Origin of the sequence: Pseudomonas sp. GL93, assembly GCF_003408955.1 — a bacterium.
GTDB classification, from domain to species: domain Bacteria; phylum Pseudomonadota; class Gammaproteobacteria; order Pseudomonadales; family Pseudomonadaceae; genus Aquipseudomonas; species Aquipseudomonas paracarnis.
In genome coordinates, this window is record NZ_NKRF01000014.1 from 1 (window position 1) to 42,854 (window position 42,854).

At 62.6% G+C, this 42,854-nt stretch carries 33 protein-coding genes; 12 read left to right on the top strand and 21 right to left on the bottom strand.

What is annotated here, in order from left to right; all coding sequences use genetic code 11:
• On the bottom strand, positions 1 to 12,777 hold a 12,777-nt coding region (locus tag CER19_RS03625), incomplete at its 3' end, for a non-ribosomal peptide synthase/polyketide synthase (protein WP_116665432.1).
• Positions 12,778 to 12,987: 210 nt separating this feature from the next.
• Here CER19_RS03625 and CER19_RS03630 point away from each other — a divergent pair.
• The 3 genes from CER19_RS03630 to CER19_RS03640 all read left to right on the top strand — a co-directional run bounded on the left by CER19_RS03630 (position 12,988) and on the right by CER19_RS03640 (position 14,839).
• A complete protein-coding gene (locus CER19_RS03630; RefSeq protein ID WP_116665433.1) occupies positions 12,988 to 13,239 on the top strand; it encodes a type II toxin-antitoxin system HicA family toxin in 252 nt (83 codons plus the stop codon).
• On the top strand, positions 13,236 to 13,598 hold the full coding sequence (locus CER19_RS03635) for a type II toxin-antitoxin system HicB family antitoxin (RefSeq protein ID WP_116665434.1): 363 nt from the start codon (positions 13,236 to 13,238) through the stop codon (positions 13,596 to 13,598). The genes CER19_RS03630 and CER19_RS03635 overlap by 4 nt, the downstream gene beginning before the upstream one ends.
• A 236-nt stretch (positions 13,599 to 13,834) precedes the next feature.
• A complete protein-coding gene (locus CER19_RS03640; protein WP_116665435.1) occupies positions 13,835 to 14,839 on the top strand; it encodes a Camphene synthase in 1,005 nt (334 codons plus the stop codon).
• Positions 14,840 to 14,852: 13 nt separating this feature from the next.
• On the opposite strand, the gene CER19_RS03645 is transcribed toward CER19_RS03640, so the two are convergent.
• On the bottom strand, positions 14,853 to 16,025 hold the full coding sequence (locus tag CER19_RS03645) for an MFS transporter (RefSeq protein WP_116665436.1): 1,173 nt from the start codon (positions 16,023 to 16,025) through the stop codon (positions 14,853 to 14,855).
• A gap of 132 nt (positions 16,026 to 16,157) precedes the next feature.
• Between CER19_RS03645 and CER19_RS03650 the strand changes: the two genes are divergently transcribed.
• Positions 16,158 to 16,745 (top strand): TetR/AcrR family transcriptional regulator, encoded by a 588-nt coding sequence (locus CER19_RS03650; RefSeq protein ID WP_116665437.1) that lies wholly within the window; start codon positions 16,158 to 16,160, stop codon positions 16,743 to 16,745.
• Here CER19_RS03650 and CER19_RS03655 read toward each other — a convergent pair.
• The 4 genes from CER19_RS03655 to CER19_RS03670 all read right to left on the bottom strand — a co-directional run bounded on the left by CER19_RS03655 (position 16,729) and on the right by CER19_RS03670 (position 20,445).
• On the bottom strand, positions 16,729 to 18,084 hold the full coding sequence (locus CER19_RS03655) for an MATE family efflux transporter (RefSeq protein ID WP_116665438.1): 1,356 nt from the start codon (positions 18,082 to 18,084) through the stop codon (positions 16,729 to 16,731). The genes CER19_RS03650 and CER19_RS03655 overlap by 17 nt on opposite strands.
• Before the next feature lie 19 nt (positions 18,085 to 18,103).
• Positions 18,104 to 18,676 (bottom strand): DUF2239 family protein, encoded by a 573-nt coding sequence (locus tag CER19_RS03660; protein WP_116665439.1) that lies wholly within the window; start codon positions 18,674 to 18,676, stop codon positions 18,104 to 18,106.
• A 125-nt stretch (positions 18,677 to 18,801) separates the two neighbouring features.
• A complete protein-coding gene (locus CER19_RS03665; RefSeq protein ID WP_116665440.1) occupies positions 18,802 to 19,449 on the bottom strand; it encodes an isochorismatase family protein in 648 nt (215 codons plus the stop codon).
• Between the two features lie 222 nt (positions 19,450 to 19,671).
• On the bottom strand, positions 19,672 to 20,445 hold the full coding sequence (locus CER19_RS03670; RefSeq protein ID WP_116665441.1) for an L-iditol 2-dehydrogenase: 774 nt from the start codon (positions 20,443 to 20,445) through the stop codon (positions 19,672 to 19,674).
• Positions 20,446 to 20,695: 250 nt separating this feature from the next.
• On the opposite strand from CER19_RS03670, the gene CER19_RS03675 reads away from it, so the two are divergent.
• Complete coding sequence (locus CER19_RS03675; RefSeq protein ID WP_116665442.1) at positions 20,696 to 21,643, top strand: AraC family transcriptional regulator; 948 nt, start codon at positions 20,696 to 20,698, stop codon at positions 21,641 to 21,643.
• On the opposite strand, the gene CER19_RS03680 is transcribed toward CER19_RS03675, so the two are convergent.
• Complete coding sequence (locus tag CER19_RS03680; RefSeq protein ID WP_116665443.1) at positions 21,625 to 22,437, bottom strand: aminoglycoside phosphotransferase family protein; 813 nt, start codon at positions 22,435 to 22,437, stop codon at positions 21,625 to 21,627. The two genes, CER19_RS03675 and CER19_RS03680, sit on opposite strands and share 19 nt — an antisense overlap.
• 212 nt (positions 22,438 to 22,649) lie before the next feature.
• On the opposite strand from CER19_RS03680, the gene CER19_RS03685 reads away from it, so the two are divergent.
• Both CER19_RS03685 and CER19_RS03690 read left to right on the top strand, forming a co-directional pair.
• Complete coding sequence (locus CER19_RS03685; RefSeq protein WP_116665444.1) at positions 22,650 to 23,600, top strand: nucleoside-specific channel-forming protein Tsx; 951 nt, start codon at positions 22,650 to 22,652, stop codon at positions 23,598 to 23,600.
• Positions 23,601 to 23,614: 14 nt separating this feature from the next.
• Positions 23,615 to 24,646 (top strand): purine nucleoside permease, encoded by a 1,032-nt coding sequence (locus CER19_RS03690; protein ID WP_116665445.1) that lies wholly within the window; start codon positions 23,615 to 23,617, stop codon positions 24,644 to 24,646.
• A gap of 151 nt (positions 24,647 to 24,797) precedes the next feature.
• On the opposite strand, the gene CER19_RS03700 is transcribed toward CER19_RS03690, so the two are convergent.
• From CER19_RS03700 to CER19_RS03725, 6 genes are all read right to left on the bottom strand, one after another.
• Positions 24,798 to 25,757, bottom strand: a complete 960-nt coding sequence (locus CER19_RS03700; protein WP_116665447.1) for a zinc-binding alcohol dehydrogenase family protein — start codon at positions 25,755 to 25,757, stop codon at positions 24,798 to 24,800.
• A 28-nt stretch (positions 25,758 to 25,785) separates the two neighbouring features.
• Complete coding sequence (locus tag CER19_RS03705; protein ID WP_014718843.1) at positions 25,786 to 25,959, bottom strand: DUF1427 family protein; 174 nt, start codon at positions 25,957 to 25,959, stop codon at positions 25,786 to 25,788.
• Between the two features lie 69 nt (positions 25,960 to 26,028).
• A complete protein-coding gene (locus tag CER19_RS03710) occupies positions 26,029 to 26,805 on the bottom strand; it encodes a helix-turn-helix transcriptional regulator (RefSeq protein ID WP_116665448.1) in 777 nt (258 codons plus the stop codon).
• 115 nt (positions 26,806 to 26,920) lie between these two features.
• Positions 26,921 to 27,091 carry a putative metallothionein gene (locus tag CER19_RS03715; protein WP_019816816.1) on the bottom strand — a complete coding sequence of 57 codons (171 nt, stop codon included), beginning with the start codon at positions 27,089 to 27,091 and terminating at the stop codon, positions 26,921 to 26,923.
• Positions 27,092 to 27,179: 88 nt separating this feature from the next.
• Entirely contained in the window at positions 27,180 to 27,635 is a 456-nt protein-coding gene (locus CER19_RS03720) for a DMT family transporter (RefSeq protein WP_116665449.1), read from the bottom strand.
• Between the two features lie 4 nt (positions 27,636 to 27,639).
• Positions 27,640 to 28,128, bottom strand: a complete 489-nt coding sequence (locus tag CER19_RS03725; RefSeq protein WP_014718846.1) for a DMT family transporter — start codon at positions 28,126 to 28,128, stop codon at positions 27,640 to 27,642.
• Positions 28,129 to 28,247: 119 nt separating this feature from the next.
• On the opposite strand from CER19_RS03725, the gene CER19_RS03730 reads away from it, so the two are divergent.
• Positions 28,248 to 29,180 carry a LysR family transcriptional regulator gene (locus CER19_RS03730; protein WP_116665450.1) on the top strand — a complete coding sequence of 311 codons (933 nt, stop codon included), beginning with the start codon at positions 28,248 to 28,250 and terminating at the stop codon, positions 29,178 to 29,180.
• A 75-nt stretch (positions 29,181 to 29,255) separates the two neighbouring features.
• Here the strand turns inward: CER19_RS03730 and CER19_RS03735 are convergent, their stop codons facing one another.
• Both CER19_RS03735 and CER19_RS03740 read right to left on the bottom strand, forming a co-directional pair.
• Positions 29,256 to 30,575, bottom strand: coding sequence for an Nramp family divalent metal transporter (locus tag CER19_RS03735; protein WP_116665451.1), 1,320 nt, complete (start codon positions 30,573 to 30,575; stop codon positions 29,256 to 29,258).
• Between the two features lie 40 nt (positions 30,576 to 30,615).
• Positions 30,616 to 32,169: a DUF726 domain-containing protein gene (locus CER19_RS03740; protein ID WP_116665452.1), complete on the bottom strand. Its 1,554-nt coding sequence runs from the start codon at positions 32,167 to 32,169 to the stop codon at positions 30,616 to 30,618.
• A 285-nt stretch (positions 32,170 to 32,454) separates the two neighbouring features.
• Between CER19_RS03740 and CER19_RS03750 the strand changes: the two genes are divergently transcribed.
• Together CER19_RS03750 and CER19_RS03755 are read left to right on the top strand one after the other, a co-directional pair.
• Entirely contained in the window at positions 32,455 to 33,450 is a 996-nt protein-coding gene (locus tag CER19_RS03750; RefSeq protein ID WP_116665454.1) for a GlxA family transcriptional regulator, read from the top strand.
• 110 nt (positions 33,451 to 33,560) lie between these two features.
• Entirely contained in the window at positions 33,561 to 34,760 is a 1,200-nt protein-coding gene (locus CER19_RS03755) for an NAD(P)/FAD-dependent oxidoreductase (protein WP_116665455.1), read from the top strand.
• Positions 34,761 to 34,924: 164 nt separating this feature from the next.
• Here CER19_RS03755 and CER19_RS03760 read toward each other — a convergent pair whose 3' ends face one another.
• The 3 genes from CER19_RS03760 to CER19_RS03770 all read right to left on the bottom strand — a co-directional run bounded on the left by CER19_RS03760 (position 34,925) and on the right by CER19_RS03770 (position 37,676).
• Positions 34,925 to 36,115 (bottom strand): sugar transporter, encoded by a 1,191-nt coding sequence (locus CER19_RS03760; protein ID WP_047711121.1) that lies wholly within the window; start codon positions 36,113 to 36,115, stop codon positions 34,925 to 34,927.
• A 112-nt stretch (positions 36,116 to 36,227) separates the two neighbouring features.
• Positions 36,228 to 36,590 carry a type 1 fimbrial protein gene (locus CER19_RS03765; RefSeq protein WP_116665456.1) on the bottom strand — a complete coding sequence of 121 codons (363 nt, stop codon included), beginning with the start codon at positions 36,588 to 36,590 and terminating at the stop codon, positions 36,228 to 36,230.
• A gap of 87 nt (positions 36,591 to 36,677) precedes the next feature.
• A complete protein-coding gene (locus CER19_RS03770; protein WP_116665457.1) occupies positions 36,678 to 37,676 on the bottom strand; it encodes a bile acid:sodium symporter family protein in 999 nt (332 codons plus the stop codon).
• Between the two features lie 85 nt (positions 37,677 to 37,761).
• On the opposite strand from CER19_RS03770, the gene CER19_RS03775 reads away from it, so the two are divergent.
• Both CER19_RS03775 and CER19_RS03780 read left to right on the top strand, forming a co-directional pair.
• A complete protein-coding gene (locus CER19_RS03775; RefSeq protein WP_116665458.1) occupies positions 37,762 to 38,550 on the top strand; it encodes a helix-turn-helix domain-containing protein in 789 nt (262 codons plus the stop codon).
• Positions 38,551 to 38,644: 94 nt separating this feature from the next.
• Positions 38,645 to 39,076: a hypothetical protein gene (locus CER19_RS03780; protein ID WP_116665459.1), complete on the top strand. Its 432-nt coding sequence runs from the start codon at positions 38,645 to 38,647 to the stop codon at positions 39,074 to 39,076.
• A gap of 195 nt (positions 39,077 to 39,271) precedes the next feature.
• Here the strand turns inward: CER19_RS03780 and CER19_RS03785 are convergent, their stop codons facing one another.
• Genes CER19_RS03785 through CER19_RS03795 form a run of 3 tightly spaced genes read right to left on the bottom strand, consistent with a single transcriptional unit; the run spans position 39,272 to position 42,727 of the window.
• Positions 39,272 to 40,384, bottom strand: coding sequence for a carboxylate-amine ligase (locus CER19_RS03785; RefSeq protein ID WP_116665460.1), 1,113 nt, complete (start codon positions 40,382 to 40,384; stop codon positions 39,272 to 39,274).
• Between the two features lie 7 nt (positions 40,385 to 40,391).
• The gene (locus tag CER19_RS03790; protein ID WP_116665461.1) at positions 40,392 to 41,336 is read right to left on the bottom strand and encodes a class I SAM-dependent methyltransferase; all 945 of its coding nucleotides are present in this window, start codon (positions 41,334 to 41,336) and stop codon (positions 40,392 to 40,394) included.
• A gap of 11 nt (positions 41,337 to 41,347) precedes the next feature.
• Positions 41,348 to 42,727: an iron-containing redox enzyme family protein gene (locus CER19_RS03795; RefSeq protein WP_116665462.1), complete on the bottom strand. Its 1,380-nt coding sequence runs from the start codon at positions 42,725 to 42,727 to the stop codon at positions 41,348 to 41,350.
• Positions 42,728 to 42,854 lie beyond the last annotated feature (127 nt).

The window sequence follows — 42,854 nt, forward strand, 5'->3', positions numbered from 1 at the left end:
CGACATGAAGTGCAATTCGCAATCGCTCGGCGAGGTTTCATAGCGCTCGCCAGTGGCGATGATATGCGCCACCAACGGCCCGTGGGACACCGCCACGCCTTTGGGCAAACCGGTGGAACCGGAGGTGTAGATCACGTAGGCGAGGTTGTCGCCGTCCAGCACCACATCCGGTGCCGTATCACTGTAACCGGCCCACGCTTCGGTGCGATCAATTGCGAGGGTATCCAGGCCCTCGGGGACTGGCAGTTGCTGCAGCGCCCGGCTGTGAGTCAGCAGCAGTTGCGCACGGCTGTCCTGCATCATGTACAGCAAGCGATCACGTGGGTATTCGATATCCAGCGGCACATACACACCACCGGCTTTCATCACCGCCAGGAACGCCACCATGATCTCGGCACTGCGCGGCATGGCGATGGCCACGCGCACTTCCGGGCCGACACCACGGGCGATCAGGGCATGGGCCAGGCGGTTGGCCTGGCGATCCAGTTCGCCGTAACTCAGGGTTTGAGCATCGAATTTCACCGCCACCGCCTCCGGGGTTTCCCGGGCGCGATCAGCGACCAATTCGTGCACCAGGCGCGCGGCTGAAAAACCGGCGTCGGTCTGGTCCCACAGCTCAAGAATCTGCTGTTGCTCATCCTCGCCCAGCAGGCTCAATTGGCTGATGGGCTGCCGTGGGTCGACCACCATTGCCCGCAACAGGTTCTGCCAATGCCCGGCCATGCGCTCGATGGTCGGCACAGCGAACAGGTCGGTGGCATAACTCAGAGAGGCACGCAGGGCCGTCGGGCTTTCTTCCACATCCAGCGCCAGGTCGAACTGGGCCACGCCTTCGTCCAAATCCAGGACTTCGACGTGCAGGTCGGCCAGGCGATGCAGATGGCTGTCGGCAGCGCTCACACGGTGGTTGAACAACACTTGGAACAATGGACTGAGGCTCAGGCTGCGCTCCGGTTGCAATGCCTGCACAAGCTGTTCGAACGGCAGGTCCTGATGAGCCTGGGCTTCCAGAGAACGCTGGCGCACCTGGTGCAGCAATTGCTCGGTGCTCATTTGCCCGTGGATATCGGCCTTGAGCACTTGGGTGTTGACGAAGAAGCCGATCAACCCCTCGGCTTCCAGGCGATTGCGGTTGGCAATCGGCACACCCACGCGCACATCCTCCTGGCCGCTGTAGCGATGCAGCAACGCCTGGTAAGACGCCAGCAGCAGCATCGGCAGCGTGACGCCAGCGCGCTGCGCCAGTGCGCGCAAACTGCCCAACAACTCAGGATGCAACTCGACACCCAAGCGTGCGCCGCGATGGCTTGGCTGTGCCGGGCGCGGGTGGTCGAACGGCAACTCCAGCACCGGTTGCTCGCCGCTCAACTGCTCGCGCCAGTAGGCCAGCTGACGCGCCTGCTCACCCGCCTCCATCCAACCGCGCTGCCACACGGCATAATCGGCGTACTGGATCGGTAGCGCCGGCAATTGCACGTCCTGGCCTTGGCTGTTAGCGGCATACGCCTGCACCAGCTCCTCGACCATCAACTGCATCGACCAGCCGTCAGAGACAATGTGATGCTGCACCAGCACCAGCACATGGTCGTCCTCGGCCAGGCGCAGCAAGGTGACCCGCAGCAGCGGCCCACGCAGCAGGTCGAAAGGCTGGGCGACCACCTGCGCGACCCGCGCCTTGAGACCGGCATAGTCGCTGTCGACCTGCTCGATATCGACCCGGCCCTGGGCGTCAATGACTTGAACCGCGCCGGTGGCGTCCTGACGGAAATACGTGCGCAGGCTTTCATGGCGAGCCAGCAAGCTATCGAAGCTCTTTTGCAGCGCGGTCAGGTCCAACGACCCCTGCAAACGCAGGGCGCTGGGGATGTGATACGCGGCGCCGGCCGGGTCCAATTGCCAGAGGAACCACTGGCGCTCCTGGGCATAAGACATCGGCAGAGGTTGCGTGCGGTCGGCCTTGATCAGCGCCGGCGCGGTGACGCCCTCCTCGCCCAAGGCCCGCACGAAATCACCCAGCAGCGGCTGTTCGAACAAGGCCTTGAGTGGGACTTCCAGCGCCAGGGCCTGACGCACCCGTGACACCACCCGCGTGGCCAGCAATGAATGCCCGCCCAACTCGAAGAAATGATCGTCGAGGCCCACCCGGGGCAATTCCAGTACCTCGGCCCAAATCGCCGCCACCTGCTGCTCGCGCGGGGTGACGGGCGCTACATGGCCTTTGAGCGACAGGCTGGCATCCGGTTTGGGCAGTGCCTTGCGGTCGAGCTTACCGTTGGGGGTCAGCGGCAGGCTGTCGAGGAACAGCCACTGCGCTGGCACCATGTAGTCCGGCAGACGCTCGCGCAGCGCGGCTTTATACTCCTGCGGCGCCTGCGGCGCGGTGCTGACCAGGTAAGCGATCAGCCGGTCGTTATCGGCCAGCACCACGGCTTCGCGTACGCCGTCGAACTCACGCAGGCAGGCTTCGATTTCACCCAGCTCGATACGGAAACCCCGCACCTTGACCTGGTGGTCGACACGGCCGATGTATTCCACCACGCCGTCGGCCCGATAGCGTGCCAGGTCGCCGGTACGGTACAGGCGTTCGCCCGGAGCCCCAAACGGGTTGGGCACGAAGCGTTCGGCGGTCAGCGCCGGCTGCCGGTGGTAACCGCGCGCCAGGCCGACACCACCGATCAGCAGCTCACCGGACACACCTTGGGGGCATGGCGTGAGACCGGCATTGAGGATGAACAAGCCGGTATTGGCGATGGGCCGTCCAACGAACGGCAATGCCTGGTGCAAACGATGAGCCGCCGACCAGATGGTGGTTTCCGTCGGACCATAGAGGTTCCACAACGGGCCTTGCAGATCGAGCATGCGCTGGGCCAAATCGACGGGCAGCGCTTCGCCACCGCACAGGCAGACGATGCCACGCAGTGAATGAGCCCGTGGGCTGTCGAGCAACATGCGCCAGGTCGAGGGCGTGGCTTGCAGCACATTCGCCGCCTGGCGCTGGGCCAGATCGAGGATCGCCTCCGGGTCGAGGGCCATTGCCTGGGCGCTCAGCAACACGGTACCGCCGACACTCAGCGGCACATACAGCTCCAGGGCGAAGATGTCGAACGAGAAGGTGGTCAGCGACAACAGCCGCGCATCTTGGCCGATACTCAACGTGCCAGCCATGCCGCTGGTGAAGCTGCACAGCGCCTTGTGGCGAACCATCACCCCTTTGGGCTTGCCGGTGGAGCCAGAGGTGTAGATCACGTAGGCCAGATGCTCCGGTGTCACAGCAACCTGGGGGTCGTGCTGCGCTGTGCCGGCATCCTCCACCATCAGCACCTGCACGCCGTGCGGCTGAGCCAGGTGCCCCAGCAGGTGCGGTTGCGTCAGCAATACCCGGGCGCGGCTGTCTTCAAGCATGTAGGCCAGGCGCTCTGCCGGGAATTGCGGGTCGAGCGGCACATAGGCGCCACCTGCCTTGAGGGTCGCGAGCAAGCCGACCACCATGTCCAGGGAACGCTCCACGTGCACCGCCACCAGCACGTCCGGGCCGACGCCCATGTCGATCAGACGATGGGCCAGCCGATTGGCGCGACGGTTGAGTTCGCCGTAGCTCAGGCGCTCGTCATTGAAGTGCAGCGCGATGGCGTCGGGTTGCGCCGCGGCCTGGGCCTCAAACAACTGGTGTACGCAGCGTTCGCGTGGGTAGTCGGTGTCGCTGCGGTTCCAGTCGTGCACCCTGTGCTGCCATTGCAACGGGCTGAGCATCGCCAGGTCGTCCAAGGCCACCGAGGCATCCTGCAGGACCGCACGCAGCAGAGTCTGCCAATGCTCGGCCAGGCGTTCCACGGTCGCCGCGTCAAACAGATCCGTGGCGTAAGTCAGCGAGGCCCAGAGACCGTCAACCGATTCCTCGGTTTCCAGGTTCAGGTCGAACTGCGTGCTGTGGCCGGCCCAATCCACTGGCTGTAAAGCGAGGCCGGGCAGTTGCACTGGGGCTGAACGCAGGCTGTCCTGGTGGTTGAACATCACTTGGAACAGCGGGTTATGGCTCAGGCTGCGCTCGGGCTGCAACACTTGCACGAGCTGCTCGAACGGCAGGTCCTGATGGGCCTGCGCCTCCAGGGCACGCTGCTTGACCTGGGCCAGCAACTGGTCGAACGGCATCTGCCCGTGCATGTCGGCTTGCAGCACCTGGGTGTTGACGAAAAAGCCCAGCAGTCGCTCGGTTTCGAAGCGATTACGGTTGGCGACCGGCACGCCGACACGCACCTGCGCCTGGCCGCTGTAGCGGTGCAGCAAGGTCTGGAACGAGGCCAGCAACAACATGAACAGCGTCACGTCCTGACGCTGGGCCAGGGCCTTGAGTTCAGTCAGCAGCGCACGCTCCAGATGAATCTGGCGGCGCGCACCACGATGGCTCTGCACTGCGGGGCGCGGATGGTCGAGGGGCAGGTCCAGCAGGGAATGTTCGTGACCCAGACGAGCGCACCAGTAATCGAGCTGGCGTTGTTGTTCCCCAGCCGCCATCCAGTCGCGCTGCCACTGGGCGTAGTCGGCGTACTGGATCGGCAAGGCCGGCAACCCTGCGTCGCCTTGGTACAGCGCCACCCACTCGTCGATCATCACTTGCATCGACCAGCCGTCAGAGATGATGTGGTGTTGGGTGATGATCAGCACATGGTGATCAGGCGCGACGATCAGCAACTTGACGCGCATCAGCGGGCCGTTGCGCAGGTCGAACGGGCGCTGGATCTCTTCGGTGACAGCCTGCTCGATAGCGCCGACGTCGACCTTTTGTTGTTCTACTGGCACTGCCAGGCTTGGGTGGATGACTTGCACAGTGTGCTCGCCCGACTCCACAAAGGTGGTGCGCAGCGGTTCATGGCGCTGCACCAGGGCCTCGACGGCGCGCTCCAGCGCCGCGATGTCGAGTTCACCGCGCAGATGCAAGGCGGTGGGCACATGATAGGCCGCGCTGGTGGGGTCCAATTGCCAGAGAAACCACTGCCGCTCCTGGGCAAAGGACAACGCCAGCGGCTGCTCACGGCCAACCGCCTGCATCACGGGCGCGGTATCGGCCTGCACGCCTGCGCACGCCGCTGCGAAAGCGGCCAGCGTCGGCTGTTCGAACAGGGCCCGCAACGGCACTTCCAGCTTGAGGTCGTGGCGCACCCGGGAGATCACTTGGGTGGCCAGCAAGGAATGGCCGCCGCGTTCGAAGAAGTGATCTTCCAGGCCAACCTGCTCGACCTGCAGCACTGCTTGCCAGATCGCCGCCAACTGGATTTGCAACGGACTCTGCGGCGCTACGTAGGCGGCGCTGGCCCGGTTCAGGTCGGGGGTGGGCAGTGCGCGGCGGTCGAGCTTGCCACTGTTGTTCAACGGCAAGGCATCAAGTACCACCCAATGGCCCGGCACCATGTAGTCCGGTAACGTCTGGCGCAAGCGCGCCGCCAGTGCCGGGGTTTCCAGCACCTGGCCTTCGACGGGCACCACGTACGCCACCAACTGCACGCCGGTCGCGCTCGGCTGCGCAAGCACGGCGGCTTCGCGCACATTGGGCAAGGCTTGCAGGCTGGCTTCGATTTCGCCCATTTCGATACGCAGGCCACGAATCTTCACTTGATGGTCGATACGCCCGACGTACTCCAGCGCACCCGCCGGGTTATACCGGGCCAGGTCGCCACTGCGATAAAGCCGCGCACCGGGCGTGGCGGAAAACGGGTCCGGCAAGAAGCGCTCGGCGGTCAGCGCCGGGCGGTCGAAGTAGCGTTGCGCCAAGCCAACCTCGGCGCCAATGCACAGCTCGCCCACGCCATCGGTGGCCAACAGTTCGAAACCGCTGTCGAGCACATACAGGCCGCGCCCGGCAATCGCCTGCCCGATTGGCACGCCGTAGGCGTCGTTGGCATCGGCCAATTGGCACTCATGCACACTGGACACCACCGTGGCTTCGGTCGGCCCGTAGGTATTGACCAGGCGCACATTGCCCAAGCCCGCGGCGTACCACGCACGCACGCCCTCCACCGACATGGCTTCACCCCCCACATGCACCTGGCGCAGCTTGCCCAGGGAGCGACGGTGCTCGGCGCACTCTTGCGCCAACAGGTACCAGTAGGCGGCGGGCAAATCGGCCAGAGTCACGCCCTGCTCGACGATCGCTTGCGCCAGTTGCCCGGCATCCCAGAGTTCATCGCCACGCATGATCAATGCCGCGCCCGCACACAGGGGCGGGAAGCACTGTTCGACAAAACCATCGAAACTGAAGGTCGCAAACTGCAACACGCGGTCCTCGGCACTCAGTCGGCTGTACAGCGTGGCGCTGTCACAGAATTGACCGAGGGCGGCATGGTCGATGGCCACGCCCTTGGGCTGGCCGGTGGAGCCAGAGGTGTAGATCACATAGGCCAGGTCAGCCGCCGCCGCGTGATTAGGCGGATTGGTCGTCGGGTAGCCGGTAAGTTCGTCGCCACTGGCGCTGAAATCCATGCGGGTCAGGCCGTGGGGCAAAGGCAAGTCGGCGAGCAAGCCGGTTTCGCTGAGCAGCACGTCCAGGCGGCTGTCGGCGAGCATGTAGGCCAAACGCTCCGTCGGGTATTTAGGGTCCAGCGGTACGTAGGCCGCCCCACTTTTGAGCACTGCCAGCAGGCTGACGATCAACTGCGGGCCACGCCGCGAAGCCAGGCCCACACGTTGGCCGGGGCCGACACCAAGCGCCAACAGGCGATGGGCCAGGCGGTTGGCGCGCTGGTTCAACTGGGCGTAGCTCAAGCTGGCATCACCGGCCTGTACAGCCAGGGCGTCTGGCGTCGCCTCGGCCTGGGCTGCGATACGCTGATGCACACGTTCGTTGGCCTGGGGCGCTGCGGCTGAGCGGCTCAGAGCGAGCATCTGCCGTTGCGCAGGGGCATCGAGAAGGCGCAGGTTGCCCAGCGGCATGTGAGCGTCTGCGAGTAATTGCGCCAGCAGGTGTTGCAGGTTGGCGCTCAGCTGCGCCACTTGCGCCTCGCTGAACTGGGCACGGTCATAGCTCAATTCCAGGCGCAGGCTGGCGCCCAGTTCGATGCCCAGGGTCAATGGATAGTGCGTGCGCTCATGGTTGTGCAGGTGACCGAAGGTCAGGCCGGCCGGCGCGCCTTGCTTGAGCGCCTCGGCGACCGGGAAGTTCTCGAACACCAGCAAGGTGTCGAACAGCGCGCCTTGCTGGCCGGCCCAGCCCTGGATGTCGTAGAGCGGCACATGTTCATGGTCACGCAGGCTGAGGTTGAGCGCTTGCAGTTCGCTGAGCCACGTCGCGGACGACTGGGCTGGCGAGGCTGTGCTGATGATCGGCAAGGTGTTGATGAACAGGCCCAGTTGCTGCTCGATCCCCGGCAGCGGTGCGGAACGCCCGGCCACCGTGGCACCGAAGGCGACGCAGTCCTGGCCGGTGTAGCGTTGCAGCAACAGGCTCCAAGCCCCTTGCAACAGGGTATTGAGGGTGACTTTGTGCTGGCGTGCGAACTCGCCGAGGCGGCGGGTAAAGTCGCTCTCTAGTGCCACGTGATGGTCTGCCATACCCACCCCGTCGACCGGCGTGCGCAGCGCTTGCGCCAGCAGAGTCGGCGCCGGCAATGCCGCCAGGGCGGTTTTCCAGAACGCTTCGCCCAAGGATTGTTGTTGCAGCCAGGCGAGGTAATCGCGGAACTGCCCGAGCGGCGCCGGCACTGCCTGCCCCGCATAGTGAGCGATGACTTCACCGAGCAACTGCGCGTTACTCCAGCCGTCCATGAGGATGTGGTGGCTGGTGAAGATAAAGTGCCAGGCCGCACCGGCACCGCGCACCAGCGTCAGGCGAAACAGCGGCGCGGCATTCAGGGCAAAACCGCGTTCGGCCTGGGCCAGGGTGTCGAAATCCGCATTTGGGTCTTCGATCACTTGCAGTTGCAGGTCGACCTGGCGCTGGATCAGCTGATGGGCACTGTCCAGGCCCAGCCAATGGAAGCTGCTGCGCAGGATGTCGTGGCGATCCAGTGCAGCCTGCCAGGCACGCCCGAAAGCGAGCAAATCGAGGCCCTCTATGTCGAGGCGCAACTGGTTGATATAGGCCTGGGCCTCGGGCTCCAACAGAGTGTGGAACAGCATGCCTTGCTGCATCGGCGACAGCGGATAAAGGTCGGCAATCGCCGGCCCGGCCACGGGCAAGGCATCCAGTTGCTGCTGGGTGAGGCGTGCCAGCGGGAAATCCGACGGGCTCACCTGGCCTGCCGGCGTGGCACAGCAATGCTCGATCAGCGCGTTGAGTTCGGCTGCGTACTCATCCGCCAAACGCTGCACAGTCGCCGCCTCGAACATCTCCCGACTGAACCCCCATTGCAACGACAGCTCGCCGCCATACACCTGCCCTTCCAGCGTCAGCCAGTTGGCCAGCGATGCCTCTGGATCCTGGGCCTGGCCACTGCCCTGGCTGGCCGGCACCCACAGTGCCGACTCGTTGAACTGACGGTCGAACTGGCCCAGGTAGTTGAAGGTGATGCGCGGCGCGGTGAGGTTCGCCAGGCTTTCACGTGCGTGTGGCGCGCCCAGGTAGCGCAGCAGGCCGTAGCCCAGGCCCTTGTCGGGCACGGCGCGCAGTTGTTCCTTGACCGCCTTGATCGCGTCGGGCAACTCGCCTTCGGCATGCAGGCGCACCGGGTACAGACTGGTGAACCAACCGACGGTGCGACTCAGGTCGATGTCGTCAAACAGGTCTTCCCGACCGTGACCTTCCAATTGGATAAGCGCAGCAGGTTGCTCGCTCCAGCGGCTGATCACCCGCGCCAAGGCGGTCAACAGCAGGTCGTTGACCTGGGTGCGATAGGCCGCTGGCGCGTCTTGCAGCAGTCGGCGGGTGTGTTCGGCGTCGAGGCGCGTTTCCAGCTTGGCGCCCAGGCGGTTTTGCAGGCCGCCTTCGGGGTGATCACACGGCAGTTCGGCGTCCATGGTTTGGGCTTGCCAGTACGGCAGTTGCTGATCGAGGGACTGCGCATGGCTGTGCAACTGTTGCGCCCAGCGCTGGTAGGCACTGGTTTTCGCCGGCAGCGCCTGTTCGCGGTAGGCCTGTTGCAGGTCTTCAAGCAGGATGCGCCAGGACACGCCGTCCACCACCAGGTGGTGGATCACCAGCAGCAGACGTTGGCTGCCATCGGCCAAATTCACCAACGCGGCGCGCAGCAGCGGGCCTTGGGCAAGGTCAAGGCTGCGCTGGGCTTCATCACACAGCGCCGCCAGTTCGGCGTCGGTGCTGGCCTGGCATTGCCACAACAGCGGTTCGCTGACATAGGCGGCATGGCGCTGCTGCCAGCCGTCAGCCTGCTGTACAAAGCGCAGGCGCAAGGCGTCGTGATGCTGGATCAACCGCGCCAGCGCTGCCTCCAACCGTGCAGGCTCAAGCACCTCGCCGGGCACCAGCAACAAGGATTGATTCCAGTGATGCCGCGCCGGGATCGGCTGGTCGAAAAAGCTGTGTTGCACGGGCGTCAGCATGACCTCGCCGCTGACCGGGCCCTGATCGATCAGGCTGACCTGTTCTAAACGCGCCACCAGGGCCAGGCTGCGGATGCTCTGGTACTGGAACAGGTCACGCGGGCTCAGGCGAATGCCGGCCTGACGGGCGCGGCTGACCACCTGGATAGAGATGATCGAATCGCCGCCCAGCTCGAAGAAGTTATCGTCCTGGCCGACCTGCTCAACGCCCAGTACGTCGCTCCAGATGGCAGCCAGGGCTGTTTGCAGGTCGCCTTGGGGGGCGACAAACGCCTGTTGCAGTGCCGCGTCTGGCACTGGCAACGCCTTGCGATCGAGCTTGCCATTGGCGGTCACCGGCAGCTTGGGCAGCGCAATGAAATGCGTCGGCACCATGTATTCCGGCAAGCCGCTGAGCAACCAGGCCTTGAGGTCCGTTGGCGCCTCGCCTGGGTGCACCAGATAGGCGACCAACTGCTTGCCGCCATGTACCAGTACCACGGCTTCGCGCACGTGTGGATGCTGCATCAGGCGTGCTTCGATTTCGCCCAGCTCGATACGCAAGCCGCGCAACTTGACCTGATGATCGAGACGGCCGAGGTATTCGATCACCCCATCGGCGCGCTGGCGTACGCGGTCTCCGGTGCGATACAGGCGTTCGCCCGTCACGAACGGGCTGGGCACAAAACGTTCGGCGGTCAGCGCTGGGCGCCGGTGGTAACTGCGCGCCAGGCCGACGCCGCCCAGGTAGAGTTCGCCACTGACGCCGGCCGGCACCGGGTTGAGTTGCGCGTCCAGCACGTAGGCGCCGAGGTTGGCGATGGGGCGGCCGATGGGCACGCTGTCGGCACCTTCGTCGATGCAGGTCCAGTGCGTGACGTCGATGGCCGCTTCGGTCGGGCCATAGAGGTTGTACAGCGCCGCGGTGGGCAACTTGGCGAACACTTGCTGTTGCGCATCCAGGGGCAAGGCTTCGCCGCTGCACACAATGCGCGTGAGGCTTGCGCACGCCTGTACGCACGGCTCATGGATAAACGCCTGCAACATCGACGGCACGAAGTGCAAGGTGGTGATGGCGTGCCGACCAATGGTGTCGATCAGGCGCGCCGGTTCACGGTGTTCCCCAGGCGCCGCGACCACCAGGCGGGCGCCGGTCATCAGCGGCCAGAAGAACTCCCACACCGACACGTCGAAGCTGAACGGGGTTTTCTGCAAGACCGCGTCATTGGCACCCAGGCCATACGCCTGCTGCATCCAGCTCAAGCGGTTGACCAAGGCCCGATGGCTATTGCCAGCGCCTTTGGGCTTGCCGGTGGAGCCCGAGGTGTAGATCACGTAGGCCAGGTTCAGGGCATGCAAGGCCACGTTCGGCGATTCGCTGCTGTAGCCGTCGAGCCATAGCGCCGGCTGGTCCAGGGCAATCACCTGGATACCGGCGACGGGCAGCGACGCCAGCAGGCTCTGCTGGCTGAGTAACAACTGAATGCCACTGTCTTCGATCATGTAGGCCAGGCGTTCCTGGGGGTACTCAGGGTCGAGGGGCACGTAGGCGCCACCGGCCTTGAGAATCGCCAGCAGGCCAACCACCATTTCGATGGAGCGCTCGATGCAGATACCCACCAATACGTCGGGCCCTACGCCCTGCTCGCCCAGGGCATGGGCCAATTGGTTGGCGCGCGCATCCAGTTGGGCGTAGGTCAAGGTGGTGGTACCGAACACCAGTGCCGGAGCATCGGGGCTGCGCCGTGCCTGGTCTTCGATCAGGTGATGAATGCCGCGCTCGGTCGGGTACGCCTCGGCGGTCTGGTTCCAGGTGTGGAGCAACCGTTGCTGTTCAGCCGCGTCAAGCATGGGCAATTCGCCAATGCGCTGTTCGCCATCGAGCACCATAGCTTGCAGCAGGCGGGTCCAGTGCCGGGCCATGCGCTCGATGGTGGGCGTATCGAACAAGTCATTGGCGTAGGTCAGCGCGGCATGCAGGGTGCCGGACTTTTCATAGGTGTCCAGGGTCAGGTCGAACTGGGTGGTGCGGCCTTGCCATTCCACCAGGGCCAATTCCAACCCCGATGCGGTGCTGACCGAGGCGATGTCGGCGACTACCGGCTGATGGTTATACATCACCTGGAACAGCGGCGTGTGGCTCAGGCTGCGCTCGATTTTCAGCGCTTCCACCAGCCGCTCGAAGGGTAATTCCTGATGGGCCTGGGCGCCCAGGGCATGTTCCTTGATACCTTGCAGCAACTCGGCAACCCGGGTTTGCCCGGTCAGTTCGGTGCGCAACACCTGGGTGTTGACGAAGAAACCGATCAGGCCCTCGACTTCGGTGCGATTGCGATTGGCAATCGGCACACCGACGCGGATGTCGCCCTGGCCGGTATAGCGGTGCAGCAGCACATTAAAGGCACCGAGCAGCAGCATGAACAGAGTGACGTTATGTTTTTGCGCGCAACTGCGCAGTTGCGCGGCCAGCGCCGGCTCAATCGCGAAGTTATGCCGTGTGCCTTGGTAGCTGGGCATGGCCGGGCGCGGGTGGTCGGTGGGCAGCTCCAGAACCGGATGTTCATCGCCCAGGCGAGCCTGCCAATATTCCAGCTGGCGTGCTTGCTCGCCCGCCTCCAGCCAGCGGCGCTGCCACAGGGCGTAGTCACTGTACTGGATGGGCAGCGCCGGCAGTTGGGGCGCTTCGTTGCGCTCATGGGCGTCATAGCAACGGATGAATTCGTCGATCAGCACATTCATCGACCAACCGTCGGAGACGATGTGGTGCAGGGTCAGCAGCAGCACGTGTTCCTGCTCGGCAAGCTTGAGCAGTTGCACGCGCAGCAGCGGCCCGTGTTCCAGGTCGAACGGCAACAACGATTGACGGGTGGCGGCGGCGTTGACGGCCTGCTCCCGTGCATCAAAGGCCAAGGCCGTGAAATCCAGGTGCTCGACTGTCACCGACGGCGCCACCGCCACCTGCGCCAGCCGCTCATCAGCCTGGCGCTGGAACACCGTGCGCAGGGTTTCGTGACGCGCCACCAGGCTGGCGAACGCTTGCTCCAGCGCTGGCAGGTTCAGCGCCCCCCTCAAGCGCACTGCGCCAGGCAAATTGTAGGCGCCGCTGGCTGGGTCCAACTGCCATAGAAACCACATGCGCTGCTGTGCGTAGGACAGCGCCTGGCGGTCCTCCACCTCCACCCCTGCCGGAATCGGAAACCTTGAAAAATCCACGCCTTCTTTCTGCAAGGCTTGCAGGAACAGTTGGCGTTTTTCCAGGGGCAGCCCGATAAACCGGCGAGCAAGTTTCAAGGAGTCTTCAGCATTCATTTCTTGGAATCCGGGGCAATAGGCGGGAAGCACAAAGGCACGTCGTCCCTATAAAACGAACCGGGCGGGGAAAAATTAGCGAGGGGATGGGTGGCGCCGAGTGAGCTGTCATCAGGGGTTACATCAATCCCCGGGAGGGGACGCGAACCTGAGCTAGGATTGACGAACACCACTTTTTGCAACTACATTTAGTTACACGCAGGGAACGCCGTGTCCAAAAATGAAAAGCTGCTCGCCAAACTGCTCAATGAGCACATGGCATTTACCTGGTCTGAGCTCGTCACGTTATTACGCCGATTGGGATACACACAGATTGAAGGGGCTGGAAGCCGGGTCAAGTTCGACATTGGCGATCCCAGTGCAATGATCACCCTGCACAAGCCTCACCCCGGCAACGAACTGAAACACTACATTCGGCGCCAGATCATCGAACAATTGAAATCAGGAGAACTGATTCAGTGAACAACCAACTGAAACACAAAGGCTACATCGGCTCCATCGAAGCCAGCCTCGAAGACAACTGCCTGTTCGGCAAGATCCTCTTCATCAAGGCGCTGGTGAGCTACGAAGGCAAGACCGTCGCAGAGTTGAACGCCGCATTCAAAGAGGCCGTGGAGGATTACCTCGCAACGTGCCAGGCCCTGGGACAGACACCCGAAAAACCCTGCAAGGGCTCATTCAACGTGCGTGTCGGCCACGACCTGCACCTGGCTGCGGCCCTGGCGGCGACTCGGAAAAAAGTGACGTTGAACGACCTCACGCGCCAGGCGCTCAACGAGTTCCTGCAGCAACATGGCGCAGAGGGGCTTGCCGCCGTTTGAACGCGAGCGTGCAGGCCAGGCGCCGGCGTCCCTGGCGTCTTTCGAGGCTAGGGACGGGCGCCAGGAGGTAGGTCATGGTGCCCCCTTATCCCTTTTTTCAACCAAATTGATTTCAAACAGAACTAACAGATCAAATTGTATTTTTCGTCCGGGCTTCTAGATTGAAAAAAACGCCCTCCTTTCCCGACCCTTGGTCCGCAGTAACGTCCAATGGCATAGACACTCGGAGTCTTGCTATGAACGACATCCCCCCGCACTCAGCCCCGCCCAAAACCACAACCCACCTCCAGCTTCCTGCCCTTGAATGCCCGATACCACTGCGGGTCGATGAGGCGCTGGGCGACCACATCAATGAGCTGTTAGTGGGATGGGTGCGGCGAACCGGTATTTTCAAGGGTCAAGTGAAACACGTAAGGGCCTCGAATTTCGGACGCTTCGTGATGCTGTGCCACCCCGACACCGACGACGTACAACGCTTGTTGTTGGCTGCAAAATGCATGGCCGCATTGTTCGCGGTGGACGACCACTATTGTGATGACGAACGACGGGGCGCCAACCCCAAGTTATTGGGCGCGCGCTTATCACGTGCTCTGGCCACAATGGACAAGGCCTACCTGAATCCACCCCACGATCGCGCACTGAAACACGCGCTTGAGAGTGACCCGGTGCTGCGTGGCCTGAAAGGCTATATGAGCCATCTGGACCGCTACGGCACGGTGTCTCAAAAGGCGCGCGTACGACACGAGACCATCGCCATGTTCGTCAGCATGGGTGCAGAAGCGTCGTGGCGGATGGAACACAGCCTGCCCCGAATCTGGGAGTATCTGGCACATCGTCAAGTCAACAGCTTTATCCCCTGCATGGCCCTCATTGATATCGTTGGCGGCTATGAGCTTGAGGCCGATATCTATTTCTCTGCGCCTGTGCGTGAAGTGGTCGCGCTGGCCGCCAGTACAACCATGATCGTCAATGATCTGTTCTCCGCCGCCAAAGAGAAGCAGCCTGACCTCAGCGATTTCGACCTGCCCTCGTTGCTCGTACACGAACAGGGCCACTCGTTTCAGGATGCACTGGCGCTTAGTGCAGACATTCACAACGCACTCATGTGTCGGTACGAAACCAAGGAAAGACGAGCACTGGAACGCGCCTCGCCTTCGCTCCAGCGGTTTCTCGGTGGGGTAAAAGCCTGGCTGGCAGGCAATTACGAATGGCATCGGCACAGCGCTCGTTATCATGTGTGAGCCGACCCGACATTCAGCTCAAACGTCGATACCCCAACACGGCTGAGCCCATGACGATACCCCCCGCCGCCAGCGCCACCCAAAACCCGCTGGTGGCGCCAAAGTGGTCGATCATCCACCCCGAACTGGCGGCGCCAATGGCCACGCCGATGCTCAGGCCGGTGATCAGCCAGGTCATGCCTTCGGTAAGGCGGCTGGCCGGGACGATCTGCTCCACCATGGCCATCGACACAATCAAGGTGGGCGCGAAGAACAGCCCGGAGATAAAGATTGCAGCGGCCAACCCGGGAATATTGCTCACCAGCAGCAAGGGCAAGGTGGTCAACGCCGTGGCTACGCCGCAGTACAGGAACTGGCGTGGCAACGGCGCCTTGAGTTTGAGGGCACCGAAGGCCAACCCGGCCAGGCACGAACCAATGGCATACACCGACAGCACGATACTCGCCGCCGCCGGCTGGCCCTGATGCTGGGCGAAGGCCACGCTGACCACATCCACCACGCCGACGATCACGCCCATGGCCAGCAGCAAAATCATCAGGATCAATACCGACGGCGACGCAATCAGCCAGCGACCGTGCGCCCCCTGATGCGCGTGTATCGGTGGCTCGGTTTGCCGTTGCAGCACAAAGGTGGTGACGCCCACCGCCAGCAACAGCCCCGCCACCAAGGGCCCGGCTTCTGGGAACACCGCCACGCTCAACCCCACCGAAATGGGCGGGCCGATGATGAAGCACACCTCATCGAGCACCGACTCCAGGGCAAACGCGGTTTGCAGCCTGGGCTGGCCACGGTACAACTCGGTCCAGCGCGCCCGCACCATGGCCGACATATTGGGCATGCAGCCCGCCAGCGCGGCGAACAGAAACAGCGTCCAATTCGGCGCCTGCAACCGCGTACACAGCAGCAACATCAATAGCGCCCCGCCGCCGATCAGCGCGGCAATCGGCAGCACCCTGCCCTGGCCGTAGCGGTCCACCCAACGTGACACTTGCGGTGCGCAAATCGCCGTGGCCAGGGCAAACACCGCCGCCACCGAACCGGCCAGGCCATAGCCTCCATGTACTTGGGACAGCATGGTAATCAGGCCGATGCCGGTCATGGATATCGGCATGCGTGCCAGCATGCCGGCGAGTACAAAGGCCCTGGCACCGGGGACCTGGAATAATTCAGCGTAGGGGTTTGCCATCCTGCTTGACCTCTTGCTCGGCGCCCTGGGCTTGCTATCTGAAACCATCAGGGCAGAATACATACGGTGCGTATGTGGCAGATCATGCTTCGCATACGCAGCGTATGTCAATCACTTAGCCAAGAGACGCCCATGAGCCGAGCCCGAGCTGAAATGATCGAAGACACCCGCGCCCGCCTGATAGCGAGCGCGCGCCGGGCCTTCGCCACCCAAGGCTATGCCAATACCTCGATGGATGACTTCACTGCTAGCGCCGGGCTGACGCGCGGTGCGCTGTATCATCACTTTGGTGACAAAAAAGGGCTGCTGGCAGCGGTGGTCGCCCAACTCGACAGCGAGATGGACGCGCGCTTGCAACGCATCTCGGAGCAGGCCGTAGAGCCTTGGAGTGGTTTTTGCGAGCGCTGCCGCGCCTATCTGCGCATGGCCCAGGACCCGGAAATCCAGCGCATTGTATTGCAGGATGCCCCCGCGGTACTGGGCGACACCGGCTCCCAACAACACTGCGTGGAGTCCTTGCGCCAATTGCTGGAGGCCCTGATGCAAGCGGGCCTGATGCCTACGGCCCCCAGCCACGCACTGGCGCAGTTGATCAACGGCAGCCTGGTCAATACCGCGTTGTGGATTGCCCGGGATGAGCACCCGGGCACACGGCTGGAAGAAGGCTTGCAAGGCCTGGAGCTGCTCTTGCAGGGGTTGAGCCTCACACCAACCGCTTGATCTGCTTATGCCGCCACACCAGGCGGTAATAGGCGATCTGCAACACCAGCATCGCCAGATAGGTCACCGGAAATGCCATCCACACCCCTTCCAATCCGAAGTGGGCGTTGAACAGATAGGCCATTGGCAGTTCCACGCAGAGCACACAGAAGATCGAGATCGCCACCGGCATCAGCACCACGCCGCTGGCGCGCATGATGCCGCCGATCACCGCCTGGAAGCCAAATACGAGAATGCTCCAGAGCATGATGTGCAGCAGGTGTTCGGCCCGCACCCGTGCGCTGTCGTCGGTGATGAACAGGCCCAGTAACCAGTGGGACAAGCCGTAGCCGAGCACGATCAAGCCACCGGTGAGGCACAGGTTGATCACAAGCCCAGTGCGCAGGATCGGCCCGATGCGCTCCAGGCGCCCGGCACCAATCGCCTGGGCGCCGAGGATCGAGGCGGTGATGGCAATCGACAGCGCCGGGAACTGCACATAGTTGACGATCTGTGTCACCGCGCCATAGGCCGCCGTGGCCTGGGAGCCGTGGCCGTTGACCAAGGCCAGAATGACCAGTTCCGAAAGCGACAACACCACCATCTGCAAGCCCGTCGGCAGGCCGATACGCAGGACTTTGCCGAGGATGACGCGGTCCAGGCGCAAGGCCGCAAGCAGCTCGCGGTCTGGCGCCATCACGTGGTTTTTGTGGCGCAGGCGCAGGACCAAAAACAGCATTGCCAAGGCGTTGCCCACCAGCCCGGCATACACCGCACTCTGGATGCCCATGGGCGGCAGGCCGATCCAGCCGCGAATCAGCGCAGGCGTCAGCAGCAAGCCCACCAGGGTCGAGACCACCAATGCCAGCAACGGCGAAATCGTGTCGCTGACGCCACGCAACAGTTGGGTATAGAGGATGAACACCAGCAGCAACGGCATGATCAACATCATCATCTGGGCGTAGCCCACCGCATCGTCGAGCACGTCCACCGGGGTGCCCAACGCCTGCAATGCCGGGCGCGCAAACAGGCTGCCCAGCACGGCGGCCACCAGGCCCACCAACGCGCCCAGAGTCAGGGTGGCACCGGTAATCGCCTTGACCAGCCCGGTCTCCTGGGCGCCCCATGCCTGGCCGATCAACACCGAGGCGCCCGCCCCCAGGCCGATCACCAGGGCGATAAAGAAAAACACGATGGGAAACATCCCCGACACCGCGGCCAACGCCTGGGTGCCCAGCATCTGGCCAACGTAAATGCCGTTGAGGGTACCGGAAAAGCTCTGCAGGAAATTGGACAGCACCATCGGTGCCAGGAACATCAGGTAGATCTGCCACAGCGGGCGTTGCCGGGTAACGTCCATGAAGGTCTGAGCCCCTTGATTATTGGGCCGGGAAGGCATTGCGCGACAACCAGGCCAGGTAGGTGCGCACGTCCGTCGGCCAGTGCGCGATACTGTTCGAGAAGCCGGCCCTGTCCAGGGCAAACAGCGCGCGCGAGGCGTCTTCAAAGCCCGGCAGATTGCCGCCAATCGCGCTCATGAAGCGATAGCTGGCCTCCTTGGCCTGGCGCTGTTGATCAACGCTGGCATGGGCCATACGCGCTTCATCGACCAACCGGCGCAAGGCAGCCGACGCCCCCCCGCGCTGCTGGCCGAGCCACTCCCAATGACGCGGCAGCAAGGTGACTTCGCGGGCGACGACGCCCAACTTCGGACGGCCTACCGAGGGCGTTGCGGGTGGCTCGTCGTCGCCTTCGGCCTGGGGAGGCTGCGCCGCGTAACCTGCTGGCCACGGATAATCGACCTGCGTGCCGGTGGCGTCATCAAAGACCAGGAAGCTGCCGGCGGGCAACGCTTGAGCAACAAGGGCCTCGGCCACATCGACATAGGTGCCGGCGGCGATGCATTGATGACCTGCGAAAGCGGTGCAGAGGGAAAGGTTGTGCGTAGACATCTTTTATTACCCGGATGTTATTTGTTTTACCCGGATTATATTAGGCTGAATTTGCCGACTTGCAAGGATCTTTTGCAGGCGCGATCACCTACCCGGCAAAAGGTGTGCGAGGGCCGTAAATCCTCTTAACGCGCGACCATCGCGGCCAGTTCTTCGCGGGTGCGACTGATGTCTGCACCGGCCTTGAGCAACGCGTTGACGGCCTGTACACCGCCCTCCTCGCTGATGCTGCGGCACGCCGGCAGGTGCAGAACGACCTGCAGGCCGGCCTTGAGCAATTGCAGTGCGGTGGTCTTGACGCAGTAGTCCAACGCCAGGCCGCCGACGATCACACGGGCCACGCCGTGGGCCTTGAGGTACTCGATGACGCCGGTGGACAGTTTGTCGTGCAGGTCGTGGTAACAGGCGCCGTAGGGGTGCAGGTCGGGCTCGACCCCTTTCCAGATGAAGTAGTCGTAGTCATAGGGCGTGGGCAACTCATCGAGCAGGGTGAACCCCTCGGTGCCCGGCACGCAGTGGCTGACCCAGGTCACATCGGCATGGGCCAGGCCGGTGGGTTGCAGCATCTCGCTGTGCTGCGCAACCACCCAGGGTGCGTGGGGGGTGTGGGCGTCCTTGCTGCCGATGCGGTGGTCGGCGAGGCTGGCCATGTAGTTGAGTTCGGCGCCTATATGGTCGCCACCGGCTACCGGCAATTCGTTGGGGCACAAAGGCGTGAAGCTCTTCTGGGCGTCGACGTCGAATGAAGCGATGGCGGCTTTCGAAAGGCTCATGGTCGTTCTCTGGTGGTCTGCACATACGACCGCCTCCGGGGCGAGCGTAGAAACTTGAAGTATGGGGCAGTTTACTGCGGGGATCGATGCGTTACTGACTCACCCTATTCTCAAGAATGCTGAAGTTCAAAGGTGGGAGCTGGCTTGCCTGCGATAACTGGAGTGAATCCACCAACGCTATCGCAGGCAAGCCAGCTCCCACAGTTGGGTCAGCGTCAAACACTAGTTCATCCAATTGCCGCCATCAACGTTATAGGTCTGGGCCACCACATAATCGGCGTCCTTCGACGCCAGGAAGATCGCCATGCCGGTCAGGTCTTCAGCCGTGCCCATCCGCCCAAACGGCACCTCATCCCCTACGCGCTTTTTCTTCTCGCCAGGCGCCAGCCCTTCATGCCTGGCAAACAGCGCATCCACCCCATCCCAATGCTCACCGTCCACCACACCGGGGGCGATGGCATTCACATTGATGCCTTGCTTGATCAGGTTCAACCCCGCCGATTGCGTCAGGCTGATCACCGCCGCCTTGCCCGCACAATAAACCGCCACCAGCGGCTCGCCGCGCCGCCCGGCCTGGCTGGCCATGTTGATGATCTTGCCGCCATGCCCTTGGCTGATCATCTGCCGGGCTGCGGCCTGCAGGGTGAACAGGGTGCCGGCGACGTTGATCGAGAACAGCCGTTCAAAGCTGTCGCGGGTGATGTCGACGATGGGGGCCAGGTCGAACAGGGCGGCGTTGTTGATCAGAATATCGAGCTTGCCCGCATGGCTCACCACCGTGGTGATGGCCGCGTCGATGGAGGCTTGGTCGGTGACATCCATCGCCACGGCGTAAGCCTGCGGCCCCAGTTCGGCAGCGGTGGCTTGGGCCTGTTGCAGGTTGATGTCGGCAATGGCTACCGTGGCGCCTTCAGCGATGTAGGCCTGGGCAAACGCACGGCCAATGCCACGCGCCGATCCGGTGATCAGCGCGCTTTTACCTTCGAGTCGTTTCATAGGGTGTCCTGAAAAGGTTATTGCCGGTAGCCGGTGAGCGTCGCCGAGAACAGCTTGCCGCCCCTTGTTGTTGAGCCTCGATTACAGCAGCTTGGCCTGCCGCCTCACAAACGGCTGGCGAATGCGAGGCTGATACTTTTTTAACCTGAGGCACAGGATCAAAAAAGTATCAGTCTCAGGCGGAACCGGGGCTAGCGCACCGATTGCCAGTGCGGGTATTTTGGGAAGCACCACCACAAGAGGCAGCACCATGCCCGTCAGCCCCGCCACCCTGTTTGAGCATCGCCCTGCGGAGCTTGAGGTGATCCTGCCCGAACCGGAACATGGCTTTCGCTGGCTAGAACATGACTATCCTTATGAACTGGCGCGCTGGAACCATCACCCTGAGTTCGAAATCCACCTGATTCGTCAAGGCAACGGCAAGCTGGTGGCGGGCGACTATATCGGTGCGTTCACCGCCGGGCATGTCGCACTGATCGGCCCTGGCCTGCCCCACGACTGGATCGGTGACCTGGCCCCCGGCGAATACCTGCACGGGCGCGATGTGGTGCTGCAATTCGACGGCGCCGCCCTGCTCGCCCTGCGCACCACCCTGCCTGAGCTCGGTGATTTACAGTCACTGTTTGCACGGGCGCGACGGGGCATAGAATTCACCGGCGAGACCGCAACGAGCGCGGCAGGGCTGATGGAGGCCATCGGCAGCGCCCATGGGTTGCAACGCCTGACCCTGTTCCTGCAACTGCTCGACACCCTGAAGAACGCACCGCCTGCACAGGCCAATACCCTGGCCAGCCCGTGCTACGCACCGACTCTGGATGCGCGCAGCGCCGAACGTATCAACAAGGCGTTTGACTACCTGATGCAGGAGTTGACCGGCGATGTACGCCTATCGGATATCGCCCGGCAATTGGACATGAGCGAACCGGGCTTTTCGCGGTTTTTCAAGCGCAACACCGGCCACGGCTTTATCGACCTGATGCGCAAGTTCCGCGTGCAGCGTGCCTGCCGCTTGTTGTTGCACAGCCAGATGTCAGTGGCGGACATCTGCTTTGAGGTGGGCTACGCCAACCTGTCGAATTTCAACCGCCACTTTCGTATCGAAATGCACCAGACGCCGAGTGAATACCGGCGGCAGGCCGCACTTCAATTATTCACCGCGGTTACCCGTCACCCGCCGCCTTACTCGCCCGCCCCTTGAGCCAGTGCCTGCTGTGCCAGACGGGCAACCTGCAACTCAATCACGGCACGCTCGCGCTCCTGGTCTTCCAGAAACCAGGCGGCAGACAACCCGGCATGAGCCACCACCCATTGCAACAAGCGTGGACGCGAGAGACCCGCCGCCAAGGCGATAACCCCGACCTGGCGGCTGAAACGCAGCGGGTCGCTACTGGTCGGCAAATCCGGGTTGCAGATCAAATTAGCGTAATCGTAACCGCGCTCGCCCATCACCCGCTTTGGATCAATCGCCAGCCAGCCCCGAGAGCCAAAGTCGAGGATATTGTCGTGATGGCAATCACCATGCAGTACCACCACTTCCTGTTGCGCAGCCAGCAATGTGCGGGCCATTACCGCGCAGTCGCGTAAGGCGCCACCCTCCTGCTCGGCGGCGTGCCACAAGGAACTGAACCACTCGTCCAGCCCCACCAACCCTTCGGGCGGCGACGCACGAGGCGAATGCAGCCGGGCCAGGGTGGCGCAGGCTATCTGGCTGGCTTCGTCGTCCTGGCCATTGAGGGCCATGCGCATCAAGGAACCTGGCCCCATGGCGCGTTCCATCAACACTGCGGTGTGGTCATGGGCGAACACCCGTGCCGCGCCGTCGCCTGCCCACCAGCTCAGCAGGCGGCCGCCGAGTTTTTCCTCAGGCGTATGGGCAATTTTCAGCATCGCCGGCACGCCTTTCCAGCGCACCGGCAAGAGGTGGCTGCCAGGTGTGACGATAGGCTCTCCATCGACACTTAGGCTCCAGGCACGCAGGTAGTGTTCGAACATCAGGTTCCTCCAGATCGTTGGCGTCTGAGGATGACAGAAATCCCCCTATTTTCCTGACCAAATCGTCGGCTAATTGCTCTTTTTTCTAAACAGTTCAAGCCATTGACCCAAGTTGGTACAGCCTGTGCAAACGTTTGCGGAACGAACTTGACCGCCAAGTTCACTCCTCCCCGTCGAATCGGGTTTAAACCGCCTAAGAATAAGGACTTTCAATGCACCCCACCTCAAAGCCTCGTGCTGGTCTTGGCGTTTCGTTGCTACTGGCCGCCGTTACGGGAGTACTCAGTGCACCCATTTTGGCGCAGGAAAAGCCCATCGATGACTCAGCACAGGGCGAAACCCTCAGCCCTGAAGCCAACCCCCCGGCGAAAAAAGGCGTCTATCTGTCCGAGTGGTTTAACCAGGACCTCACGCTGATTGGCAGCAAAGACATCAGTTTCGGCCCCAAGCCTCAAGATGACGTCTACCTGGAATACGAGTACTTCGGACGCAAGGGCCCCTTTGAGTTGTACGGCTATATCGATGTGCCGAAGATTCTCACCATCGGCAACAGTAATGACAAAGGCGTGTGGGACCATGGCTCGCCGGTGTTCATGGAGCATGAACCGCGGATCTCCATCGACTACCTCGCAGGACGCAGCCTGGCAATTGGCCCATTCAAGGAATGGTATGTGGCCTTTGACTGGATCTACGACCACGGCAGCCGCAAGGAAAACCGCGCCAACACCTTGTACAGCGGCCTGGGCACCGATATCGACACCCACTCGCGGGTCAACTTGTCGGCCAACTTCTACGGGCGCTACCAGTGGGAAAACTACGGCGCCAGCAATGAGTATTCCTGGGACGGCTACCGGGCGCAGATGAAATACATCGTGCCCATCGGCAAGTTCGACAACGGCGCCTCGCTGACCTACATCGGTTTTACCAACTACGATTTCGGCTCGGACCTGCACAAGGACAACCCGGCACGTACCGCCAATTCCCTGGTGGCCACCAATGTGTTGCTGTACTCGTTTACCCACCTGCGCTTTACCCTGGTCGGCCGTTACTTTCACAACGGCGGCAACTGGGAGGACGGCAGCGAGTTGAATTTCGGCGAAGGCAACTTCCGCGCACGCTCAGACGGCTGGGGTTACTACGCCGGCGTGGGCTACCAATTCTGATCAAGGAGCTGTAGATGAACGCATTGACTCGTGTCTCGCTGGCCGTCGGCCTGGCCCTATTGCCCCACGTGGTGCTGGCGGATAGCCCGGCGCCGATCAAACCCAAGGTGATGCTGATCACCATGTTCGCCCCAGAGGCGCAAACCTGGATCGACCGTCTGGCCCTCAAGCAAGAAGTACGCGTACCGGGCTTGTCCGCCGAGTACCCGGTGATTCGCTGCAACGCCCAGGACGTGTGCCTGCTGGTAACCGGCATGGGCCAAACCAACGCTGCCGCGTCTACCCTGGCCCTGGCCTTGTCGCCCAAGTTCGACCTGCGCCAGAGCTACTTCCTGGTCGCCGGGATCGCCGGCATCAACCCCAAGCACGGCACCATCGGTACCGCGGCATGGGCCCATTACCTAGTGGAGTTCGGCACGCAGTGGGAGCTGGATTCACGGGACGCGCCCAAGGACTGGCCGACAGGCTATATCGGGATCAACACCAAGGGGCCCAACGAAAAACCACCGCTGGACTACAAGACCGAAGTGTTTGAGCTCAACCCCAAGCTGCAAGCCAAGGCGTTTGCCTTGTCGCACAAGGTGGAGCTGACAGAAAGCACAGAATCCGCCGCCTGGCGCAAACACTACCCCGCCGCCCCGGCCAACCAACCGCCGCAAGTCACCCGCTGCGACACCCTGGCGGGCAACACCTGGTTTTCCGGTACCCGGTTGAGCGAACGTGCCGAAGTCTGGACCCAGTTGCTCACCGACAACAAAGGCGAATACTGCACCACCCAACAGGAAGACAACTCCACCTACGAAGCGCTGCTGCGCGCCAGCCGCGAAGGCTTGGTGGATATCCAGCGCCTGGCCGTGGTGCGCGCAGGTTCCGACTTTGACCGGCCTTACCCTGGCTACAGCGAAGTGGACAACCTGCTCAAGTATGCGGACCAGGGTGGGTTTGTACCGGCGCTGGAAAACCTGTACCGCACGGGCAACCCGTTGGTCCAGGCGATTGTGAAGAACTGGTCGGCGTGGGAAAAAGGCGTTCCCGAAACCGAATAAAGATCAACACTGTGGGAGCGGGCTTGCTGTGGCGAGCAAGCTTGCTTGCGCTGGGGTGCGTAGCGCCCCCAAAAAAGCCGGCTCCAGCTGCGCTGTCGAGCGGGAGCAAGCTCCCTCGCCACAGCAAGCCCGCTCCCACATTTCTATCCCATCACGGCAGGAAAATGATTTTGTCTGGGCTGCCGTTGTTCACTTCTGCATAGCACTGAACACCCTCCACCAACGCCACTTCACGCAACCCCGTAGGCAACGGCAACAGGCCTTCATCAAAGAAGCGCCCAAACGCCTCCAACATCACCGCGCATTGTTCGCAGCTGTACAGCAACGAGTTGACCCCCACCACCGACCCGCCCTTACGGTACAGCGCCAGGGCGGGCAACTGCACGTGGCCGTCAACCGGGGCGGCGATGATGGCGATGCGGCCGAACGGTGCCAGCCCCGCCACTGCGGCAGGCAGCCAGAAACCGGTGGTGTCAAAGATCACGTCGGCGCCGCCCTTGAACACGGCCTGCACTTGCGCGCCCAGAGCCTCTGGCTTGCCCAAGGCAATCGCGTCCAACCCTTGAGCCTGCAACAACTCGAGCTGATCGGCCTTGCGCACCGCCGCCAGCACCTGCGCACCGCGTATCTTCGCCAGCGCCAACGCCGCACTGCCGACCGCGCCGTTGGCGCCGATCACCAGCAAACGCGTGCCCTTGCCAACGCCGCTGCGCTCCAGGGCATCCCAGGCGGTGGTATAGGGCACGCCGAGGCTGGCCGCCTGGGCAAAGCTCAAATGCGTGGGTTTGTGCGCCACGCCTTTGGCTGATACGCGCAGGTATTGGGCATGGGAACCGTCAGCGAAAAAACCCAAGCCCCGACCGGTGCCCCAGACTGCCTGGCCGAGCATTGCCTGCGGGCCCTCCACCACCACGCCGGCAAAATCACGCCCAGGGATGCGTGGCAGTGTGGTGTAGGGGAAACGACCCAGCACGTTTTTGACGTCGCTGGGGTTCAGGCCCGCAGCTTTAATCTGAACCAGCACCTCACCGGCAGACGGTACCGGCATGGGCACCTCCACCAGGCGCAGGTTGGCGAGGTCGCCGGTGGCGGTAAATTGAAGTGCGTTCATCGAGGGCATCCGTCGAAGGGAAAAGGGATCAGGACAACCAACCACTGACCAACTGCCGCGCCATGGGCCAGAGCTTTTCGCCGAGCAGCATGCCCATCAGGCCGACCAGTGCGATAGCGGGCGGTGCAGGCGAGCGGAAGTCCAGCGCGCCGTAGATCACGCCGACAAACAGGCCGATGGCCAAGGAAATCAAATAGCTCATGAAAACTGCGCCCGATTGATTGATGAGCTCAGTCTAGGGCGCGTCTACCGTGGGTATCGGCCAAGTGCTTCAGGATTTCGGCCAACCCCTGTACTGCGACGGCGACACTCCCAGTTCACGTCGGAACATGTCGCTGAAGCTGCTGGGCGAATAGCCCAGGGTGCGCGCTATGCCGCTCACCGACTGGCCCTGGATCAACTCCGCCGCCGCCGTGGCCAACTGCACCTGACGGCGCCACTGGGCAAACCCCATGCCCAGGTGCTGCTGGAACAACCGCGCCAGGGTGCGCACGCTGGCGCCCGCCGCCTCGGCGTGCTGCTCGAACGGGATGTCCAGGGAGGGCGACGCCATGACCGCCTGGCACGCATTGATCAGCCGACGATCAGCCGCCACCGGCATGGCAATGCGAATAGGCGAGCGACGTGCACGTTGCAACTCCAGCAGGGCCAGACCTACGACAGCCTCATAGTAGGCCGCATCGCCGTGATCGCCCTGCTCCACTAATGTCACGATCAACTCCCGCAACAAGCGGCCCACTTCGATGACCTGCACCTGGCTGTCCAGGGTCGCCGCCAACGCCGGGCGCAGGTAGATATTGCGCATCTGCAAATCGGAGACCACGCGGATCCCGTGCTCCACCCCCGGCGGCAACCACACCGCGCGCTGGGGCGGCACCACGAGGGCTTCGCGGGGCGTCTCGACCCACATCACACCGCTCATGGCATAGAGCAGTTGGCCCCAATCGTGACTGTGCGGCTCTACGTACAACCCACGCGGGTAGGTACGCGCCAACGGCTGCACGGGAACGGCGTGATCACTGAGATCGGGGGGCGCGGCCAGGGCCATGGCGGGTACACATCAATCGGGGACAGGCGAGCATGGGAAAGACTGGTCGCCGGCAAGCGAACTGTTTTTACTTATCCTGCAGGCACCGGGTGCCCGGGCCTGCAGGTCAACCCTGTCAACCGTGGGCCGACTTGGCGCATTCGCAGCCCGTCGCTGCGGCGCACGGCTCACCGTGAGCATGGTGCTCGGCACAGCCCTGACAGCAATAGCCCTTGCCGTCTTTCATTATTGCGTCAGCGCCCAGTACACATTTGCAGTGGGGGCAAGCACAGGTTTGATCTGGCATGGTCAGACTCCTTTTTCATGGTCGTCCGATGCGGCGAGCGCCGCACCTTAAGCAGTGACCCTGGGCAAGCAAGCATGGTTCAGCGCCGTCAGTCGGCCCGGCGGCTATTACTGCGGTACATGAACACCAACGCCAGGGCGAGCAACAGCATCGCGAGGATACGACTGCCCGACAGCTCGATCGCCGGGTTGCCCAGCCAGCCAAAGTTGTCGATCAACATGCCCATGCCCAGTTGCCCGACAATCACCGCCACCGTAGCGACTGCCGTGCCGACCACCGGCACCGCGCCGACCATCACCATCATGTACACCACGCCAAACAGGGCACCGGTCAATTGCCACTTTGGCACCTCCAGCAGGCTGACGGCCTGGGCCGGCTCGAAGAAAAATATCAACAGCGCCGTGGTCAGCGCACCCACCGCGAAGGTCAACAGACTGCTGCGCAATACCCCCACAGCCTGGCCCAGACGCCCATTGATAGCGGCCTGTACACTCAGCACCGCCCCCGCTGCAATCACCACCACCAACAACATAAACACATTCATCGCCTTAGCCTCGTGCAATCAGAACCAGTGCCGCCACAATCAACGCCAACGCGATCCAGCGCTCGCCATTGACCCGTTTGCGCGCCGTGCCGAACCAGCCGAAATGGTCGATCAACACACTCTTGCCCACCTGGCCCGAGAGGATCGCAATCATGGTCATCGCGATGCCGATGTGCGGTGTGGCCAGGGTCAACACCACTACATACATCGGCCCCAGAAAGCCGCCGATCAACTGCCAGCGCGGCAGTTGCGTGAATGCCGGGCCCTTTTGCGGGCCGCTGAACAGCAGCAGTAAAAACAGGATTGCGGTGCCAACACCAAAGATGCTCAACGTTGCCCACAAATGCCCGACCTGCGCGCCCAATGGCCCGAGCAAACCGGCCTCCACCGACAGGCCCATGCCCGCCAGAATCACCAACGGCAACAGCAGCAGCCGTAGAAGGTTGTTACTCGGCCTGGCCTGCGCCAGGCCCTCGGTAGAACGTGCCTGCATACATCACCCGCGTATCAAGAAAGGAAAAACATGACGCGCATTATCCGGTGGCCGTTCTGTGCGATAAATGGGAGTATGCAGACAACACCTTTGCGCAAAACGCACAGAATGGAGAGATGATGCAGGGCTTGAATGAACTGAGTTTCAAGGCGCTACGCCTCTTTGTGGCCGTGCTGGACCAGGGCAGCTTTTCCGAAGTAGCCCGCCGTGAAAGCCTGGCGCCCTCCTCCATTTCGCGGCAGATTCAACTGATGGAACAGGCCGTCGGCCAGCAATTGCTCTACCGCCATACGCGTGCCGTCAGCCCCACCGAAGCCGGCCGCCTGCTGGGCCGCCACGCGCGCTTGCTACTGGAGCAACTGGAGACGGCGAACCAAGCCCTGCAGGAGCAAGACAGCGAGCCCAGCGGCCTGGTGCGCATCAACGCGCCCATGGTGTTCGGCCAGCGTCACCTTTCACCCTGGCTGGGAGGGTTATGCCGGCGCTACCCGAAGCTGCAACTGGATATCCAGCAGACCGACACCTTCGTCGACCCGCTGCAAGACGGCACCGACCTGCTGTTTCGTATCGGCGTGCTCAATGACTCGGGCATGCAGGCGCGCATCTTCGCGCCGCAACGCTTTCGCATCGCAGCCAGCCCCGCCTACCTGGCCCAGCATGGCACGCCGCGTCACCCCGACGAATTGGCCCACCACCACTGCCTGGCCTACAAAGGCATCACCGGCCAGCAGCGCTGGTTCTTCCGCCGCGGCCAAGGCGACTGGACAGCCTACAGCGTCAGCGGCCCCATCACCGGCAACCACGCCGACACACTCACCCACGCCGCCGAACAAGGCCTGGGCCTGGTGGTGTTTCCTTCCTGGCTGATTGGCGAAAGCCTGCGCGCCGGTACCTTGCAGGCGGTGCTCGGCGAATACGACGTTGCGACAACCCTGGAGCCCCAACAGATCGCCGCGTTGTGGCCGGGCAGCCGCAGGCTCTCGCTGAAGGTGCGCACGGTGATCGACTATTTCGTGGAGTGTTTTGGGACGGTGCCGTATTGGGATCGGTGAGTGTGACCGCCCCCTGACGGAGCGCAAACTGTTCGAAGGCCGGGTTGAGAAAAAGAGCACTGACTCAACCCTGGCTCAGAACACCCACTGCCCAATCAACCACGCATTCGCCCCACTGATCACCGCGAACAGAAACCACGCCAGCAGCCGCGTGGGCAACCGGTTGACGAAAGGCCCCATCAATTGCTTGTCGCCGGTCATGCGGATCAACGGGTACAACGCAAAGGGCAATTGCAGGCTCAGCACCACCTGGCTGAGAATCAGCAGCTTGCCGATAGCATCGTCACCCATCAGCCATACCCCGAGAAACGCCGGGATCAGCGCCAGCCCACGAGTAATCAGGCGGCGCTGCCAGCAGGGTATGCGCAGGTTCAGGTACCCCTCCATGATCACTTGCCCGGCAATGGTGCCGGTAAAGGTCGAACTCTGGCCAGAAGCCAGCAAGGCGATACCGAACAGGATGCTGGCGAAAGCACCGCCGACCAAGGGGTCGAGCAGGTGATAGGCGTCCTGGATTTCCACCACATCGGTATGGCCGGTTTTGTAGAAGGCCGCCGCGGCCAACACCAGGATCGCGGCGTTGACCAACAGCGCCAAGGCCAGGGAGCCAATGGTGTCGATACGCGCCAGCTTGACTGCATCCTGCTTGCTCGCCAGGTCCTTGCCGATCAGGCGGGTCTGCACGATAGAGGGGTGCAGGTAGAGGTTATGGGGCATGACCGTGGCGCCGAGGATGCCGATGGCCAGGTACAACGGCGCCGCATCGCTGATGGCCGACAGTGACGGGGGGAAACCGCTGAGCACGTCGGGCCAGTAGGGTTTGATCAGCACCAGTTCGATGAAAAAGCACACGCCGATGGTGGCGACCAGCGCCAGCATGATCGCTTCCAGGCGGCGAAACCCACGATTTTGCAGGGCCAGGATCAACAGCGTATCGAAGGCAGTAATGACAATGCCGGTGGTCAACGACACCCCCAGCAACAGGTGAAACGCCAGGGCGCAGCCGAGCACTTCGGCAAGGTCTGTGGCGATGATGGAAATTTCCGCCAACACCCACTGGGTACGAGAAGAACGCTGGCTGTAGCGCTCACGGCACAGTTGCGCCAGGTCCTTGCCGGTGGCGATGCCCAGCCGTGAACACAGGCACTGCACCGCCATCCCCGCCAGGCTGGCCAGCAGTACCACAAACAACAGGCTGTAGCCGTAGCGTGAGCCGGCTTCAATGGCCGTTGCCCAATTGCCGGGGTCCATGTAGCCGATGGAGATCAGCAGGCCGGGGCCAGCAAACATCAACACCCGTTTAAAAAACGACGCCTTGGGATCAACAGCGACAGAGCCGGCCACTTCCGGCGGGCAGAACGGGGCGGTAGCGATTTTCGGCAGGCTGAATTTCACGCAGTATTCCAGGTAAACACAAGACTTGGGCAGCAGCTTATCAGTCGGACGCGACCGTACGCATCACCGTGTCCCGTGGCAGGTCAAACGCCTCCACCACTTGCACCACCAGGTCCAGTTCCTGGTTAAGGGCCTCGCGCTCCATGCGTTGGCGAATCACGCCGACCACCAGTACCGCCAAGGTGGTGATCGAATACGCCGGGCCGGAAAACGCTCGCACCCCGCTGAACAGCAGCATCGCCGCAGCCAGCGCCTGGCCCACCACCGGAATCGCCGTGGCCGCACCGCGTCGCAGGATAAACCCGGTCAGCCCGGCCAACGCCGTGCCGCTCAGGGCGGTGGTGGCCGAACGGCCCAGATCGAACCGGTTGAACAGCCCCTGCTCTTTTTGTGCCGCCGCCTTGAGCTCGGCCTCGAACGCTTGGCGATCAGCGCGACTGAGTTTGTCCTTGTACTGCTCGATCAGTGTTTCTGCGACCTGCCCTTCGATCTCGGCAAGCGCCACGTGCTCAAGTGGTTGATCGAATTTGATACCCAGGCGTTGCGCCACATCTTCGGCAATCTGGCGATAGCCCACGCCATGGCCACGGGCCAGGTTCATAAAGCTATCACCGCCCATGCGCTGCAACTCAATGGCCAGTTTCAACGGCTCACGCACACTGGCATCAATCGCGGCACTGCGCTTTTGCGCCATCAGTTCGGCAAGAAACTTCAGCTCCTCCGGCCGCGCTTGCACCAATGCCGGGTACAGGTCCACGTCCGCTTCGGCAAAACGCACTTCACTGCTGCGCGAGTCCACACGGATCATGCCGCGTCGCTCCTGCAACAAATCGGTGTACTGCACCACCGTCTTCAACTGCGGCCAATAGGCGGCATGATCGAAGCTGGCCAGGTGCACATTGGTGACCTTGGCCTTGAGGGCCGGCGTTACGTCAATCGCATAGCGGCCGATGCAACGCTCGGTATCGGGTTTCATGGCCAGCGCCCAGTCCTTGCTGGAATGGCAGTTGATGAGCCGCCCCTTGAGCGGCGCCGACACTTCGTCCCACGGGCTCGAAGTACAGATCGCGCCGCCCATCAACAACAGGTTATTCAACGGCAATTCGCGAGCGATCTCGGGGCTGGCCAGCAGGCTCTTGACCAGAATGCGTGCGCCCAGGGAATGGCCGATCAGGTTGATGCGCCGCACCGGCAAAGACTGGTTGTGCAGGTAGCCGGCCAGTTCGGGCAACAAGGTCTTGGCGACTTCATCCACCCGTGCCTCGACGCTTTTGTAATGGTCGAGAAAATAGGCAATGGCCTTGCCCACGCCCACCGTCGCCGCGCCCAGGCCGCCACCGCCGAGCAGCGAGGCGAGCACGTCCTTGAACGGTGCAAACAGGTTTTCCAGAAAATGCCCCGCCGGCCAGAACAGCATCAAGTTGGTCGAGCCTTCGATACCCGCCAACTGCTGCTTGAAATTGCCCAGTTGCTGGCGGTTGAAGAACGCCGAGTAACCGTGAACATAGAGATTGAGCACATCCCCCTGGGGCTCGCCACACAGGACGAACGTGGGCTTGCGGGTGCGGTGCATTTCATCCCACTGGTGTTGCATAGGGCGGCGACTCCGGGTGACGGGATGGCGATAGTAACAAACAGAGCCGATCAGCAAGGTGAATCCTGACCGACATTCGCACAAGCGCCTTGCCAAAACACTGTTCAACCAAGACCAAACGCTGTGCGACTGCTTAAACTGTCTGGGGGGCATGGTAAAACAGCGCCCTGCCCCTTTACCGGAGACCACCGCCATGACGTCCAAACTTGAACAACTCAAGCCATTTACCAGGGGCATGGGTGCAAACTTGCGCACCTTGAGCCAGATCGAGCAACTGGCCAGCGTATGACCCTACTCTCCCCATTGGCCCAACCGCGCACCTTGGTGTTCCTGACGTATCCGCAGATGGGTTTGCTCGACCTGACCGGCGCGCAGACGGTGTTCTGGGCTGCCACCAAGGCCATGGCCGAGCGCGGTTTGCAAGGTTATGTGTTGCATAACGCCGGTCGGGCGGGCGGGTTGATGCCAACCGCCGAAGGCTTGAGCGTCGACACCGTGGCTTTGGCGCAGTTGGACCCAGCCACCATCGACACCCTGGTGGTACCCGGCGCGCCCGCCATTGAGCAAGCCATGCTGGACAACACTGCCCTGGTGGACTGGTTGCGCAACGCCTCCGGTCAGGCGCGACGTACCGCTTCGGTGTGCAGCGGCACGTTTTTGCTGGCGCTGGCCGGCTTGCTGGAGGGGCGCCGCGCGGCGACGCATTGGGCCATGTGCGAGCTGCTCAAGCAACGCTTCCCTAGCATCGAGGTGGACGTGGACGCGATCTTCGTACAGCAAGGCCAGGTGTGGACGTCGGCGGGCGTCAGCGCCGGGATCGACCTGGCGCTCGCGCTGGTAGAGGCCGATTGCGGGCGCGAGGGAGCGCTGCAAGTGGCACGCGAATTGGTGGTGTTCCTCAAGCGCCCCGGTGGCCAGGCGCAGTTCAGCCAAGTACTGCAAGCGCAAACCGCCGACAGCGCCGGCTTTGATGCGCTGCATGCCTGGATCAGCGACAACCTGCGCGACAGCGACCTCAGCGTCGAGCGCCTGGCCGCGCAAAGCCATATGAGCCCACGCAATTTTGCCCGGGTCTATAAGCAAAAAACCGGTCGCACCCCGGCCAAGGCCATCGAACTGTTTCGCATGGAAGCGGCGCGCCGCATGCTTGAAGACTCCCAGCGCAGCATCGAGCAGATCGCCGGGCTGTGCGGGTTTGGCGACGAAGAACGCATGCGCTGCACCTTCCACCGCCAGTTGGCCATCTCACCCCGCGACTACCGCGAGCGCTTTTCCCGCTAGGCCAACTGAGCTGGCAGTCATCCAGGGTTATATGTCCTTTCGGACAGATCCTGCTGCTTTTACAGTGATCCGGCAATGCCTTGCGGCTTATCTGGTCTCTGGAGCAACCTATGAAACAACATATTCTGATCGTCGGCGCCGGGTTCGGTGGCGTGTGGAGCGCCTTGAGCGCGGCTCGGCTGCTGGACAAGCACGACCGCAACGATGTGCGCATCAGCCTGCTCGCCCCCCAAGCGCAACTGCGTATTCGCCCACGGTTCTACGAGCCCGATGTGCATACCATGCTGGCCCCGCTTGATGCGCTGTTCGACGCCGTGGGCGTGACCTTTGTGCAAGGCGCCGCCGACAGCATCGACGCCACTAATAAGCAAGTGACCTACCGCAACGCGGCCGGCATCCCGGCCACCCTCACCTACGACCGCCTCGTAGTGGCCGCCGGCAGCCGCTTGAACCGCCCAGACATGGACGGCATCGCGCACGTGTTCGATGTGGATCAAATCGAAGACGCCGCACGCCTTGAGGCCCATATCAAGGCCCTCAAAAACCTGCCAGACAGCCCGGCCCGCAATACCGTGGTGGTAGCCGGCGGCGGCTTTACCGGTATCGAGACCGCCACTGAAATGCCGGCGCGCCTGCGTGCGGCGCTGGGTGAGACGGCCAACATCCGTGTGATCGTGGTCGACCGCGGGCCGCAGATTGCCGCGTCGATGGGCGACGGCATACGCCCCTCGATCATCGACGCCAGCCAGGCACTGGGGCTTGAATGGGTACTGAACACCTCGGTCGCCTCGGTGGATGCCGGCGGCGTGACCCTGGCGGATGGGCAACGGATTGAATCGAGCACCGTGATCTGGACCATCGGCTTTCGCGCCAACCCGCTGACCGAACAGGTTGAGGGCACCCGCGATCCCCAGGGCCGCCTGCACGTGGACGCCAACCTCAAGGTCAAGGGCCAGGCCGCCATCTTCGCCGCTGGCGACGTGGCCTACGCCGCCACAGACGCGCTGGGCAACTTCGCTGCCATGTCCTGCCAGCACGCCATTGCCCTGGGCCGCTACGCCGGCAACAACGTCGCCGCCGATCTGATCGGTGTGGCCCCCATGGCCTACAGCCACCCCAAATACGCCACCTGCCTCGACCTCGGCGCCTGGGGCGCGGTGTACACCGAAGGCTGGGACCGTCAGCTCAAGCTGGTGGGCCAGGAAGCCAAGGAACTCAAACAGCAGATCAATAGCGTGTGGATCTACCCACCGGCGGCGGATAGAGCGGTGGCGCTGGCAGCGGCGGATCCGTTGATTCCGGTGGCGTAGGAAAGTCAGCGAACGCAATGCTCAAGGCAGTGCAGATCAAATGTGGGAGCTGGCTTGCCTGAGAAAGCGATAGTGCAGAAACAGATGCAATGACTGACACACCGCCATCGCAGGCAAGCCAGCTCCCACATTGAGTCTGCAGTTATCCGGTGGATACGGGGCGATCAGCTTGGCATCGGGGCACCACCCTGCCCAAACCGCCGAATCGCCAGGCAATACCCCACCAACGCCAGGCCCGCCAGCAAACCGCCCGCCGCGCCGATCCAGGCGAAGCCGAAGTGGCTGCCCACCCAACTGCCCATCAACGCGCCGCCGCCGATACCGATGTTGTAGATCCCGGAAAACATCGCCATGGCCACATCCGTGGCGTCCGGTGCCAGCACCAGCACCTTGGACTGCATGGCCAGGCCAAAGCCCATGATCGCCATGCCCCAGAAAATGCTCAGCCCCACCAGGTAAGACTCGGCGCCGCTCAACGGCAGCATCAACGCCAGGCACGCGGCCAGGATAGACACCGCGCCGATCACGAACAGGTGGGGGTTGAAGCGATGCACCAGGCTGAACAACAACGAGCCGATGATGCCAGCACCACCGAACACCAGCAGGATCAGGGTCACGGCACTGCCGCCCAGGCCGGCGACGCCTTCGACGAAGGGTTCGATGTAGCTGTAGGCGGTGAATTGCGCGGTGACGGTCATTGCGGTCAGCACGTAGAGCGCCACCAGCGCCGGACGCTTGAACAGCAACGGTAGGCTGCGCAGGGAACCGGAGTTCTGGCTGGGCAGCAGCGGCAAGGTGCGCGCCAGCCAGAACACCAGGGCGGCGGCGAAGGCGGCGATCACCAGGAAGGTGGTACGCCAGCCCATGGCCTCGCCCAACAGACGGCCCAAGGGAATTCCCAGCACCATCGCCAGGGATGTGCCGGTGGCCAGCAAACCAAGGGCCTGCACCTGCTTGCCCTCTGGCGCCAGGCGTACAGCCAGTGAAGCCGTGATCGACCAGAACAACGCATGGGCCAGGGCGATGCCGACCCGACTGACCATCAGCAAGCCGAAGCTGGTGGCCACGCTGGAAAGGATATGGCTGGCAATAAACAGGCCGAACAGCACGATCAGCAATTTGCGCCGTTCGACGTTGCGGGTCAGCAGCATCACCGGCAGCGAGGTCAGCGACACGATCCACGCATAAATGGTGAGCATCAGGCCGACGCTGGCCACGGGCATGTCAAAGCTGGCGCCAATGGCGCTGAGCAGCCCGACGGGGACGAATTCGGTGGTATTGAACACAAACGCGGCCAGCGCCAGGGCGATGACCGGTTGCCAATTGGCTTGGGGGGTTGCGGCTGAAAGGCTCATTGACGGGCGCGGTACTCTGACGGTGATCAAGCGGCCACCCAGGACAAGCGCCGCCGCCGAGCATTCTATAGGTTTCTCGCACCGCTGTTGCTGCGGATCGTCGCCCCAGGGTTTATGGCGAGGTCATGGTAATCACGTAATTGCCCGACTGAATCAGCTTGCCAGCGCTGTCTACCAGCACGTAACGCTGATCGTAATAGCGCCCCTCGCCGGTGTCCGCCACCAGCCGCACATGGGGTGCGTCGACGCTGACAACCGGCGCGACACTGCGCACCTCGATTCGGCTGCCACGACTGGATTGGGCACAGCCGCGCAGTTCCATTACCGAGCCGCTGCGCGCATTTGTCGCACACCCTGACTCGACAATCGCGCCGCTGAACCTGATGGTGCCCTGCCCCAAGGTCTGTGCGGCGCCGCAGGTACTTGCCCACAGGCTTAGGAGACCAGTCATTACCGCAACACGACGAACGTTCATGCCGACACTCCTTCTTGGGTTAGTTAAGAAGTAAGTCGTCGTCACGCCGGTTAACTTGAGCTTATTTACCCGCGAATGAGAGGTGCATCACGGATCCACCTGCCCCATCAACTCGGGGATGCTCTCCGGCCGCTGGGCGTAGCGTTGGGCCAACGCCGCGCACACCATCAACTGGATCTGGTGAAACAGCATCAACGGCAAAATCAACACCCCCATGCTCGCCCCGGCAAACAACACCTGCGCCATCGGTACGCCGGTCGCCAGGCTTTTCTTCGAACCGCAGAACAGGATGGTGATGCGGTCTTCCTGGTTAAAGCCAAACGCCTTGCCCAGCAGCGTCGACGCCACCAGCACCAGGGCCAGCAGCACACAGCAGGCCACCACCAGGCCGCCCAGTTGCCACAACGGGATCTGGTGCCAGATCCCTTCGTTGACCGCCTCGCTGAAAGCTCCATAGACCACCAGCAGAATCGAGCCCTGGTCAACGAATTTCAGCCAGGCTTTGTTACGCCCGACCCAGCCCCCAATCCAGCGGCTGGCGACTTGCCCAGCAATAAAAGGCAGCAACAACTGCACGCTGATTTTGACAATCGCATCGACCGTGGAGCCGCCATCACCGTGCACGTTGAGCAGCAGCGCTACCAGCAGCGGCGTCAGGAAGATGCCGAACAGGCTGGACGCCGCCGCACTGCAGATGGCCGCCGGGATGTTGCCGCGGGCCAGGGAGGTAAAGGCAATCGCCGATTGCACGGTGGCCGGCAAGGCGCAGAGGTAGAGCATGCCCATATACAGCTCGTTGCCGATCAGCGGCGACAGCACTGGCTTGAGCGCCAGGCCCAGCAACGGAAACAGTACGAAGGTCAGACTGAACACCAGCAAATGCAAACGCCAGTGGCCGGCACCGGCGACGATGGCCTTGCGCGACAGCTTGGCGCCGTGCAGGAAAAACAGCAGCGCAATGGCCAGGTTGGTGACCCAGCCGAACGCCACGGCGGTCTGGCCGCTGGCGGGTAGCAGTGAGGCGAGGATCACGGTGGCGATCAGGGTGAGGGTGAAGTTGTCGGGGAGAAACCGGGGCCGGGTCATAAGCAATTCTTCCAGGGGTTGCCAAGAGCGTCGCGACGACTCTAACGTAACCGCCTGTTACCGACTAACGCCAATGAGCCAGTAAATGCCGCCTAAAGGACATGAAAAAGCCGTGCGCCGCAGTGTGCCTGGGCTTTCCAGCCTGCCGAGGCCGGTGTACGGGCGTACTGAATCCTTGCCCAACCGGGCGTTGACGCGACGCCACAGCCACCCGTGGGTGCAGTTGTCCTACGCGATTTCCGGGGTGCTGGAAATCCAGACCAGCGTCGGTCGTTTCGTCGCGCCACCGCAGCGCGCCGTATGGATTCCGGCCGGCATGCCCCATCGGGTGTTCAGTTCGCCCCATACGGAAATGCGCAGCTTGTACCTTGATTGCAGCGTCACCGCCTGGGCGGCAGCGCGTTGCCAGGTGCTGGAGGTGAGCAGTTTGTTACGCGAGCTGATCCGCAACTTCAGCCAATTGCCGGTGGAATATACCGAGGACGGCCCGGACGGGCGCCTGGCCCAGGTACTGCTTGATCAGCTCGCCGCCGCGCCCCAGGTGGATTTGATGTTGCCGCTGCCTCACGACCCACGGCTGCGGCAGATCTACCGCAGCCTGAACCTGCACCCCGAGCAGCAGACCACCTTAGGCGAGTGGAGCCGCAAACTGGGGGTCAGCGAAAAGACCCTCAGTCGGGTGTTCCTGAGCGATACCGGGCTGACGTTTCGTGCATGGCGCCAGCGCCTGCGCCTGTTGAGCGCCCTGCCCGCCCTGGAACAAGGCGAGCGGGTGACGGATGTGGCATTGGGGTGTGGCTATGAATCGACCTCAGCCTTTATCAATGCGTTTCGTCAGCAGTTTGATTCCACCCCCGGTGAATTCTTCCGCTAACCCTCCCTCACGACGCAAATAATCCCCAAACCCACGCTCGGCTGGTATTGTGCCGCGCTTTGAAACACAGCAACCGACTGCGAGGAAATGGACGTTGAACACTGACGAAAAAATGACCGGGGACCTGTTCGAGGTTGATAAGCGCCTGTCACTCAAGCCCGTGGTGGACTTCAACGCCTACTTGCGCAGCGCCTTCGGCGACGGCCCTTGCACCTGCGTGCGCTGCACGGTCAGCGGCGGCGATGAAAGCGGTTATGAGTTCCAACACACCTTCACCTTCGACGCCAAGCCCCTGCACCGTCGCTTCGCTTCGACGGCGGGCAGTGATGTGTTGATGGCGGTGAAGAAGGCATGGTTGTCGTACACCAAGGCAGAGCTGCCGCTCAGTGGTGTGTTGGCGCTGGATACGGTGAAGGAGTTTGTCGAGCCACAGTTGCACAAACGCCTGGCGCCGCTGTTTGTCGCCAGTGGGTTGGTCAAGGATGTCGACGGCGAGCTGCGCATCCAGCCGCAAGCCATGGCCTGACACAGGCTGATGTGAGGGGACCACAACTTTCGAAGCAAAGAAGATCCAATGTGGGAGCTGGCTTGCCTGCGATGGCGGTGTGACAGTCACTGCATCTGTTACTGCGCTACCGCTTTCGCAGGCAAGCCAGCTCCCACATTTGGGATAAACCCGGCATACACCCCGGCGACGCTCATTAAGGGCAGAGCAGCCCCATCAGTGGTCGCTGCGAGTCTGGGCCAACAGCTGGTCGACTACCTGGCGCAAGCTGCCAAGCGCATCGGTGCCGCTGGCCTGGGCATACCAGTGCAACTGCTCGGCCGCGCTGTTGCCACGTCCCAGTAAGGCATCCAGGGTATCGAACAGCAGCGGCTCGCCCATGGCCTCTGCGGTGGCAGCAAAGGTCTGCCGGGCGCATTGCAACCATTGCTCAGCGCTGCCCAGGGTGCCTGCCTCGTCCAACGCGAAGGTGCCAGCGACCCCATAACGCTTGGCCTGCCAGCGATTTTCCTTGAGCAGCCAGCGCGCCTCGGCACTGAACCCAGCGCCAGGGCGCTGCATCGCGCAGGCATGGGTAACCATCACCCGAAACAGCGTGGCGAGGGCCAAGGCGTCCGCCAGCCGTGGGCAGGCGTCGGTCATGCGCAGTTCCAGGGTGGGGTAACGCGCCGCCGGGCGAATGCCCCACCAGCCATTGCCATCGGCCTTGATCGCGCCGATGCGCTGCAACATGACCAGGTAGCGCTGGTACTCGGCCCAATCGCTGAAGTGTTCCGGCACGCCCATGCGGGGCCACTCGTCGCACGCGGCCTGGCGGTAGCTCATGAAGCCGCTGGGCGCGCCGTCCCAGAAAGGCGATGAGCAACTGAGCAGCAGCAACAACGGCAGCCACGGCGACACCTGGTTCATCACCGCGATGCGGTCCAGCGTTTGCGGCACCTGCACATGCACATGCAGCCCGCACAACACACTGCGCCGCGCTACATATTGAATATCGTCGAACAGTTGCCGGAAATGCGCCTGATCGGTCGGCCGTTGCCCACGCCAATCGGCCAGGGGGTGGCTGCCGGCGCACACCACACCGAGGCCGAACTCAGCCAGGGATTGCGCCAGGTTGCCGCGTACTGCCCGCAAGTAATCCGCCGCTTCGGCGCTGGAGGTGAACACCGGAGAGGCCGCCTCGATCTGGCCCTGGAACATCTCAAACGAGAAGCCTGCGCCAATCGCTTCGCGGCAGGCCGCCAGCACCGCCGCCGAGGGCTCGCCGACCATCTGGCGGCTGTGCAGGTCGGTGATGAAGTATTCCTCTTCAATGCCAAAGGTGAGCATCGAGTATTCAGCGCAGTCGGGTGACGGTCAGCGCGACCACGGCAATGCGCTCCACCTGCTCATAGCCTGGTTTTTCCAGTTCTTCACCGAAAACGTCCGGGTCCAGTTCGCGGTAGGTCCAGCCGTAGGCGTCGCTGCCCAGCAGTGGCTTGACCGCCTCCAGAAAAGGGTCGCTGCCGGCCACCATCGCGACTCCGGTATACAGCAGCAAGCTACCGCCCAGGGCCAGGCGCCCTAAGGACTCACTGACGATGCGCAGTGACAACTGCTCCCCCAGTGCGCCACCACCATGACGATAAGCGCGCTGGCGGTCATCTTTCATGTACGGCGGGTTGGCGACGATCAGGTCGAATTCGCCCTCCACACTGGCTAGCACATCACTGTGATAAACGCTGACGTTATTCAGCCCGGCCAGCTCGGCATTCACCGCCGTCATGCGCAGCGCGCGGGGGTTGATGTCCACTGCTAGCACCTGGGCGTCATGCCTGGCTTTAGCAATCACCAGCGCGCCGACACCGGCGCCACAGCCGATGTCCACGGCGCGCTTGAGCGGCTCGAAACGCTGTTGCAGGTAGGCTTCGATTACCTGGGCAAAGCGGTAGCTGTCGGGGCCGAAAAACACCGCGTCCGCCTGGTCGGTGGGATAAGGCGAATGCGCGAACAACAGCTCATCGAGGCTCGACCAACGCACCGCGCTGCGCCATAGCGCGCCGTGTTTTTCGATCACATCCGCTTGTTGCAACTCTTCACGCAGGGCCTCGGGCAACAGGCCTTGATCGAACGGCATCGACCACCCGAACACATCGCGCAGCGTCATTGCCAGAGGCGTCGCCAGCCGCCGGTAAACACGCTCGTGGGTCAAGGGCGTCGGTGTGATAAAGCGATAACCGCCCTCCTTCAACCCCCGGCCCAAATTCAACAAGGCACGGTCAGCCAGTTGTTGCGCAGACATAGGCAGATTCCTTAGCGCAGGCGCGCACGCAGTTGGATAAAGCGGCGGGTGGCATACAGCCCGGCAGGCGTGCAATGGCGACGCGCCGACAGCCACGGGATCAGCGCATTGAGCTGTTGCACATCGGGTAAGTTGCACAACGACTCCGCCAGGGCCTGGGTATCCGGGTCCGCTGGACGATGCTGCTCGCGGGCAAACCGGCTGCCGCGTCCCGGCCGCACGGGCGGCACGCGTTCGCTGGCAACCCATTCACCGGCGATCCAATCATGGATCAGCTGTTTTTCATAACCGCTGAACACCCCGAACATCGCGGCGCCAGCGCCCTCGATTAATTGCCAGAAGCGGCTGTTGGCGGGGTCCTGGTTGTGCTTGATCCAGCCTTTGTCTTCCAGGGCCTTGAGGAACGCGCCGATCTGCCCCGGCTTGGCCAGCCATTGGTTGACGGTCTGGCCTTCGAAGCGGCAATAGTCCGAATGCATATGCTGGCCGAAGGCGCGCTTGCGTTCGAGCATCGCCACCACCTGGTCCTGCAAGTTGAATTGTTTGATCACAGACGTGGTACCCGCGCCCAGATCATTCAGGCGGTAGCCTGCGGCCACCCGGCGATAGAAATCTGCCCTGCCCTCGCCCAGCGGCAACAGGTTCAGCACCGATTGTGCGGCCTTGCACGCGTGGCCACTGCTGGCGTTGTCGATGGTGACATGCAGCGTGAAGTAATAAGGGTCGACACCCAGCTCACTGAGTTCATAGGCGGTGATCAACAGGTGCAGCGGCAGTTGCTCGTAACCCAGGTTGAAGCCAATGACCTCCGGCAGGAACTCGTCGGCGCACACGCCAAGCGCCAGTTGCAGGGCGCCTTGCAGGTAATGGTCATCCTCAAGGCCGGCTTCGCTGTCGGCATCGTGCTCGCTGAGCAACTTGCGGTAGATCACCACATGGTTCTGCGCGGCTTCACCGTCGCCCAACTCTTCCAGATAAGTGGTGAGCAGGCCGTCGAAGCGCTGGTCTTGCCAATAGCGCAGCAAGCCGTATAGCCAGGCGCCGTCGACCTGTTTGGTCGGCGCCACACACTGCAGGAAGTACAACGCATGGGCCTTGTTCTGAAAATACCGCCGTGGCGCACCTTGCCGGCGCTGCTCAAGATAGTCGGCATAGGCCTGGGCCATCTCGGCGCAGCGCTGCTCGACCCAGGCCAGGAGCTGTTCAGGCGCTTCTGGCAAGTCGCAGTCGGTTGCCTCTACCAGGGCCAATTGATCCTGCAGGTATTCACGCGCCAGTTCGGCGGCGTCTCGGGTTTCGCCATGCAGCTGTTGGTACACCTGTTGATGGCGGCCCTGGGCCGAATCGGTGAGAGAGGCCGGCTGGCCTGACAGCGCTGTAAGGAGTGTCATGATGGCAGTTTCCGCAAGGTCCGTTACAACGGGCCTCCCACAAGGTGGCCCCGCAAGAGCGCTCACTATCGCGCGCTTCTAAAATGCAGAGCCTCGGGGTGTGCAGAAAATTCAAACGGGGTTGGGG

Bases quoted from the DNA above. Each gene is read 5' to 3' on its own strand.
- CER19_RS03665 (WP_116665440.1), bottom strand. From the start codon at position 19,449: ATGAGCCTTTCGAAAGCCGCCATCGCTTCATTCGACGTCGACGCCCAG.
- CER19_RS03760 (WP_047711121.1), bottom strand. From the start codon at position 36,115: ATGAGCCTTTCAGCCGCAACCCCCCAAGCCAATTGGCAACCGGTCATC.
- CER19_RS03650 (WP_116665437.1), top strand. From the start codon at position 16,158: ATGAGCCGAGCCCGAGCTGAAATGATCGAAGACACCCGCGCCCGCCTG.
- CER19_RS03645 (WP_116665436.1), bottom strand. From the start codon at position 16,025: ATGGCAAACCCCTACGCTGAATTATTCCAGGTCCCCGGTGCCAGGGCC.
- CER19_RS03640 (WP_116665435.1), top strand. From the start codon at position 13,835: ATGAACGACATCCCCCCGCACTCAGCCCCGCCCAAAACCACAACCCAC.
- CER19_RS03755 (WP_116665455.1), top strand. From the start codon at position 33,561: ATGAAACAACATATTCTGATCGTCGGCGCCGGGTTCGGTGGCGTGTGG.
- CER19_RS03685 (WP_116665444.1), top strand. From the start codon at position 22,650: ATGCACCCCACCTCAAAGCCTCGTGCTGGTCTTGGCGTTTCGTTGCTA.
- CER19_RS03740 (WP_116665452.1), bottom strand. From the start codon at position 32,169: ATGCAACACCAGTGGGATGAAATGCACCGCACCCGCAAGCCCACGTTC.
- CER19_RS03720 (WP_116665449.1), bottom strand. From the start codon at position 27,635: ATGAATGTGTTTATGTTGTTGGTGGTGGTGATTGCAGCGGGGGCGGTG.
- CER19_RS03705 (WP_014718843.1), bottom strand. From the start codon at position 25,959: ATGAGCTATTTGATTTCCTTGGCCATCGGCCTGTTTGTCGGCGTGATC.
- CER19_RS03715 (WP_019816816.1), bottom strand. From the start codon at position 27,091: ATGCCAGATCAAACCTGTGCTTGCCCCCACTGCAAATGTGTACTGGGC.
- CER19_RS03680 (WP_116665443.1), bottom strand. From the start codon at position 22,437: ATGTTCGAACACTACCTGCGTGCCTGGAGCCTAAGTGTCGATGGAGAG.
- CER19_RS03670 (WP_116665441.1), bottom strand. From the start codon at position 20,445: ATGAAACGACTCGAAGGTAAAAGCGCGCTGATCACCGGATCGGCGCGT.
- CER19_RS03725 (WP_014718846.1), bottom strand. From the start codon at position 28,128: ATGCAGGCACGTTCTACCGAGGGCCTGGCGCAGGCCAGGCCGAGTAAC.
- CER19_RS03770 (WP_116665457.1), bottom strand. From the start codon at position 37,676: ATGACCCGGCCCCGGTTTCTCCCCGACAACTTCACCCTCACCCTGATC.
- CER19_RS03655 (WP_116665438.1), bottom strand. From the start codon at position 18,084: ATGGACGTTACCCGGCAACGCCCGCTGTGGCAGATCTACCTGATGTTC.
- CER19_RS03795 (WP_116665462.1), bottom strand. From the start codon at position 42,727: ATGACACTCCTTACAGCGCTGTCAGGCCAGCCGGCCTCTCTCACCGAT.
- CER19_RS03750 (WP_116665454.1), top strand. From the start codon at position 32,455: ATGACCCTACTCTCCCCATTGGCCCAACCGCGCACCTTGGTGTTCCTG.
- CER19_RS03700 (WP_116665447.1), bottom strand. From the start codon at position 25,757: ATGAACGCACTTCAATTTACCGCCACCGGCGACCTCGCCAACCTGCGC.
- CER19_RS03710 (WP_116665448.1), bottom strand. From the start codon at position 26,805: ATGGCCCTGGCCGCGCCCCCCGATCTCAGTGATCACGCCGTTCCCGTG.
- CER19_RS03790 (WP_116665461.1), bottom strand. From the start codon at position 41,336: ATGTCTGCGCAACAACTGGCTGACCGTGCCTTGTTGAATTTGGGCCGG.
- CER19_RS03675 (WP_116665442.1), top strand. From the start codon at position 20,696: ATGCCCGTCAGCCCCGCCACCCTGTTTGAGCATCGCCCTGCGGAGCTT.
- CER19_RS03765 (WP_116665456.1), bottom strand. From the start codon at position 36,590: ATGAACGTTCGTCGTGTTGCGGTAATGACTGGTCTCCTAAGCCTGTGG.
- CER19_RS03690 (WP_116665445.1), top strand. From the start codon at position 23,615: ATGAACGCATTGACTCGTGTCTCGCTGGCCGTCGGCCTGGCCCTATTG.
- CER19_RS03660 (WP_116665439.1), bottom strand. From the start codon at position 18,676: ATGTCTACGCACAACCTTTCCCTCTGCACCGCTTTCGCAGGTCATCAA.
- CER19_RS03730 (WP_116665450.1), top strand. From the start codon at position 28,248: ATGCAGGGCTTGAATGAACTGAGTTTCAAGGCGCTACGCCTCTTTGTG.
- CER19_RS03785 (WP_116665460.1), bottom strand. From the start codon at position 40,384: ATGCTCACCTTTGGCATTGAAGAGGAATACTTCATCACCGACCTGCAC.
- CER19_RS03775 (WP_116665458.1), top strand. From the start codon at position 37,762: ATGCCGCCTAAAGGACATGAAAAAGCCGTGCGCCGCAGTGTGCCTGGG.